Origin of the sequence: Pseudoalteromonas sp. S3785 (genome assembly GCF_005887365.1) — a bacterium.
In the GTDB taxonomy this organism is placed as follows: domain Bacteria; phylum Pseudomonadota; class Gammaproteobacteria; order Enterobacterales; family Alteromonadaceae; genus Pseudoalteromonas.
On the sequence record NZ_PNCT01000019.1, the window covers coordinates 1 to 57,671 of the forward strand.

General features: G+C 41.1%; 47 protein-coding genes and 1 riboswitch (1 of these 48 running past the window's edge). Of the genes, 29 read left to right on the forward strand and 18 right to left on the reverse strand.

The window, feature by feature from the left end; translation table 11 throughout:
- The first annotated feature begins 107 nt into the window (after positions 1-107).
- From CWC17_RS05130 to adk, 10 genes are all read left to right on the forward strand, one after another.
- Positions 108-965, forward strand: a complete 858-nt coding sequence (locus tag CWC17_RS05130; protein WP_502704906.1) for an HvfB family MNIO-type RiPP peptide maturase — start codon at positions 108-110, stop codon at positions 963-965.
- A gap of 10 nt (positions 966-975) precedes the next feature.
- Entirely contained in the window at positions 976-1,728 is a 753-nt protein-coding gene (locus tag CWC17_RS05135) for an HvfC family RiPP maturation protein (protein ID WP_138612277.1), read from the forward strand.
- 71 nt (positions 1,729-1,799) lie between these two features.
- Positions 1,800-1,922, forward strand: a complete 123-nt coding sequence (locus CWC17_RS19735) for a hypothetical protein (protein ID WP_283956913.1) — start codon at positions 1,800-1,802, stop codon at positions 1,920-1,922.
- Positions 1,923-2,094: 172 nt separating this feature from the next.
- Positions 2,095-2,640 (forward strand): adenine phosphoribosyltransferase, encoded by a 546-nt coding sequence (apt, locus tag CWC17_RS05140; RefSeq protein ID WP_138612278.1) that lies wholly within the window; start codon positions 2,095-2,097, stop codon positions 2,638-2,640.
- Positions 2,641-2,643: 3 nt separating this feature from the next.
- Entirely contained in the window at positions 2,644-5,106 is a 2,463-nt protein-coding gene (dnaX, locus tag CWC17_RS05145; protein ID WP_138612279.1) for a DNA polymerase III subunit gamma/tau, read from the forward strand.
- Positions 5,107-5,165: 59 nt separating this feature from the next.
- Positions 5,166-5,492, forward strand: coding sequence for a YbaB/EbfC family nucleoid-associated protein (locus CWC17_RS05150; RefSeq protein WP_055015242.1), 327 nt, complete (start codon positions 5,166-5,168; stop codon positions 5,490-5,492).
- A gap of 5 nt (positions 5,493-5,497) precedes the next feature.
- Positions 5,498-6,106, forward strand: a complete 609-nt coding sequence (gene recR / locus CWC17_RS05155) for a recombination mediator RecR (RefSeq protein ID WP_055015241.1) — start codon at positions 5,498-5,500, stop codon at positions 6,104-6,106.
- 295 nt (positions 6,107-6,401) lie between these two features.
- Positions 6,402-8,306: an MFS transporter gene (locus CWC17_RS05160; RefSeq protein ID WP_138612280.1), complete on the forward strand. Its 1,905-nt coding sequence runs from the start codon at positions 6,402-6,404 to the stop codon at positions 8,304-8,306.
- 145 nt (positions 8,307-8,451) lie between these two features.
- Positions 8,452-10,365, forward strand: a complete 1,914-nt coding sequence (gene htpG / locus CWC17_RS05165) for a molecular chaperone HtpG (RefSeq protein WP_024033368.1) — start codon at positions 8,452-8,454, stop codon at positions 10,363-10,365.
- Between the two features lie 182 nt (positions 10,366-10,547).
- Positions 10,548-11,192, forward strand: coding sequence for an adenylate kinase (gene adk, locus CWC17_RS05170; protein WP_055015238.1), 645 nt, complete (start codon positions 10,548-10,550; stop codon positions 11,190-11,192).
- Between the two features lie 107 nt (positions 11,193-11,299).
- On the opposite strand, the gene tpx is transcribed toward adk, so the two are convergent.
- The gene (tpx, locus tag CWC17_RS05175; protein ID WP_138612281.1) at positions 11,300-11,887 is read right to left on the reverse strand and encodes a thiol peroxidase; all 588 of its coding nucleotides are present in this window, start codon (positions 11,885-11,887) and stop codon (positions 11,300-11,302) included.
- A gap of 216 nt (positions 11,888-12,103) precedes the next feature.
- On the opposite strand from tpx, the gene CWC17_RS05180 reads away from it, so the two are divergent.
- Together CWC17_RS05180 and CWC17_RS05185 are read left to right on the forward strand one after the other, a co-directional pair.
- On the forward strand, positions 12,104-13,108 hold the full coding sequence (locus CWC17_RS05180) for a response regulator (RefSeq protein ID WP_055018510.1): 1,005 nt from the start codon (positions 12,104-12,106) through the stop codon (positions 13,106-13,108).
- 3 nt (positions 13,109-13,111) lie between these two features.
- Positions 13,112-14,083, forward strand: a complete 972-nt coding sequence (locus CWC17_RS05185) for a sensor domain-containing diguanylate cyclase (RefSeq protein ID WP_138542308.1) — start codon at positions 13,112-13,114, stop codon at positions 14,081-14,083.
- A gap of 115 nt (positions 14,084-14,198) precedes the next feature.
- Here the strand turns inward: CWC17_RS05185 and CWC17_RS05190 are convergent, their stop codons facing one another.
- From CWC17_RS05190 to CWC17_RS05205, 4 genes are all read right to left on the reverse strand, one after another.
- The gene (locus CWC17_RS05190; protein ID WP_138612282.1) at positions 14,199-15,713 is read right to left on the reverse strand and encodes a SpoVR family protein; all 1,515 of its coding nucleotides are present in this window, start codon (positions 15,711-15,713) and stop codon (positions 14,199-14,201) included.
- Positions 15,714-15,730: 17 nt separating this feature from the next.
- Positions 15,731-17,014: a YeaH/YhbH family protein gene (locus tag CWC17_RS05195; protein ID WP_138612283.1), complete on the reverse strand. Its 1,284-nt coding sequence runs from the start codon at positions 17,012-17,014 to the stop codon at positions 15,731-15,733.
- Positions 17,015-17,040: 26 nt separating this feature from the next.
- Positions 17,041-18,963, reverse strand: coding sequence for a PrkA family serine protein kinase (locus CWC17_RS05200; protein ID WP_055015232.1), 1,923 nt, complete (start codon positions 18,961-18,963; stop codon positions 17,041-17,043).
- Between the two features lie 209 nt (positions 18,964-19,172).
- Complete coding sequence (locus tag CWC17_RS05205) at positions 19,173-19,754, reverse strand: Fe-Mn family superoxide dismutase (RefSeq protein ID WP_138612284.1); 582 nt, start codon at positions 19,752-19,754, stop codon at positions 19,173-19,175.
- Positions 19,755-20,020: 266 nt separating this feature from the next.
- Here CWC17_RS05205 and CWC17_RS05210 point away from each other — a divergent pair, with 266 nt between their 5' ends.
- From CWC17_RS05210 to CWC17_RS05225, 4 genes are all read left to right on the forward strand, one after another.
- Positions 20,021-20,359, forward strand: a complete 339-nt coding sequence (locus tag CWC17_RS05210; RefSeq protein ID WP_016709200.1) for a Grx4 family monothiol glutaredoxin — start codon at positions 20,021-20,023, stop codon at positions 20,357-20,359.
- 845 nt (positions 20,360-21,204) lie between these two features.
- On the forward strand, positions 21,205-25,662 hold the full coding sequence (gene gltB, locus CWC17_RS05215) for a glutamate synthase large subunit (protein WP_138612285.1): 4,458 nt from the start codon (positions 21,205-21,207) through the stop codon (positions 25,660-25,662).
- Between the two features lie 9 nt (positions 25,663-25,671).
- A complete protein-coding gene (locus CWC17_RS05220) occupies positions 25,672-27,087 on the forward strand; it encodes a glutamate synthase small subunit GltD family protein (RefSeq protein ID WP_138612286.1) in 1,416 nt (471 codons plus the stop codon).
- A 637-nt stretch (positions 27,088-27,724) separates the two neighbouring features.
- Positions 27,725-28,744, forward strand: a complete 1,020-nt coding sequence (locus CWC17_RS05225) for a GGDEF domain-containing protein (RefSeq protein WP_249935891.1) — start codon at positions 27,725-27,727, stop codon at positions 28,742-28,744.
- A gap of 12 nt (positions 28,745-28,756) precedes the next feature.
- Here CWC17_RS05225 and CWC17_RS05230 read toward each other — a convergent pair whose 3' ends face one another.
- The 4 genes from CWC17_RS05230 to nadK all read right to left on the reverse strand — a co-directional run bounded on the left by CWC17_RS05230 (position 28,757) and on the right by nadK (position 32,381).
- Positions 28,757-29,068, reverse strand: coding sequence for a hypothetical protein (locus CWC17_RS05230; RefSeq protein WP_138612287.1), 312 nt, complete (start codon positions 29,066-29,068; stop codon positions 28,757-28,759).
- Positions 29,069-29,105: 37 nt separating this feature from the next.
- Positions 29,106-30,779 carry a DNA repair protein RecN gene (gene recN / locus CWC17_RS05235; protein WP_055015225.1) on the reverse strand — a complete coding sequence of 558 codons (1,674 nt, stop codon included), beginning with the start codon at positions 30,777-30,779 and terminating at the stop codon, positions 29,106-29,108.
- A gap of 75 nt (positions 30,780-30,854) precedes the next feature.
- Positions 30,855-31,421 (reverse strand): hypothetical protein, encoded by a 567-nt coding sequence (locus CWC17_RS05240; protein ID WP_138612288.1) that lies wholly within the window; start codon positions 31,419-31,421, stop codon positions 30,855-30,857.
- A gap of 75 nt (positions 31,422-31,496) precedes the next feature.
- The gene (gene nadK, locus CWC17_RS05245; protein WP_055015249.1) at positions 31,497-32,381 is read right to left on the reverse strand and encodes an NAD(+) kinase; all 885 of its coding nucleotides are present in this window, start codon (positions 32,379-32,381) and stop codon (positions 31,497-31,499) included.
- 280 nt (positions 32,382-32,661) lie between these two features.
- Between nadK and CWC17_RS05250 the strand changes: the two genes are divergently transcribed.
- Together CWC17_RS05250 and grpE are read left to right on the forward strand one after the other, a co-directional pair.
- Positions 32,662-33,627, forward strand: a complete 966-nt coding sequence (locus CWC17_RS05250) for an HrcA family transcriptional regulator (RefSeq protein WP_055015223.1) — start codon at positions 32,662-32,664, stop codon at positions 33,625-33,627.
- A gap of 58 nt (positions 33,628-33,685) precedes the next feature.
- A complete protein-coding gene (gene grpE / locus CWC17_RS05255; RefSeq protein WP_138542315.1) occupies positions 33,686-34,300 on the forward strand; it encodes a nucleotide exchange factor GrpE in 615 nt (204 codons plus the stop codon).
- Between the two features lie 28 nt (positions 34,301-34,328).
- Here the strand turns inward: grpE and CWC17_RS05260 are convergent, their stop codons facing one another.
- Positions 34,329-35,531, reverse strand: a complete 1,203-nt coding sequence (locus CWC17_RS05260) for a Bcr/CflA family multidrug efflux MFS transporter (protein ID WP_138612289.1) — start codon at positions 35,529-35,531, stop codon at positions 34,329-34,331.
- A 195-nt stretch (positions 35,532-35,726) separates the two neighbouring features.
- Between CWC17_RS05260 and CWC17_RS05265 the strand changes: the two genes are divergently transcribed.
- Positions 35,727-36,524, forward strand: coding sequence for a M48 family metallopeptidase (locus CWC17_RS05265; protein WP_138542317.1), 798 nt, complete (start codon positions 35,727-35,729; stop codon positions 36,522-36,524).
- Between the two features lie 220 nt (positions 36,525-36,744).
- Here the strand turns inward: CWC17_RS05265 and CWC17_RS05275 are convergent, their stop codons facing one another.
- From CWC17_RS05275 to CWC17_RS05285, 3 genes are all read right to left on the reverse strand, one after another.
- A complete protein-coding gene (locus tag CWC17_RS05275) occupies positions 36,745-37,770 on the reverse strand; it encodes an alpha/beta fold hydrolase (RefSeq protein WP_138612290.1) in 1,026 nt (341 codons plus the stop codon).
- A 152-nt stretch (positions 37,771-37,922) separates the two neighbouring features.
- Positions 37,923-38,711, reverse strand: a complete 789-nt coding sequence (locus tag CWC17_RS05280; RefSeq protein ID WP_055015218.1) for a hypothetical protein — start codon at positions 38,709-38,711, stop codon at positions 37,923-37,925.
- Positions 38,712-38,845: 134 nt separating this feature from the next.
- On the reverse strand, positions 38,846-40,159 hold the full coding sequence (locus tag CWC17_RS05285; RefSeq protein ID WP_138612291.1) for a Na+/H+ antiporter NhaC family protein: 1,314 nt from the start codon (positions 40,157-40,159) through the stop codon (positions 38,846-38,848).
- Positions 40,160-40,498: 339 nt separating this feature from the next.
- On the opposite strand from CWC17_RS05285, the gene dapB reads away from it, so the two are divergent.
- From dapB to CWC17_RS05320, 7 genes are all read left to right on the forward strand, one after another.
- The gene (gene dapB, locus CWC17_RS05290; protein WP_138542319.1) at positions 40,499-41,296 is read left to right on the forward strand and encodes a 4-hydroxy-tetrahydrodipicolinate reductase; all 798 of its coding nucleotides are present in this window, start codon (positions 40,499-40,501) and stop codon (positions 41,294-41,296) included.
- A gap of 364 nt (positions 41,297-41,660) precedes the next feature.
- Positions 41,661-42,797 carry a glutamine-hydrolyzing carbamoyl-phosphate synthase small subunit gene (carA, locus tag CWC17_RS05295; RefSeq protein ID WP_138612292.1) on the forward strand — a complete coding sequence of 379 codons (1,137 nt, stop codon included), beginning with the start codon at positions 41,661-41,663 and terminating at the stop codon, positions 42,795-42,797.
- Between the two features lie 16 nt (positions 42,798-42,813).
- Positions 42,814-46,032, forward strand: coding sequence for a carbamoyl-phosphate synthase large subunit (carB, locus tag CWC17_RS05300; RefSeq protein ID WP_055015214.1), 3,219 nt, complete (start codon positions 42,814-42,816; stop codon positions 46,030-46,032).
- Positions 46,033-46,078: 46 nt separating this feature from the next.
- Positions 46,079-46,555, forward strand: a complete 477-nt coding sequence (gene greA / locus CWC17_RS05305; protein WP_055015248.1) for a transcription elongation factor GreA — start codon at positions 46,079-46,081, stop codon at positions 46,553-46,555.
- A gap of 354 nt (positions 46,556-46,909) precedes the next feature.
- Complete coding sequence (locus tag CWC17_RS05310; protein WP_055015209.1) at positions 46,910-47,968, forward strand: S66 family peptidase; 1,059 nt, start codon at positions 46,910-46,912, stop codon at positions 47,966-47,968.
- Positions 47,969-48,034: 66 nt separating this feature from the next.
- A riboswitch (FMN riboswitch) is annotated at positions 48,035-48,215 on the forward strand.
- Between the two features lie 241 nt (positions 48,216-48,456).
- Entirely contained in the window at positions 48,457-49,110 is a 654-nt protein-coding gene (gene ribB / locus CWC17_RS05315; protein WP_138612293.1) for a 3,4-dihydroxy-2-butanone-4-phosphate synthase, read from the forward strand.
- Positions 49,111-49,465: 355 nt separating this feature from the next.
- The gene (locus CWC17_RS05320; protein WP_138612294.1) at positions 49,466-50,050 is read left to right on the forward strand and encodes a class I SAM-dependent methyltransferase; all 585 of its coding nucleotides are present in this window, start codon (positions 49,466-49,468) and stop codon (positions 50,048-50,050) included.
- Positions 50,051-50,102: 52 nt separating this feature from the next.
- On the opposite strand, the gene CWC17_RS05325 is transcribed toward CWC17_RS05320, so the two are convergent.
- The 3 genes from CWC17_RS05325 to CWC17_RS05335 all read right to left on the reverse strand — a co-directional run bounded on the left by CWC17_RS05325 (position 50,103) and on the right by CWC17_RS05335 (position 52,844).
- On the reverse strand, positions 50,103-50,756 hold the full coding sequence (locus CWC17_RS05325) for a nitroreductase family protein (protein ID WP_138542322.1): 654 nt from the start codon (positions 50,754-50,756) through the stop codon (positions 50,103-50,105).
- 102 nt (positions 50,757-50,858) lie between these two features.
- Positions 50,859-51,623: a glycine betaine ABC transporter substrate-binding protein gene (locus tag CWC17_RS05330; RefSeq protein WP_138612295.1), complete on the reverse strand. Its 765-nt coding sequence runs from the start codon at positions 51,621-51,623 to the stop codon at positions 50,859-50,861.
- Between the two features lie 117 nt (positions 51,624-51,740).
- The gene (locus tag CWC17_RS05335) at positions 51,741-52,844 is read right to left on the reverse strand and encodes an L-dopachrome tautomerase-related protein (RefSeq protein WP_138612296.1); all 1,104 of its coding nucleotides are present in this window, start codon (positions 52,842-52,844) and stop codon (positions 51,741-51,743) included.
- Between the two features lie 502 nt (positions 52,845-53,346).
- On the opposite strand from CWC17_RS05335, the gene CWC17_RS05340 reads away from it, so the two are divergent.
- The 3 genes from CWC17_RS05340 to CWC17_RS05350 all read left to right on the forward strand — a co-directional run bounded on the left by CWC17_RS05340 (position 53,347) and on the right by CWC17_RS05350 (position 54,802).
- Positions 53,347-54,282, forward strand: a complete 936-nt coding sequence (locus CWC17_RS05340) for a LysR family transcriptional regulator (protein WP_138612297.1) — start codon at positions 53,347-53,349, stop codon at positions 54,280-54,282.
- Positions 54,283-54,295: 13 nt separating this feature from the next.
- Complete coding sequence (locus tag CWC17_RS05345; RefSeq protein WP_249935892.1) at positions 54,296-54,454, forward strand: VOC family protein; 159 nt, start codon at positions 54,296-54,298, stop codon at positions 54,452-54,454.
- A 183-nt stretch (positions 54,455-54,637) separates the two neighbouring features.
- Positions 54,638-54,802, forward strand: a complete 165-nt coding sequence (locus tag CWC17_RS05350; RefSeq protein ID WP_249935893.1) for a hypothetical protein — start codon at positions 54,638-54,640, stop codon at positions 54,800-54,802.
- Between the two features lie 45 nt (positions 54,803-54,847).
- Here the strand turns inward: CWC17_RS05350 and CWC17_RS05355 are convergent, their stop codons facing one another.
- Both CWC17_RS05355 and CWC17_RS05360 read right to left on the reverse strand, forming a co-directional pair.
- On the reverse strand, positions 54,848-55,738 hold the full coding sequence (locus CWC17_RS05355; RefSeq protein WP_138612298.1) for a dienelactone hydrolase family protein: 891 nt from the start codon (positions 55,736-55,738) through the stop codon (positions 54,848-54,850).
- Positions 55,739-55,972: 234 nt separating this feature from the next.
- Positions 55,973-57,671 carry the 3' portion of an efflux RND transporter permease subunit gene (locus CWC17_RS05360; RefSeq protein ID WP_138612299.1) on the reverse strand. 1,451 nt of this gene lie beyond the right edge of the window, so 1,699 of the gene's 3,150 nt are visible here — the last part of the coding sequence; the start codon falls outside the window, past its right edge; it ends in the stop codon at positions 55,973-55,975.

The following is a 57,671-nucleotide window of genomic DNA, read 5'->3' on the forward strand; positions in this document are numbered from 1 at the left end:
GAAGGCAAATGTGGCGGCCAATAACAGGCTGATTTAAGTACCTGATTTACTCGGATATACGTTATGCTAAAAGGGCCAAAAGGCCCTTTTTGTTTAAGGAGATAATGATGATAGCAACACAAAACTCAGCATTTGGGATGGTGGGCTTAGGTCTTCGTCGAGAGATGCTTGATGAACTACTAGCGCATACGCCAAAGCAAATTGATTTTATGGAAGTCGCGCCTGAAAACTGGCTTAAGCTCGGAGGGCGCTTTAAAAAACAATTTAAAACCTTAACTGACGCCAATAATTTTGTTTGCCATGGTTTATCGCTTTCTATCGGGTCGCCTGAACCTCTTGATATTGAATTTGTTAAATCGCTAAAAACGTTTTTTGATCAGCACAACATTAAACTATTCAGTGAGCACCTAAGCTACTGCTCTGGAAAAGGGCATATGTACGATTTAATGCCAATTCCTTTTACTGAAGAAGCTATTGCGCACGTTGTACCTCGCATCAAACAAGTGCAAGATGTTTTAGAGCGACAAATAGCCATTGAAAATGTCTCTTATTACGCGGCGCCTGGCCAGCAGTTATCTGAGCTTGAATTTACCAATACGATTTTAGAGCAAGCTGATTGTAAACTACTGCTAGATGTGAACAATATTTATGTTAATTCAATTAATCATGGTTACAATGCTGAGACGTTTTTATTAGGGTTGCCTTCAAAACGCATTGTCTATGGCCACGTAGCTGGGCACTACAATGAAGCCGATGATTTAATTGTTGATACCCACGGCGCTGATGTTATTGACCCCGTATGGGACTTGCTTGATAAAGCGTACCAAGCGCATGGGGTGTTTCCTACCTTATTGGAGCGTGATTTTAATATCCCAAGTATAAATACACTTACAAAAGAGCTTGATATTATTCACGACTTACAAAATAAGCAGTTATGCGCATCGCCTACTCAGCAATTAGCATAAAGGAAGAAATATGAGCTTTATTGACACTCAAAATGAGTTTATGGCGCACATACGAGAGCCTGAGCATAACCCAAAGCCTAAAGGTATTGAAGATAGACGCATGGCGATTTACCGCGACTTATTTTTTAATAATATTGCAGGGTTTATCTCATCTGGGTTTCCGGTGCTTAAAACGTTATACACACAACAGCAATGGCAAAAATTAGTAAGAGCATTTTTTAGTGAGCATGACTGCAAGTCACCTTATTTTTTAGACATAGCAGGAGAGTTTATTAATTACTTATCGAGCAGTTATACCCTGCAAGAATACGACTATGCATTTATGCTGGAGCTGGCACATTACGAGTGGATAGAGCTTGATGTTTCCGTGGCTAATGAAGATACCAGCGAGCAACGCTTAAAAAGTACTGAACTGACCAGTTCTGCACTTTACTTATCGAGTGTTGCGCGTAATTTAAGCTACCAGTATGCGGTTCAACATATCAGCACAGAGTATATACCCAGCACGCCATCTGAGCAGCCTAATTACTTTGTTGTATACCGCAATGATAACGATGACGTGCAGTTTTTAGCCACAAATGCAATGACCGCTTTACTACTTTCAATAATAGAATCAAATGCGGGCATTGAGTTTGAGAGTGTATGCCAGCAGGTTTTAGTTCATGCGCCTAATTTTAGTGAACAACAAATTGCGCAAGGCGCGTTAAGTACGCTTAATGCAATGTCCGAGCGGGGTATTATCGTGACAAAAAATCAACATTAAGGTCTTTATAGATTATTTTACTTCGTCTATCATGGCAGCCTTATTTGTCGTGCTTAAAAAAGGTTATACCAATGTCAGATGATAAAGACTTTAAAGATCCGTTTAACGTTACTTACTTTATTGCTTTTTTAGCAGTTTTTGTGGGTATTGGCTGTTTAAATGCGATTTTAGGCTGGATCACAAGCCTAACTTAAAGCTCCTAGCTCTATTAAGGCTGTTGTTTTTATCAGCCTTACGCTTCTTTTCTTCCTCCACCCGTATAATTTTCAAACCACCTCGGTATTAATAACAGCAAACTCGCATTTTAACGTCAGTTAAGGTTATAATCAGCTGCTTTGAAATATAAACTATTGAGCAATTAAACTTATGACTCAAGTAACACCCGCTATTATTAAAAACAGTATCGCAACCATTGCCGACTATCCTAAACCAGGCATTATGTTTCGTGATGTAACAACACTAATGGCAAATCCAGAAGCCTTTAAAGCAACAATCGATGCTTTTATAAACGAATATAAAAACCAAGGCTTTACAAAAATTATTGGAACAGAATCTCGCGGCTTTATTTTTGGTGCGCCGCTATCATACGCGTTAGGGATCCCTTTTATTCCTGTTCGTAAGCCAGGCAAGCTACCACGCGAAGTGATTCGCCAAGATTACCTACTTGAATACGGCGAAGACACATTAGAGCTTCATGTTGATGCTATTGTCCCAGGCGACAAAGTATTATTAGTGGATGATTTATTAGCTACCGGTGGCACAATTGAAGCCACAGCAAAGCTAGTTGCAAAATTAGGCGGCAAGGCCACTGATGCTGCGTTTGTTGTTTCATTACCAGAGCTTGGTGGTGAGCAGCGTATAGAAAAAATGGGTATTAAAATCTTAAAACTTGTTGAGTTTGAAGGCGAGTAATTGATGAGTTATCAGGTTCTAGCTAGAAAATGGCGTCCGCAAACCTTTCATGAATTGGTTGGCCAGTCTCATGTAAAGCAAGCGCTTGTTAATGCGCTTACACAAAATAGACTGCATCACGCTTATTTATTCACTGGAACCCGTGGTGTGGGTAAAACAACCATTGCACGCATTTTTGCTAAAAGCTTAAATTGTGATGAGGGTATATCGGCATCTCCTTGTGGGCAATGTAGTAGTTGTACTGATATAGAAGCAGGGCGATACATTGACTTACTTGAAATTGATGCTGCTTCTCGCACCAAAGTAGAAGATACTCGTGAAATTCTTGATAACGTTCAATATGCACCAACACGCGGACGTTATAAAGTTTACCTAATAGATGAAGTGCACATGCTCTCTAAGCATAGCTTTAACGCGTTATTAAAAACGTTAGAAGAGCCGCCAGAGCATGTGAAATTTTTACTAGCAACCACCGATCCGCAAAAGTTACCTGTTACCATTTTATCGCGCTGTTTACAGTTTAACTTAAATGCACTTTCGCAAAGTGAAATTAAAACTCAGCTTGAGCATGTACTTACTCAAGAGCAACTAAACTTTGATAAAGATTCACTAAATATTATTGCAAAAGCCGCCGATGGCAGTATGCGAGACGCCTTAAGCTTGACAGATCAAGCTATTGCGCAAACCAACGGCGACATAAACAACCAAGCCGTGCAAGCCATGCTTGGTTTAATGGACACACATTACAGCCAAAGTTTGCTGGCTGCTTTGTTAGCACAAGACGGTGGCGCACTAATGGATGAAATAGCCCAAGTAGCGAGCCGTAACCCTAACTATATTGCACTACTTGATGATTTAATTGCATTAACTCACCTTATTCAGTTAACTCAACTGGTCCCGCAAGCAGCGCAACTTGATGATAAAAACGCCGATTATATTAGCCATGTTGCACAGCACACTCAGGCTCAGCAAGTACAGGTGTATTATCAGTTACTATTAAATGGTAAAAAAGACTTACAATGGGCACCAGAGCCTCGTTTAGGCTTTGAAATGATAATGCTACGTTTATTAGCATTTGAGTCCGCAGGTACAACACCTGCTCAATCGCCTCCTGAGGCAAGCGACACAAAAAGTGCAGCGACGCCTGCGCCTACCAATAGTAAAGGTCGTGCCGATGCGCTGCGTGATATATTAAATAAAAATAAAACGCCATCGCAAAACGAAACCCCAGCTGCGCAACCAATGGTTGAGCACAGCCAAAGCACAGCACAAAGTCATACAACTGATGAACCAGTAGCGCACCCGCCCACAGAGCAGCTAACACGCTCGCCAAGTGAGCAACACAGCAACAGCGTAACACCTGCGGCTCAAAGTCCCCAAAACGATATGCCGAGCCCTGTGCAGCAAAATGAACACATTGCTAAGAATGACGAGGCCGCTGAGCGTCAAAGTGAAGACGATGCATATTTGCAACACAGTAATATGGAGCAAAGCTTAGCTGCACAATTTGATGATGTTATGAGCAGTGCTGTAGATCAAGGTTATAACCCGGCACCTGTAGCGCTACATACACAATCCGCCGCTGAAAACGCCGATACTAAAGATAGCAGTGTGCGTGAACAAGAAGCTCAAGCACAATCAGCTATTGCGCGAATTTTACGTGATAGAAATATATCGGGGGCAGGCAGGCTTTCAGGGGGAAGTGTAAATACCACTGAGCATGCGCAAACACCAAAAGCGCCTGATCAAGCAGCGCCATTCATTGAAGAAACACCACACAATACACGCTCGCAAGCGAGTGAGTCACAAAATGATTCACCGCCATGGCATGACCACGCGCAAGGTGACAGCGAAAAAAAGCCAGCGCTCCCAGTAACAGGGAGCCAAACGCCAGCTGAGCCAGTAACGCAAAGCCAGCCAGCGCGTAAGGTTGATTTTAAAGAAAAGCATCAAACAATTACTGAAAACTTAGCCCCTGAGCTGCTTGAGCAAATTAACCCACAAAAAAAGCCAGAGGTAATAGAGCAAGAGCCTGCTATACCGGTTCCAGATGATTTTCAAAGTCCAATTAGCGAGATTAAATTTGCGCATCAGCAAGATGAGTGGGCTTATTTAATTAAGCGTATGGGGCTAGGTGGGCGAATGCGTCAATTTGCATTACACTCGATTTTTACCAAGCAAGGCGACAGTTTACATATTGACGTGGATGAATCTCAAAAACACTTAGATACGCCCATGCTTAGGCAAAAGCTCGATGCAGCGTTATCAAGCATTTACGGACATAACGTATCGCTAAGTATTAACTTTGCAAAAGGGGTGATTGACTCGCCTTATTTAATACAGCAAAAAATTGATGCAGGGCGGCATCAGCAAGCTATTGATGTGATCACATCAGATGAAAACATAGTACAATTTCAGCAGCTATTTAGCGCCGAAATTGACGAAAACAGTATTCAGGCATTGTAATTAAATACAATCGCCCTTATCTTCATGACAACTAGAGTTTAAAAGAAAGAGAGAAAATTATGTTTAAAGGTGGAATGGGTAACATGATGAAGCAAGCGCAGCAAATGCAAGAGCGCATGCAAAAAGCCCAAGACGAAATCGCAACAATGGAAGTTGTTGGCGAAGCCGGCGCAGGCCTTGTAAAAGTAACCATGCTTGGTAATCATAACGTGCGTCGTGTTGAGCTTGATGATAGCCTGATGGAAGATGACAAAGATATGATTGAAGATTTACTTGCAGCAGCATGTAATGATGCTGTTCGTCGCGTTGCTGACGAAACGCAAGAGCGTATGAGTAAAGTTACTGGCGGTATGCAATTACCACCAGGTATGAAAATGCCGTTCTAATAAATATGCAACTTTCAGATAGTTTAACACAGCTTATAGAAGCGCTTCGTTGCCAACCGGGTATTGGCCCTAAGTCTGCTCAGCGCATTGCATTTCATTTACTGGAACGCGACCGTAAAGGCGGGACCCAACTTGGTAACGCATTAACCAAAGCCATGTCTGCGGTTGGGCATTGTCAGTCGTGTCGCACCTTTACTGAGCAAGCTCAGTGTGATATTTGCTTAAGCACAAAACGCCAAGACAGTGGCGTGCTCTGCGTTGTTGAGTCGCCTACCGATGTGTTGGCTATAGAGCAAACAGGCCAATATCTTGGTTTGTACTTTGTATTGATGGGGCATTTATCGCCGATTGACGGGATTGGCCCTAAAGAAATTGGCTTAGATATACTTGAACAAAAGCTCTCGCATGGTGCAATTAACGAAGTGATTTTAGCTACCAATCCCACCGTTGAGGGCGAAACCACTGCACATTATATTGCCCAACTTTGCCATAAATATAAAGTTGGCGCTTCGCGTATAGCGCATGGTATCCCTGTGGGTGGCGAACTCGACTTAGTGGATGGCACAACGTTAATGCACGCATTTAGCGGCCGACGAGCGGTTGTGCAGGACTAGCGAGCGGCTGTGCAGGACTAGCATCACTATCTGAAATTGTTTTAAAAGCCTACATAGTAAAATATGTAGGCTTTTTTGTGTTTGCTCTTTTAATACCGTATAACGTGTGTGAGCTTAGCAGTAATCATATTTATTAATAAATGAGTTAAACTTGGCGTTGTTATGTTATAAATTATTGACTAACAACAACTAAATAGCGTGATTGTTGCACGGCACTTGCGCCCTAAAAGGCCACTCAAGTGGGCGAGTTGATATAAGCAAACATCAGTAATTTATCTGATTAGTAAGGAGTACTATGCAAAATAATAAACACGGCAATAAAGACGGTTTGCTCAGCAGTAAGCGTTTTTTACCGCTATTTGTAACGCAGTTTTTGTCGGCTATGAATGATAATGTGTATAAGCAATCTGTGCTTATATTATTGGTGTTTCAAGCTGCAACCCTAGGCGATGGTGCGCTATATTCAAACCTTGCAGCGGGCTTATTTATATTACCGTTCTTTTTGTTTTCTGGGATGGCCGGGCAACTGGCTGAAAAAACAGAAAAATCAAAGCTCATACGGCTTGTTAAATTTTGCGAAATACCAATTATGGTTATTGGCGCGGCTTCTATTTTTACGCAATATGTGTGGCTAATGCTTACAACCGTGTTTTTTATGGGGCTGCAAAGTACCTTTTTTGGCCCACTCAAGTATTCTATTTTACCGCAGCACGTTGCACCCAACGAACTAACAAAAGCCAATGGCTTAGTTGAGTCTGCCACGTTTGTAGCCATTTTATTGGGCACTATTTTTGGCACCTATTTTATTACCCAAACAACAGGCCCAACGGTAATCAGCGTCGCGGTATTAGTATTAGCTGTACTTGGCTTTTTAAGTAGCCGGTTTATTCCTATTAGTGAAGCGAACGATGCAAACTTGCGCTTTACCTATAATATTTTTACTTCCACTAAAGATGTATTTAAAGCGCTTAATGCTCAAACAGAATCGGTTGGTAAATCGGTGTTGGGTATAAGCTGGTTTTGGCTAATAGGTGCGGTTATTTTAACGGCATTACCTAATTACGTTAAGCATGTAATGGGTGGCGATGAGCTCGTTGTAACCAGTGCGCTGGTGGTGTTTTCGCTAAGCATTGCTGTGGGGTCTTTGTTGTGTGAAAAGCTCTCACGCTCACGTATTGAGCTGGGAATTGTACCTTTTGGCGCTATTTTAATAACGTTATTTTTGTATTTTTTAAGCCAAGAGCCGGCTATTAGTGAATATATCGCGCCCTCTGAAAATTTATTAACACTAAAGCAAGTGCTCAATACGGGCGATATGATATGGCATTTTGTTTGGATGGCAGGTATTGGTATTGCATCTGGCTTTTATACTGTGCCGCTGTATGCCCTTATTCAGCAGCGTACCGAGGAGGCAAGTCGTTCGCGAGTGATTGCTGCTAATAATGTGCTTAATGCGCTCTTTATGGTTGGCAGTGCCATATTAAGTATTGTAACGCTCTCTGTTTTACAGTGGCATATTTCGTCGTTACTATTACTTTTGGCGGGGCTAAATTTACTTATTTCTATTTATATTTACACTAAGGTGCCGGAGTTCTTCTTGCGCTTTGTTATCTATATTTTAGCCATATGTATGTATCGTGTGCGTACAAAAGGGCATGAAAATATTCCAAGCGAAGGCGCAGCCGTTATTGTGGCTAACCATGTTAGCTTTGTAGATTGGATGTTTATTTTAGCCACTTCGCCTAGGCCTATACGCTTTATGGTGTTTGCGCCCATTTATCATTCAAAAGCATTGCATTGGTTATTTAAAATGGCAAAAGCTATTCCAATTGATAGCGAAAAAGCCAACTCAAAGGCGTTTACCAAAGCATTTGATGAGGTTGCCGCAGCGCTTGAACGCGGTGAGTTAGTTGGTATTTTTCCTGAAGGCAAACTAACAAGCAATGGAGAAATGGACATGTTTAGACGTGGCATTGAGCGCATTATAGCGCGCACACCAGTGCCTGTTGTGCCCGTTCACTTAGGTGGTTTATGGGGCAGCATGTTTAGCCGTAAAGCAAAATGGCAACTACCGCGTCTTAAATGGTCGTTAGTCTCGGTGAGTGTAGGAGAGCCGATTGACGCAGAGCAGGTAAGCGCTAATTATTTACACGAACGAGTTAGTGCTTTAAAAGCCCAGTACGCTAAAAACACACCGTAATTTAACCCCAGCAGCCACATTTATATGTGGCTTTTCATTTATATAAGTGCAAATGCTGCTTTTTTAAATTTTTCCCTTGAAGTTACTCCACCTCACCCCATATTAAGTGCATAACGCAGACACTTTGCTAATTGGAGATACATAAATGACTGCAGCACAAAAAGAAACATTAGGCTTTCAAACAGAAGTAAAACAACTATTAAACTTAATGATTCATTCGTTATATTCGAATAAAGAAATATTTTTACGTGAGCTTGTATCAAATGCATCAGACGCTGCCGATAAGCTACGCTTTTTAGCGCTTTCTAATGGTGACCTTTACCAAGGTGATGCCGATTTACGTGTACGTATTAGCGCAGATAAAGAAGCGAACACAATTACCATTTCTGATAATGGTATTGGTATGACGCGTGAAGAAGTGATTAGCTCTTTAGGCACTATCGCTAAGTCGGGTACTGCTGAGTTTTTCAAAAACTTAACCGGTGACCAAAGCAAAGACTCTCAATTAATTGGTCAATTTGGTGTTGGTTTTTATTCAGCCTTTATTGTGGCTGATGAAGTGACAGTACGCACGCGTAAAGCAGGTGAAACACAAGCGTACGAGTGGCAGTCACAAGGTGAAGGTGAGTACACGTTACAAGAAATTGAAAAAGAAGGTCGTGGTACGGATATTATTTTACACCTGCGTGAAGAAGAAAAAGAATACGCGGATGAATACCGACTGCGTAGCATCGTTACTAAATACTCAGATCACATCTCTACACCTGTACAAATGTATAAAGCAGAAGTGCCTGAGTCTGAAGGCGAAGATGGCGAAAAAATCCCAGCCGTTCCAGGTGAGTGGGAAAGCATTAACCGTGCAACCGCTTTATGGACACGTGATAAGTCAGAGGTTTCTGATGAAGAATACAAAGAGTTTTACAAGCATGTAAGCCATGATTGGGAAGAGCCGCTAAACTGGGCGCACAACAAAGTAGAAGGTAAAACTGAGTACACAAGCTTATTGTACATCCCTAAAAAAGCGCCGTTCGATTTATGGAACCGTGAGCGCCAAAGTGGCTTAAAATTGTATGTTCAACGTGTTTTCATTATGGATGACGCTGAGCAGTTTATGCCAAGTTACCTGCGCTTTGTAAAAGGCTTACTTGATTCAAACGATTTACCGCTAAATGTATCGCGCGAAATTTTACAAGATAACAAAGTAACGCAAGCTATACGCAAAGGGTGTACGTCTCGTATTTTAAAAATGCTAGAGCGCATGGCTAAAAACAAAGCCGAAGACTATCAAACATTTTGGAACGAGTTTGGCCAAGTAATCAAAGAAGGCCCAGCAGAAGATACAGCAAATAAAGAAGCCATTGCTAAATTACTACGCTTCTCATCTACGCATACGGACTCAGAAACACAAGATGTATCGCTTGAGCAATACATTGAGCGCATGAACGATGAGCAAGATAAAATTTACTACGTAGTTGCTGATTCGTTTACTGCGGCTAAAAACTCTCCGCACTTAGAAATCTTCCGCAAAAAAGGCATCGAAGTATTATTACTAAGTGACCGTGTTGATGAGTGGATGATGAGCCACTTAACTGAGTTTAACGAAAAATCGTTCCAGTCAATCACCCGTGGCGACCTTGATTTAGGTAAGCTTGACGACGAAGAAACGAAGAAAGCGCAAGAAGAGTCTGAAAAAGAAGTAGAAGGCTTAATTGAGCGCATTAAAACAGCGCTAGGCGAAGAAGTTAAGGAAGTACGCTTTACGCATCGTTTAACAGATTCTCCTGCCTGTGTTGTGAGTGATGAGAACGACATGAGCTCGCAAATGCAAAAGCTTATGGAGTCAGTAGGCCAACCTGTACCAGAGGCCAAGCCAGTGTTTGAGCTTAACCCTGAGCACCAGTTAGTTAAGCACTTAAACGATGAGCAAGACGAAGATAAGTTTGCACAGTGGTCTCATGTATTACTAGACCAAGCTTTACTTGCTGAACGTGGCACATTAAAAGACCCTACCGGTTTTGTAACACGTTTAAACAAATTAATGCTTGATTTGAATAAGTAAGGCTAACAGGCTCTTTTAAATGCTAAAATAGCTTAAAAGATAACCATAATTATAAAGGAAGCGTATGCTTCCTTTTTTTATGCGATCTAAAGTAGGCAATTAGTATAAGTTGCTTGAGTATCTGCAGCGCTTGTGGAAGAATTCAGGCTTTAAAATAACTATCCATACTAGGGGACAATGATATGCGCATTATTCTTTTGGGCGCGCCAGGTGCTGGTAAAGGTACGCAAGCTCAGTTTTTAATGGACAAATACGGTATTCCACAAATTTCTACCGGTGACATGCTTCGTGCAGCCATTAAAGAAGGTACACCACTTGGTTTAGAAGCTAAAAAAGTAATGGATGCAGGTCAGTTAATTTCTGACGATATCATCATTGGTTTAGTTAAAGAGCGTATTGCTAAACCAGATTGTGAACAAGGCTTTTTACTTGATGGCTTCCCACGTACCATTCCACAAGCAGATGCAATGAAAGAAAATGGCGTTGTGGTTGATCACGTTATTGAGTTTGACGTTGCTGATGAAGTAATTGTTGAGCGTATGGGTGGCCGCCGTGTGCATCCTGGTTCTGGCCGTGTTTATCACGTTGTTTACAACCCACCAAAAGTGGAAGGTAAAGATGATGAAACAGGCGAAGAACTAATTATCCGTGCAGATGACACGGAAGAAACAGTTCGCAAACGTTTAGGTATTTACCATGAGCAAACTATGCCATTGGTTGATTATTACCAAGCTGAAGCAAAAGCGGGCAACACGCAGTACCATAAACTTGATGGTACGCAAGCTGTTGAAACAGTAAGCCAGCAATTAGCAGAGCTTTTAGGTTAATATAATCTAAACACAGCTTAGGTATTAAAAAACCGCCCTCAGGCGGTTTTTTTGTATTTATTAGCTTTTAACAATTTAAAATTAAACCATTTGGTAAAACTTAGTATCTACAACGCTTTTAACTTTTCTATTACTGGGTCGTAGTTTGGCTCGGTTGATAAATTAGACACGAGTTGTTTGTATATCACTGTGTGGCTCTTATCTAAAATAAATACGGCGCGGGTAAGCAGCCCCATATCTTTTATAATTAAGCCATATTTTTGGCCAAAGTCTCGCCATACAGAGTCAGAAAGGGCAGTGACTTTGTCAATATTCTGCGCCTTACAAAAGCGTTTTTGAGCAAAAGGTAAATCGGCGCTAATTGTCAGCATCGCAACAGCAGGGAATTGCGATGCCACTTTTTCGTTGAAATGCTTTGTTTGTAAGCTACAAATACCTGTATCTAAACTTGGTACCACGCTAATCAATACTGCTTGCCCTTTATAATCATCAAGATTTACAGGAGTAAAACCACCATCAACTACTTTAAAATTTGGCGCATTATCACCTACACTCACACCTTTACCTAACAAGGTGACAGGTTTACCCTGAGCAGAGACCTTACCTGCATCAAGCGTGTTTTCGGGGTACTGTGATGCGTGCCCAACTGAGCTTAAAGCAAGCGTGCTTAGTGCAAAAATAAGAGAGCGTACCATAGGTTATTTCCTTTTAAATTAACGCAATAGGTTTGAGTGTATTATACTGAATATCACTAACCAAGCGATTAAATATCACTGTAAAAGTAATAATAAGTTCTGTGATATATAAATTGTAAACTCGAAGAACTTTTATTAACATGTAGTTACAAAGTGTATCTTTAATAAAGTCATAAGGCCTATTGACAACATTGGGTTAAATAATAGAGAGATAGTATGTCAACATCCGTATTAATTTGTGACGACTCAAAATTAGCGAGGCGCCAGCTAGCTCGCTCTTTACCAGATGACTGGGATATTAAAGTAGAGTTTGCTCAAGATGGTGTTGATTGCATCAAAAAACTAAAAATAATCGAGCCCGAAATACTTTTTCTTGATTTAAACATGCCTGAAATGGACGGGTATGAAGTCCTTATGGCCATGAAAGAGCAAGGTCTTAATATCCTAACCGTGGTGGTATCTGGCGATATTCAGCCAAATGCGCACCAACGTGTTTTAGAGTTAGGGGCTATTGATTTTATCCAAAAGCCTTGCTCTGCTGAAAAGCTTGCAGATATTATTGAGCACCACGGTATTAAAGATAAAGCCATGCGCGAAAGACTCGCCCACTCTTTGGGTGAGCAAGTAGACCCAGATGTGCGCGATATATACCAAGAGCTTACAAATGTTGCTATGGGTCAAGCGGGGGATTTGCTTGCACGGCTTTTAAATGTGTTTGTAGAGCTGCCGATTCCGAATGTGAATGTGCTTGAAGTTAATGAGCTAGACATGGCGTTGCAGTCTATTGACAACAACGCAGCTACCTCAGGCGTTTGCCAAGGCTTTATTGGCGGTGGCGTATCTGGCGAGGCGTTGCTTTTACTAAATGACTCAAGCTTTAAAGAAATTGCGTCATTAATGAATTACGATGGTGAGCTTAACGACAAGGTTGAACTTGAGCTGCTTATGGATATTAGTAATATTCTAATAGGCTCAATTTTAACGGGGCTCTCTAAACAGCTTGACATGTCCTTTAGTCAAGGCCACCCCATTGTACTTGGCCAGCATCGCGATGTATCAGAGTTGGTTAAATCGAATAAATCTCGTTGGCAAAGAACTTTAGCAATAGAGATAAGCTACGGCATCGAAAACCACGATATTAACTGTGACCTTATGCTGTTATTTACCGAAGATTCACTGAAGACTTTGAAATACAAAGTTGCTTACCTATTAGAAGACTAAGTTATGGCCGCTGATTTAGAAATGAATGAAATCCATTGGTTAATGGATATGTTTAACACAGTTGATGTGGGCCTAGTTGTACTGGATAGAGACTATAAAGTGTGCGTATGGAATGGCTTTATGGAAAACCATTCAGGGCTATTGCCCAGCGCTGTAAAGGACAAAGATTTATTTGATTTATTTCCCTCAATTGACGAAAAATGGTTTAGAAGTAAGTCAGAGTCTGTATTTGTACTTAAAAACCGCTCGTTTACTATTTGGGAGCAGCAACCTTACATTTTTCGTTTTAAAAATTATCGGCCAATTACTGGTAAAGCGGATTACATGTACCAAAACGCGACTTTTATTCCACTTACCAACACATTGGGCGAAGTAAGCCATATTTGTATTATTATTTACGATGTTACCGATGTGGCAGTAAATAAAAAAGAATTGGAAGATTTAAACAAGCGTTTAGAACAAGTCAGCCAAACTGATAGCCTAACGCAACTGTATAATCGCGGGCATTGGGAAAGCACGCTGCACCAAGAGTTTTTGCGCGTTAAGCGCAGTGGTGGTAGCAGTACACTGTTAATGTTTGATATCGACCATTTTAAAAAAATTAATGATGAGCATGGTCATAGCTGTGGTGATGAGGCGCTTCGCCACCTTTCAGATTTGCTTCGAACGACGCTTCGCGAAACCGACATAGCAGGACGATATGGTGGGGAGGAGTTTGTTGTTACTTTACTTGATACCGACAAACAAGGCGCAGCAACATTCGCCGAGCGCTTAAGAGCACTGATAGAGGCCAACCCTTTTATTTATAAGCATACAAAAATAGAGATGACAGTGAGTGTTGGCTTTGCAGGCAATAGTCCAGAGTTTGCAAAGCATGAACGTTGGATTGAAGCTGCTGATAAAGCGTTGTATTACTCAAAAGAGCATGGTCGTAACAGAGTAACTGATTTTGAGGATATAAAAAATGACGCATAAGCGTCATTTTTATTATGTGCTATTAAAATAATGCTACGTGAGTAATACTTAGCTCTGCGAGCTTGCGCTGTTTTTATGCCCACAAATGCTAATGACTTTTGCTTTTCCACCTTACTTACTCTGAAATATGGCGTGTGTCATCAGCTGGGCATTGGCCAAGCGTAGAGACATCGCCGCTACTTGTCTCTTGCTGTAGTTGCACCTTAAACCCCCATAACCTGTAAAGGTGTTTTAGCACCTCTTTGTGGGAGTCCGCGAGGGGGATATTATTGTGAGGAACATAGCGCAACGTTAAAGAGCGATCGCCCCTAATATCAACATTATACACTTGAATGTTAGGTTCGTGATTGCTCAAATTATACTGCGCTGAAAGCGCTTCGCGTACAGCCCGATAGCCGCTATCGTCATGAATTGCGCCTATTTCAAGATGTGGATTACGGCTATGATCGACAATAGTAAATAACTTAAAGTCACGTATTAGCTTTGGTGATAAAAATTGGCTTATGAAGCTTTCATCTTTAAAATTTTCCATCGCAAAATGCAGAGTGTCAAGCCAATCAGTCCCTGCATACTCAGGAAACCAGCGTCTGTCCTCATCTGTTGGGTTTTCGCAAATACGGCGAATATCTACCATCATATTAAAGCCTAGGGCATAGGGGTTTATACCTGAATAGTAATTGCTGTTATAAGGTGGCTGATAAACCACGTTGGTATGGCTTTGCAAAAACTCCATCATGAATGAGTCGGTTAATTTACCCTCATCATATAAGTGATTTAAAATAGTGTAATGCCAAAAGGTTGCCCACCCTTCGTTCATTACTTGGGTTTGTTTTTGTGGATAAAAATATTGCGATATTTTTCGAACAATACGTATTACTTCTCGCTGCCAAGACTCTAATAGTGGTGCATTTTTCTCGATGAAATATAAGATATTTTCTTGCGGCTCTTGGGGAAAGTGTCTTTCTTGCTTTTTAGCTTCCTGTTGTTGCTTAGGGATAGTACGCCATAGCTCGTTTACTTGTGATTGCATGTAATCTTCACGCTCTTTTTGACGCTTTTGCTCTTCAAAAAGGGATATTTGCTGCGGGCGTTTGTATCTATCTACACCATAATTCATCAATGCGTGACACGAATCAATCAAGTTTTCTACTTGAGTAATGCCATATTTTTCCTCACAACGGCTAATGTAATTTTTAGCAAACACTAAGTAATCTATGATGGAATCGGCGTCAGTCCATGTTTTAAATAAGTAGTTCCCTTTAAAAAATGAATTATGGCCATAACAGGCATGTGCCATAACCAAAGCCTGCATGGGAAGTGTGTTTTCTTCCATTAAATAAGCAATACAGGGATTTGAATTAATAACAATTTCGTAAGCCAGCCCCATTTGGCCACGTTTATAATTTTGTTCTGTTTGGATAAATTTTTTACCATATGACCAATGGCTGTATCCTATTGGCATGCCAACGCTTGAATACGCATCCATCATTTGTTCTGCTGTAATGACTTCGATTTGATTAGGGTAAGTGTCTAATCGGTAATGGGTGGCAACGCGGGCTATTTCAGTTTGGTACTGCTCAAGCAGTTCAAAGGTCCAGTCTGGACCATCACTAATTCGTTCATTATTCATCGTAAACCTCGCTTAGGCTAAGCAGCGCCTTGTTGTTGACGATTTTTTTTAAAGAGCTCCCTAAACATAGGGTAAATATCTTCAACACGTTGTATATGTTGTATAGCAAAGTTGCTATGAGTGTGGGTAATGTTTTGGTATTCGCGCCATAAGCTTTGATGCGCACGCGTGGTAATTTCTATATAAGCAAAGTAACGAACGGCGCTAAGTAACTTATTGCGTAATATTTCTGCGCAGTGGGGGGTATCGTCAGCCCAGTTATCGCCATCGGATGCTTGCGCCGCGTATATGTTCCACTGCTCTGAATCATAACGCTCTTTTATTATATCGTTCATTAATTTAAGGGCACTGGAGACAATAGTGCCTCCCGTTTCCTGAGAATAAAAGAACTCTTGTTCGTCGACCTCTTTAGCTTGTGTATGGTGGCGTATATACACTACCTCAATGTCTTTATAACTACGGGTCAAAAATTGATACAGCAAAATATAAAAACGCTTTGCCATGTCTTTTGTGGCCTGATCCATCGAGCCTGATACATCCATAATACAAAACATAACGGCTTTGCTGGTGGGGTGGGGGCGTTTTTCATAATTACGAAAACGTAAGTCGTAGTTATCGATAAAAGGTACGGATTTTATTTGCTGTTTGAGTTGATCAATTTCCTCTTGCAATAATGCTACGATAGCTTGGTCGCTGGCGGCTTGCTCAAGTTCCATCGCGAGTTGACCTTCAAGCTCTGCTAAGCGCCTTTTTTTACCCGCACTCATGGCGACTCTTCTGGCGAGTGAGCCCTGTAATGAGCGTATTATATCAATATTACTGGGCATACCATCGCTACAAAAACCAGCCCGATGAGTTTTCATTTGTACAAGTTTATCTAGCTGGTTTTCTTGTAAGTTGGGCAGCGCTAAGTCTTCAAAGAGCAAGTCAAGGTATTCATCTTTAGAAATAGAAAACACAAAGTCATCTTGGCCTTCGCCTGAATCACTCGCATTGCCATCGCCTGAACCACCACCTTGGCCGTCTTTGGGGCGCTCAATTTTGTCACCTGTAGAGAATTGATCGTTGCCAGGGTGAATTTGTTCTCTGTCACCCCCTTTACCTTGGTGAAAAATGGGCTCGCTAATATCTCGTTGCGGGATAGATATACTCTCCCCTGAACTAGAGTCGGTAACGCTACGTTTATTAACCGCATCAGATACGGCTTCTTTTATTTGCTTTTTATAGCGCCTAATAAAGCGCTGGCGGTTAAGCGTGCTTTTATTTTTACCATTTAAACGTCTATCTATAAAATGCGCCATACTGTTCCCCCTAAACTACATGAAGGTTACTGCGATTTTCTAACCCGTAAATACCACTCAGAAAGTAAACGCACTTGTTTTTGCGTGTAGCCTTTTTCAACCATGCGGTTAACAAAGTCCTCGTGCTTTTGCTGATCCTCTGCTGAGGTTTTAGTATTAAAGGAGATAACAGGGAGAAGATCCTCAGTGTTTGAGAACATTTTTTTCTCAATAACCGTGCGCAGTTTTTCGTAGCTTGTCCATAGTGGGTTTTTACCATTATTGTGAGCGCGTGCACGTAATACAAAGTTAACTATTTCGTTCCTAAAATCTTTGGGATTAGAAATGCCGGCGGGTTTTTCTATTTTTTCAAGTTCTGCATTTAACGATGCGCGGTCAAATAGTTGTCCTGTATCTGGGTCTCTATATTCTTGATCTTGTATCCAAAAATCAGCATAAATTACATAGCGGTCAAAAATATTTTGCCCATACTCAGAGTACGACTCTAAATAAGCGGTTTGGAGTTCTTTGCCAATAAACTCAACATATTGTGGAATTAAATAGCCTTTTAAAAAGCTTAAATAACGCTCTTCCACTTCAGCACTAAATTGTTCACGCTCTATTTGTTGTTCCAATACATAGAATAAATGCACTGGATTGGCGGCCACTTCAGTGGTATCAAAATTAAATACGCGTGACAAAATTTTAAAAGCAAAACGGGTCGAAAGGCCAGTCATACCCTCATCAACCCCTGCGTAATCACGGTACTCTTGATAAGATTTCGCTTTAGGGTCAGTATCTTTTAGGGTTTCTCCATCGTATACCCGCATTTTTGAATAAATGCTTGAGTTCTCAGGCTCTTTTAAACGAGAAAGCGTAGTAAATTGTGCCAGTGTTTTTAACGTACCTGGTGCACAGGGGGCGCTTGCCAGTTCACTGTGCTGAATGAGTTTGTCGTATATTTTAATTTCCTCGGTAACACGCAAGCAGTAAGGAACTTTTACAATATATACCCTATCTAAAAACGCTTCGTTGTTTTTATTATTTTTAAACGTTTGCCATTCTGACTCATTTGAGTGAGCTAAAATCATGCCGTTAAAGGGCAGGGCGCTAATGCCCTCTGTACCGTTGTAATTCCCCTCTTGCGTTGCGGTAAGGAGTGGATGCAGCACCTTAATAGGTGCTTTAAACATTTCTACAAACTCCATTAAGCCTTGGTTTGCTAAACATAATGAGCCTGAATAAGCGTAAGCGTCTGGATCGTTTTGAGCAAAGTGCTCAAGCTGACGAATATCTACTTTGCCTACCAATGCTGAAATATCTTGATTGTTTTCATCACCAGGCTCGGTTTTGGCTATACCAATTTGATTTAAAATAGAAGGGTAGCGCTTTACAACTCTGAATTGGCTGATGTCACCATTAAATTCTTTTAGTCGTTTTGCAGCCCATGGCGACATAATGGTTTTTAAATAACGGGGCTTAATACCGTATTCTTTTTCAAGCACATTTGCATCTTCTACGGGGTCAAACAAACAAAGCGGGTGGTCGTTTACCGGCGAGCCTTTAATCGAGTATATAGGCACCTGTTGCATTAAGTATTTTAGTTTTTCAGCGATTGAAGATTTACCTCCCCCTACGGGGCCGAGTAAATAAAGGACTTGTTTGCATTCTTCTAGTCCTTGAGCCGCATGTTTTAAATAGGAGACAATTTGCTCTATGGCATCTTCCATGCCGTAAAAGTCTTCAAATGCAGGGTAGCGTGCAACAACTCGATTAGAAAACAAGCGGCTTAAACGTGCGTCGGTTGCAGTATCAACCATTTGTGGTTCACCTATTGCCATAAGTAAGCGCTCGGGTGCGCTGGCATAAGCTGATTTATCATTTTTACAAATTTCTAAAAATTCGCTGATGCTGTATTCTTCTTCTTGTGCTGCTTCGTATCGTGCTTGGTAGTGCTCAAAAATAGTCATAATAACCTCCGAAACCCACTTTAAAAAGGTGCTTACTTTTTAAAGTCTAGTCTCAGTTTGAAATTTTTGTGCAATAAAATTAAAAATTTAAGTGAAAAAAGATCATGTGGCTAATTTATCAATTTAGCACGTATAAAGGCGGCTTAAATTTTTTAAAGGCATAAAAAAAGACGCCGAAGCGCCTTTTTAAAACAGCCTATAGTGGCTAATTAAGCGAAGTTAGCGTTCGCGAATTCCCAGTTAACAAGCGCCCAAAAACCTTTAAGGTAATCTGGACGCACGTTACGGTAATCAATGTAGTATGCGTGTTCCCATAAATCCACAGTTAGGATTGGTGTAACACCTTCGTCTGTAAGCGGCGTTGCTGCGTTAGATGTGTTTACGATATCTAATGAACCGTCAGCTAGTTTAACTAACCATGTCCAGCTAGAGCCAAAGTTGTTAACAGCTTTGTCGTTTAGTGCTTCTTTAAACGCGTCAAATGAGCCCCATTTCGCGTTGATAGCGTCAGCAATTGCACCTGTTGGTTCACCGCCGCCATTTGGAGATAGGCAGTTCCAGTAAAAAGTGTGGTTCCAAATTTGTGCAGCATTGTTAAATACGCCACCTTCAGATGAGCAAACAATCTCTTCTAAAGATTTGTTCTCAAATTCAGTACCTGGAATTAAACCGTTTAATTTAACAACATACGTGTTGTGATGCTTACCGTGGTGATACTCAAGAGTTTCTTTTGAAATGTGAGGCTCAAGTGCATCAATTGCATATGGTAGTGACGGTAGTTCAAATGCCATTTTTTATCTCCATCTTCTTTTGGTTGATAACTCGCTTGGTAGTACGTAATGCCTGATAGAACAGACCACTTACCTATACCAAACGAGAATATAGTGTTACTATAATTGTTGAGTATTTTACTCAAGTTTAAGCAAACAGCAATGCTATTGCTAAAGACTATTTCAATTGCGGCTTTATTTGCCCATTTTAAGTTATATATTTGTGGCCACAATGATTTATTTTCAAGCCCCGGATATATCAAGCTATCGTCATTTTGAGGTTGTAGATGGAAACCATTGATAAAATTAAACAGCAGATTTCTGAAAACCCAATTATCCTTTACATGAAAGGGTCACCTAAATTACCAAATTGTGGTTTTTCTTCACAAGCGTCACAAGCTCTAATGTCATGTGGCGAACCATTTGCCTATGTTGATATTTTACTTAATCCAGATATTCGTGCTGAGCTACCAGCATACGCTAATTGGCCTACCTTCCCACAGCTTTGGGTTGAGGGCGAATTGATAGGTGGTTGCGACATTATTATTGAAATGTTTCAGCGTGGTGAATTACAGCCATTGATCACTGAAACTGCAGCTAAATACAAAGAAGCTGACGCAGAGTAATAGTTACTTTGCTAAACATAATAAAAGCCACGTTTACGTGGCTTTTTAGTGCCTATCTATAACTTTCTTGCGTTTTAATTTATTGATCAGCCTATGATTATAACCAATAATTTGTGCTCAATAGTTAGCAAACTCAGCCCTCATTCCTCGTTTAGATACACCTTAGTAAGCATAAGTAAGCAACAATGCTACTTAATATAAGCGCAAATTTTAATTAAAAAATTGAGTTTTATACCAAGGCGTAATAAGACTTAACCAGCTATGCTGGGCTATACGTATCGCTATCTGCGCTAAAAGATTCTTTTTTAGCACAACCCAATATCGAGTTTTTTGCCTGGCTATCAATACGTTTTTCCAGCCTCAAAATAGAACACTTAATTAAGCGAATTGGTATTAAATAAAAATTCACACCATTTGCACTAAAAACGACACAACAATTCATAACTATACCAATGAACGCTAAAAAAGCGCGATCCTAAACCTTTAATTTATTTAAATTGCATTAAACTATCTAAATGTTAACTAAACCAATAAAGTTTCAATGAATATTTATTCATTAGTCGGGGGCTTTACGTTTACGTAAAGGGTATTTGCTTGCATCCTTTATTTTTACAAAATGTTAAAATTGACACCAGTGTCATGAAAAAATAACGGTTAAATAAGCACTAATTGTTAAAAGTTATGAGTTAAAAAGAAACCTTGCCTTGAAGTGAGAAATATTCAAGAATGTGAATATGTATTCAAAATAATATTGACTCTATTTACTATAGAGGCTAGTTTTGTGCGTCTGTTAGCAAATCGTCGAGCAGTTCATTCACGTTAACAGTGCAGCAAGGGAGGGGTCTATGTTATACGACTCAACATTAGAAAAAGATAATTGTGGCTTTGGCTTAATAGCCCAAGTAAATGGTCAAGCTAGTCATCGGCTTATTCGTACAGCTATTACTGGACTTGATCGCATGCAACACCGCGGTGGTATATCTGCCGATGGTAAAACAGGCGACGGCTGTGGTTTATTACTGCAAAAACCTGACAGTTTTTTTCGTGCCATTGCTAACGAGCATAACTGGCACTTAGGTAAAAATTACGCCGTAGGCATGGTTTTCTTAAATTCAGATCCCGTTTTAGCACAAGCTGCAAAACAGGTTTTATGTGAAGAATTAGAACAAGAAACACTTAAAATACTTGGTTGGCGTGAAGTGCCTACTGACCCTTCAATGCTAGGGCCAATTGCTACACAGCAATTACCTGGTTTTGAACAAATTTTTGTTAGTGCGGCGGAAGGTTGGCGTTCTAAAGATTTAGAGCGACGTTTATATGTAGCACGTCGCCGCGCAGAAAAGCGTTTAGCAGAGGATGAGTCGTTTTATATTGCGAGTTTATCGGGGTTAGTGACTATCTATAAAGGCCTTATGATGCCTGCTGATTTACCTAACTTTTATTTAGACTTAGCTGATATTCGTATGACCAGCGCTATTTGTGTATTCCATCAGCGTTTTTCTACTAATACTCAGCCGCGTTGGCCTTTAGCACAACCATTTAGGTATTTAGCGCATAATGGTGAAATTAATACCATTGAAGGCAACCGCCAATGGGCCCGTGCACGTTCGTATAAGTTTTCATCGCCACTTATTCCTGACTTACAAAGCGCAGCACCGTTTGTAAACGAAACTGGCTCTGACTCATCAAGCCTAGACAATATGCTGGAGCTGTTTTTAGCGGGTGGCATGGATTTATTCCGTGCTATGCGTATGCTTGTGCCACCTGCATGGCAGAAAAATCGTGCTATGGATGATGACTTACGTGCATTTTACGACTTTAACTCTATGCACATGGAGCCGTGGGATGGCCCAGCAGGTATTGTAATGTCTGATGGTCGCTTTGCAGCATGTAACCTTGATAGAAATGGCCTTCGCCCAGCGCGCTATGTTATTACACAAGATGGCTTTATTACACTGGCCTCTGAAGTAGGTATTTGGGATTACACTGCAGATGAAGTGGTCGAAAAAGGCCGTGTAGGGCCAGGCGAGCTTTTAGTAATTGATACTAAATTAGGCAAAATCTGGCACTCAGACGAAATCGATCAAGATTTAAAATCGCGTCACCCTTATAAGTCATGGCTTGAAGAAAATGTTAAACGCCTAACTCCGTTTGAAGAGCTTACCGAACAAGATGCGGGTAATCGCTCATTTGATGACGAAACGCTTGTTAAATACCAAAAAATGTTTGGTTACACTAACGAAGAGCTCGATAGTGTTATTCGCGTAATGGGTGAAAACGGCCAAGAAGCAACAGGCTCAATGGGCGATGACACGCCATTTGCTGTGTTAAGCGAAGGGCATCGTTCTCTGTATGATTACTTCCGTCAAAAGTTTGCGCAAGTAACTAATCCGCCAATCGATCCGCTGCGTGAAAACCACGTAATGTCATTGGCAACGTGTATTGGTAGTGAGCAAAACGTATTTAATGAAACCACAGGCCATGCTAAGCGCCTACAGTTTGATACGCCAATTTTAATGTATGCTGATATGCAGCAGCTACTAAATGCCGATGACGAGCATTACAGCTACTGTAAAATTGATATTACATACACTGCAGAGGAAGGTTTAGAAAAAGCGGTTGCACGTATTTGCGACGCTGCACAAGAAAAAGCAGCTGCCGGCTGTGTAATGCTTATTTTATCTGACCGTAACTTTAGCGAAACCCAATTACCAATTCCTGCTGCAATGGCGGTAGGTGCTGTACAAAAGCGCCTTGTAGATAACAACTTACGTTGTGAGTCGAACATTATTATTGAAACGGGCAGCGTACGCGATGCACACCAATTTGCTGTATTACTTGGGTTTGGTGCAACCGCAATATACCCATACCTTGCATACGAGTCACTGGTTGCGATGAGCGACAGTAAAGTGATTGAAAAATCGTACTGCGAAGTGACGCTTTCGTACCGAAAAGCTATTAATAAAGGCCTTTACAAAATTATGTCTAAAATGGGCATAAGTACGATTGCATCGTACCGTTGTTCAATGCTTTTTGAAGCCGTTGGTTTATCAGATGCCATGATAGAGATGTGTTTTAAAGGTGTTGCAAGCCGTATTAAAGGAGCCTGTTTTAGCGATTTTGATAATGATCAGCAAAAGCTACATAAACTTGCTTTTAGTAAGCGTAAGTTACTCAGCCACGGCGGTTTATTAAAATATGTTCACGGTGGTGAATACCACGCTTACAACCCAGATGTTATTCAAACGCTACAAAAGGCCGTACGTTCAGGCGATTATAAAGACTACTCAGCCTATGCTGATTTAGTTAATAGCCGTCCTATTGCAACGCTGCGCGATATGTTAGCGCTTAAACTACCTGAAAAAGGCATTAGTGTTGACGATGTAGAGCCTGCCGAAAACCTATATAAGCGTTTTGACTCAGCAGCAATGAGTATTGGTGCACTTTCACCAGAGGCGCATGAAGCGCTAGCCATTGCAATGAACCGCCTAGGGGGCTGTTCAAATTCTGGTGAAGGTGGCGAAGACAAACTCCGTTACAACACCGAGAAAAACTCACGAATCAAACAAGTTGCCTCGGGTCGATTTGGTGTAACGCCGCACTACCTTCGTAATGCTGATGTAATTCAAATCAAAGTGGCGCAGGGTGCTAAGCCTGGTGAAGGTGGACAGCTACCGGGTGAAAAAGTAACGCCTTATATTGCTAAACTTCGTTATTCAGTTCCGGGTGTAACACTAATATCACCACCGCCGCACCACGATATTTACTCGATTGAAGATTTAGCTCAGCTAATATTTGATTTAAAACAAGTAAATCCTGAAGCGATGATCTCGGTTAAGTTAGTGTCAGAGCCAGGTGTGGGCACAATTGCTACCGGTGTAGCTAAAGCATATGCTGATTTAATTACAATTTCGGGTTACGACGGTGGCACAGGCGCAAGCCCGCTTACGTCTGTAAAGTATGCAGGTAGCCCTTGGGAGCTTGGCCTTGCAGAAACCCAGCAAGCACTTGTTGAAAATGGCCTTCGTCACCGGATTCGCTTGCAAACAGATGGTGGTTTAAAAACAGGTTTAGATATCATTAAAGCCGCTATTTTAGGTGCTGAGAGCTTTGGCTTTGGTACGGGCCCAATGGTGGCGCTAGGTTGTAAATACCTACGTATTTGTCATTTAAATAACTGTGCGACCGGTGTTGCAACGCAGGATGAAACACTTCGTCAAAAGCATTACCACGGCTTACCAGAAATGGCGATGAACTACTTTAAGTTTATAGCCCAAGAAGCGCGCGAAATTATGGCAAGCTTAGGTGTTGCTAATCTAACTGACTTAATTGGCCGTTTAGATTTACTTGAAGCAATTGAAGGTAAAACAGCGAAGCAAAAGAAAATAGATTTATCGTCTGTGATTGCTCAGCCAAATAACCCAACGGGCGAAACCTTATTTTGTAGTGCGCCAAATAGCTCTCATTATTTAGGTGAACTTAACGAAACGTTACTAGGTAAAGCACAACAAGCAATTGATACTTCTTCGGGTATTTCGCTTGTGAGCCGCATATGCAATACAGACCGTTCAGTTGGCGCAATGCTGTCGGGTTACATCGCCTCAAAGCATGGCAACCAAGGTATGGCTGCAGATCCAGTATCGATTGAGCTACATGGCACTGCAGGACAATCATTTGGTGTTTGGAATGCTGGTGGCCTTGAAATGACCCTTATTGGCGATGCAAACGACTACGTGGGTAAAGGCATGGCTGGTGGTAAGCTTGTTATACGTCCACCACTGGGTTCATCGTTTGAAAGTCATAAAGCGACTATTGCGGGCAACACATGTTTGTACGGTGCTACGGGTGGTAAGTTATTTGCCGCAGGCTGTGCTGGTGAGCGTTTTGCAGTGCGCAACTCTGGCGTGCAAGCCGTTGTTGAAGGCGTAGGTGATAACGGCTGTGAATACATGACTGGCGGCGTTGTATGTGTGCTAGGCAACGTAGGCGTTAACTTTGGTGCGGGTATGACTGGTGGTTTTGCTTATATTTTAGATGAGCGAAGTGACTTTGAAAAACGCATTAATCCAGAGCTTGTAGAAGTAGTAACACTTGATGATTTAAGCTCGCACCAAGAGCATTTGCGCGGCCTTATAGCCGAGCATTTAGAGCTTACAGGTTCATGTCGAGCAGAAACCATTTTAGCTAATTTTGAACTGTATTTACCTATGTTCAAACTAGTTAAACCAAAATCAAGTGATGTAAAAAGTTTACTCGGGCACCGCGCTCGTAGTAGCGCAGAACTTCGTGTTCAAGCGCAATAAGGGGGCAGTATGAGCGAAAATGTATATCAATTTATAGACGTGCAGCGTGTTGATCCACGCAAAAAACCAATCTCGGCGCGTAAAAAATCTTTCGTGGAAATTTACGAACCCTTTTCTGAGAATCAGGTAAATTCACAAGCTGACCGTTGTTTAGATTGTGGTAACCCTTACTGTGAATGGAAATGCCCAGTGCATAACTACATTCCTCAGTGGTTAAAATTAATTAGAACTGGCCGTATTTTAGAAGCGGCTGAGCTTTCTCATCGTACAAACAGTTTGCCAGAGGTATGTGGACGTGTTTGCCCACAAGACAGACTGTGTGAAGGGTCATGTACGCTTGATGAAGAGTTTGGCGCAGTAACAATAGGTAATATTGAAAAATACATTACCGATACCGCATTTAAAATGGGCTGGAAGCCAGACATGTCATACGTGACATGGACGGATAAAAAAGTAGCTATTATTGGTGCGGGCCCGGCTGGTTTAGGGTGTGCTGATATTTTAGTGCGTAACGGTGTAAAACCAGTGGTTTTTGACCGTCATCCTGAAATTGGGGGCTTACTTACTTTTGGTATTCCTTCTTTCAAACTTGAAAAAGAAGTAATGCAAAAACGTCGTGAAATTTTCACCGAAATGGGTGTGGAATTTAAGCTAAACGTTGAAGTGGGTGCAGATATCACCATGGACGAAATTTTAGCTGACTACGACGCGGTATTTTTAGGTGTAGGTACATATCAGAGTATGCGCGCTGGTCTTGAAAACGAAGACGCGCCAGGCGTACACGATGCACTGCCATTTTTAATTGGTAACACAAATCGCGTTATGGGTTACGATGAAAAAAACCAAGCGTGCATTGATATGGCCAATCAAAAGGTTGTGGTACTTGGCGGTGGTGATACCGCGATGGACTGTGTGCGAACTTCTATTCGCCAAAATGCGGCTAAAGTAACGTGTGCTTATCGTCGTGATGAAGAAAATATGCCAGGCTCTAAACGTGAAGTTAAAAACGCTAAAGAAGAAGGTGTAAACTTTACTTTTAATGTACAGCCAACGGGCATTGTACTTGATGATAATGGCCATGTTGCAGGCGTTAAAATGGTTAAAACTCAACTTGGTGAGCCTGATGAAAACGGCCGTAGCCGAGCAGAAGTAGTACCAGGCTCAGAGCACGTACTTGAGGCAGACCAAGTTATTATGGCGTTTGGCTTTAAACCACACAAACTGGACTGGTTAGAAAAGTATGATGTAGAAATTAACCACTGGGGCGGCATTAACGCACCAGAGCAAGGTGAATTTACTCATCAAACAACGAACCCAAAAATATTTGCAGGTGGCGATATAGTGAGAGGCTCTGATTTAGTTGTAACAGCTATTTTTGAAGGCCGTAACGCTGCTGAAGGTATTATGGATTATTTAGAGGTTTAATTACCGCGTTACATTTTTAAATGTAATAAAGGCACGTTAAGGGGCTTAATGCCGATCAACTAAGACATATTTAATGATCCATTGACCGAGCTACTGGTTAATATATAAAGGCTTCTGAATCAATTCAGAAGCCTTTTCTTTTACAACTCACTACCGCAATTTCTCTGCCAATGGGTATGCATTAAACACAGAATGACTAGGGCAGCCCAGTGATTTCCTTTGTCCAGTGTTTATTAAGCAATGTGCAGGACTTGTAGGTGAAGCAACGATAAGACGTAAAAGATTATCTGCCGAGATGGCAGTATAAACCGTCATTTGTATGTCACTTTATCGCGAAGACCCACGCAGGAGTATTGTCAGTAAATTAAGTTTAGCATTGCCCAGTAAAACAAGAGCGAGCTTATCCAAGGTATGTGCTACCTAAACCCAGTAAGTGCCCCAATAAAAACCCCAGATAGCTCTTAACTGATAGGCTCGCTTCTTTAAGTGAAAAAGTATTAAAAAATTGCCATTAACCAATAATTAACGAGTAAATCTTGCTTAAAGTGCTATTTCAGTACAAACTTGCAGCTAACTTCTTTTTTGAATCCTCGGATAATGAGTTTTTAAAGCTCACTTGCAATTAAAAAATAATAATATGAATGCATACTCAGACAACAGAGAAAGAAAGCTAATTGTACGCTTTTTTTCGACTATCGGATTTATAGCTACCTTCGCTATGGCGTGTAATGCATTGTCTAATACTGATGTAATACTTGGTACTATGCTGTTAGTTTCTGCGGGGTTTTATGCGTGGGCTTTTAGCCTTTACCGTGCAGTCGAAAAATCAGCGACGACCATTTTATATAATCTTTACTGTTTAATGCTCTATTTAGTGATCACGGGCGGAGCTGAAGGAACCGGCCCCATTTGGATATTTATTGTATCACCGGTGACTTATTCAATCAGAGGTCTTAAAAAAGGAACTGTTGATATCATTGCTTTTTTATTTGCAGTGATCGCCGGATTTATCATCACAGATAGTTTTAATATTTACGATTACCAACCTGAAGCACTGCCGCTGAGGGTCGTTATCTCCTTTATTATTGTGGCTTTATTAAGCGGTTTTTACGAGCGCTCACGCGAAAAATACAATGAAAAAATAGTTGCGCTAAGTATCAAAAATGAACGCCTCGCCACAATAGATCATTTAACTGATTTACCAAATAGACGTTTTATGATGAAAGAGCTGGCGCAGCTTAAACATCTTCATAAAAAAACTAAACAGCCTTATGTAATTTTGTTAGCTGATGTTGATAACTTCAAAAAAATTAATGACAACTACGGCCACGACTTTGGTGATGAAGCGTTAACTCAACTTGCCAATATTTTAAAAAAGAGTTTGCCAAAGCAAGCTATAGCTTCGCGTTGGGGCGGTGAAGAGTTTTTAATTGCATTACCAAACAGCGACAAAGAGCCGGGGCAGAGTATTGCAGAAAAAATTCATGCAGAATTACAAAAAAATCCAGTGCGTATGAATGGAAACTCGGTGGTATTAACTATAAGTATAGGGCTTGCGCAAAGCCAGTTAACTACAACTATAGCCCAAGACATAAAACTGGCCGACGAGTTGTTATACAAAGCAAAAGAGCAAGGTAAAAATAGAACGTGCTCTTAGCACCTATATTAGTCAGTCCATAGAAAAGCTATCAAGGCTTGGGCGGCTTTTACTTTTTCGCCGCTGCACACTTAAATAGCATATTGCACTGCACAGTATTTGTGCTAGTAAAAGTAACCATTGATGATTAGCCACAATGTTGCCAATAATAAACCACTGCCATACACTCACAGTTACTTGATAAACCAATATAATTTTTAAAAAGCTAAAAAGCTTTTGTTTAAATTCTGCGTGCTTAAATTTACTAAACCCAATAAGCAAAAAGCTCAAAACTACAAGTAGCCACCCAGTAACATGGCAAAAATTTATCAGCATGTTTTGCATTTAAAACGTCTCTCCACTTTTGTAGCAAAAGTATAACTTAGGCGTGTGCCATAATAAGCTCTTTAGCATTTGCCTTAGCGGTTTTACTTATATTGTCGCCACCAAGCAAGCGCGCAATTTCGTTAATGCGTCCGTCTTTATTTAGGCTGAGCATTTGGGTAAAAGTCTCACCTTGTGCAATTTCTTTTGCTACAAAAAACTGCTGGTGCGCACTGCTTGCAACCTGCGGTAGATGAGTTACACAAATAACCTGTGTTGATTTTCCTAGTTGGCGTAGTAACTTCCCTACAGAGGAAGCGGTAGGGCCTGATATTCCAACGTCAACTTCGTCAAAAATAAGCGTTGGCGTTGTCACTTTTTGTGCAATAATCACCTGTATAGCTAAGCTTATACGCGACAACTCACCACCCGAGGCTACTTTAGCTAAAGGCTGTAATGGCTGGCCAGGATTAGTAGAGACCAAAAACGAAACACTATCAAAACCTAGTGCGTTGGGTTGGCGTTCAACTTCTTGGTTAAGCTGAATTTCAAAGACCCCATTTTCCATCGACAGGTTAGCCATGCTGTCACTAATTAGTTGGTTTAAGGTATTAGCATATTTTTGACGGCTTTCGCTTAATTGTTCGCCGGCTTTTTGGTATGCACTGAGCGCATTACTTATTTCATCGTCTAATTGTGCCAAACGTGAACTATTGTTGCTAATTGACTCCAGCTCTTGTGTTAAACCTTGATGAAACTCAACCAGCTCTTGTGGCTTTATGTGATGCTTACGGGCTAAGTCCATTGCGCCACTTAAGCGGGTTTCCACCTCTGTTAATCGGGTGGGGTCTAGGTCGGCTTGCTCTGCATAGTTTCTTACTTCTCTGCTTGCTTCTTCTACTTGAACTGCGGCTTCATCTAATAATGCAGCCACACCAGCTAAACTTTCATCATAATTTGCAAGCTCGGCAAATTGCTGTGCGCTGTGTTGAAGCATAGAGCAGGCATTTTGTTCATCACTTTCGTATAGGTGCTGCAGTTCGCGCTGACACGCTTCTAAAATAGTTTGGCTATTACTTAGTTTGTAGTGTTCGGCTTCTATTTTTTCAAACTCGCCGTCTTGTAAGGCAAATTCGTCTAATTCGGCAACTTGGTATTCGAGTAATTGTTTTTGCGCAGCTTGCTGTAGCTGCTGTTGCTCAAGCTGTTTAAATTCTTTTTGTAGGTTTGCATAGAGCTTATAGCTTTGACTAACCGCTTTTACAAGCTGGTTATGGCCTGCATAGGCGTCAAGCAGCTGCAGCTGGTGTTCAGCTTTTAAAAGGTGCTGATGAGCATGTTGCCCGTGAATAGAAATTAAGTATTGTCCCAGCTCTTTAAGTTGAGCGGCTGTAACAGCGCTGCCATTGATATAGCTTTTACTTCGACCATTTTTACATACAACACGTCTAAGTAGGCATTCGTTGTCGTTACTGGTGAGCATGTGTTGTTCTAAAAATGCTTTGGCAAGAGGGAGAGCAGTTAAATCAAATTGTGCACACACTTCGGCTTTATCTGTACCTGGGCGAACAGCCGACGCTTCAGCGCGTTCGCCAAGGCACAGTGAAAGAGCATCAATGGCAATAGATTTACCCGCGCCGGTTTCACCCGTTATCGCCGTCATGCCGTTATGCCACTCAGTGCTTAAATTACTTACAATTGCAAAATTTTTAATTTCTAAACCAATTAACATACTGTTCATCCATCCAGTGAATTAACTGTTAATTTATACAGTGTTTAGGTTTTTTGCAAATTAATTTTTTACTTTTTAAGAAACACTGGCATTTTGAGAAAGCTGTTCATCAGTATTCGCACTTTCATCAGAAGGGCCTTCTTCAGTATTTTCAAGGGGTTCGCTAGGATTTACAGGTGTGTCAGTTTTAATTTGTAGAATTAATGAAGGTAAAATTTCTTGATAAAACGCTTTATTAAAAAGTATACCTTGTTGCGGTAACTCACTCACAAAGTACTGTATATTGTCTTGCAGAGCTTGTGTATTTTCATTTAGCACTGCTTTTTGAAACTCAATCGAAAGCGTACTTATTAAACTGTCGTTAATATCTTCTAAATGCTGTAGGTTTTCCTCTGTATGAGGTTGAACCACAAAAAAGTTACTCACAATTGCCTGAATTTGCGCTACATATTTAGGTCTTATTATTTTGGCTTCTAATAAATTGTTAAGCTTAGTTTTAAGACGAGTGTTTACGTGGGCAACACGTTCGTTAAATTGTTTTTTTTTGATTTCTAGGGCTTTTTTTCTATTGTTTTCAACCCTAATGTAAGCGCCAAGCAAAGTGATAAGTAATAACAAAGCAAAGATAACAACATAAGTCATTGCTAGATATTCCTAGTTTGATTAATTTTTATTTGTTTTGTATTTTGCGCTAAAGCACTACACATGGCAATAAAATTAGTATAAACGGCTGCCCCAATTAAGTTTAGTACGTAAAACGTTGTAGTAAGAGTAGTTTTTTGGGTGAATTAAGCGCAGTTTTCTATCTGCTTTTTTAATTACGACTTCATCGCCGGGTAAAACGGCAAGCACGACATGGCTGTCGCAACTGACTTGTAAACTGTCGGTGTTATCAAGGCTTAACTTTAAACGTACCTCATTATCTGCATCAACAACTAATGGCCTGCTCGATAATGTATGCGGAAACATAGGTACGAGTGAAATAGCATTAAGCTCAGGCGTTAAAATGGGACCACCACCCGATAAAGAATAAGCTGTAGAGCCTGTTGGGGTTGATACAATTAAACCATCAGAGCGTTGAGAAAACACAAAGTCATTATTGATAAAAGCCTCAAACTCAATCATGTGGGCTACTTTATCGGCATGCAGCACCGCTTCGTTGACGGCTGAATTGGCGCTTTTAAGTTCATTATGACGGTATACTTCTACTTCGAGTAAAAAACGTTTCTCTTCTAAATAGTCGCCACTTAATACTTGCTCAAGGCTGCCTTCAAAGCCTTCGGGGTTTAAATCGGTTAAAAAGCCCAAATTACCCCTGTTAACCCCAATTACAGCGACATCAAAGCGTGCCAACACACGTGCAGCACCAAGCATATTGCCATCACCCCCTACAACAATAGCAAGGTCAGCTTGTTCGCCTAAGCTAACAAGGTCAACTTGATGCGTATCAGGCACATCAGATAATTGCCCGCCGGTGCGCTTTTCTACAATCACTGTAAAGCCAAGAGCCGATAAAAAAGTATGTAAACGTTGTAACGTAGCCGCAGCTTTAGGGTGGTTTGGCTTACCTATAAGGCCAATAATTTTAAACGGTGAGTGCATAATGGCTGCAATAATAGTAATAATATTTTTGTAGAGTAACTCAAAACACAAATGTTTGAAAACATAGATTTAGCTATATGATAATGATTCAATTAAGGCTTTATATTACAAAGCTGCTAAGTAATAGTTATTAGCTTAATATATTAAATTCCACTTTAACTTTGGTATTTACTGTTTAAAAATAGTGCTTGCAGCGTTTTATTGGAATACCTGCAATAGCATATTCACTTAAAGCGTGCTTTAGGCTTGAATTTGTTTTAACTGCCCCGATATCTCTTTCATGCAACAAGATGTAGATAACATGAATATAAACCCTCGAGATCAACAAATTTTTTCAGCAGTGATGAGCCTTTATTGTAATGGTGAAGGATTGCCCGTTCCATCAACAAAAATAGCGAAGCAAAAAGGCATGGCGGTATGCTCTGCCACTGTACGAAATGCTATGGCGCGACTTGAAAAAGTAGGCTTGTTATATTCCCCCCATACATCAGCAGGGCGTGTGCCAACAAACCAAGGGTTTGATTATTGGTTTGATGAGTTTTTTCCGTTAGCTGATATTGCAAATTATTGGCAGCCAGAGCAAACACAGTTAGTTGAGCTTGCGCATGGGCTGAGCCAAAAGTATCAAGTATGTTGCTGCGTTGGCCTACCTCAGGCAAGTTCACAACAAGTATTTAGAGTAGAAGTGCTGGAGTTCGATTCTAACAATTGGTTGGTATTGCTCATAGACAGGGCAGGGCAAAGCCACAATATTTGCATCAACAAACCTGATGACTCATCAGACGCAGTGCGCTATCAATTTGCTACTTGGCTAAACACGGTTTTCAGCCAACAAACTTTAATGGAGGGTTTGTACCGCATGCAAGCCATGGCAAACACCGCACCGCGTAACTGCCATGACTCACTCACACAGTGGACACGTCAACTTAGTCAAAAGTTAGGGTCTGATAACAGCATTGTCGTCGGCGAAAACTATTTATATAAAAAAATCGACTGCGAACAAAGCTTAAATATTGGCGTTTCATTTTTAAATTTTGTCGAAGATAAACTCGCATTTAAAAATGGTGTATCAGTATTAAACACTGAAAACTTACCGTTTACTGACTGCAATGAGCTGATTGTAATTAGTGTTCCGTATTTTCAGGAGCAAGAATATCAAAGCCGTTTTTGCGTAATTTGTCCTAAATCGGCGCAAATTGAACAATTAATCCAAGAATTTAAATTATTAGAGCCATCTAACTCTTGAATCTTTTTATTCAATCCCCATAATTACCGCAGTTGTAAAGAATTGGAGCACGTATTTTATGTCTGAGCAGACACAAAACCCAGAGCAAGAAGTAGAACTAAACGAAGAAGTAGCTCAAATGGAAGCTGATGTTGAGGCTGCAGTAGAAGCCGCAGAGCAGCATGAAGCAGACCAAGAGCAAAGCCCTGAAGCTGAGATTGCAATGTTATATGCAGAGCTTGAAGCTGCAAAACAAACAATTGCAGATCAAAAAGACAGTGTTGTACGCGCCGCCGCAGATGTAGATAATATTCGTCGTCGTGCCGCACAAGACGTAGAAAAAGCACATAAATTTGCACTGGAAAAGTTTGCTAACGAATTACTACCGGTAATCGATAACCTAGAGCGCGCTATTGAGTTTTCTGATAAAGAAAACGAAACCTTAAAGCCAGTGCTTGAAGGTATTGATATGACAGTTAAAAGCTTCAACGATGCAGTTGCAAAGTTTGGCGTTGAAATTGTTAACCCACAAGGTGAGCAGTTTAATCCGGAATTCCATCAGGCTATGTCTATCCAGCCGAGTAACGATGTATCACCAAATACAGTACTTGCAGTAATGCAAAAAGGCTATACTTTAAATGGCCGTTTATTGCGCCCAGCTATGGTTATGGTATCTAAAGAAGCCGACGCTTAATTATTTACTGCTTGTTATAAAAAATGCCTCATGATGAGGCATTTTTTTTGTCTATTTTATAGTGGATTAATTGCACAAGTATAGTCAGTAGCACAGCGCTAAACATTAAGCTCGAAAACGGCACAGCACTTTTAGCATGCATAACTGCCAGAAGAGGACCTACAAGTGCGCCACTGCCAAAGCGCAGCGTACCGATGACAGCTGTAGCGGTGCCGGTGTTTTTTTCAAACTTCATTAATATCAACGAATCAGCATTACTCGCTGTTACCCCTAAGCTCATCATTAATGGCGCAATAGCCACTACAATATAATATAAAGAAAGGTGTAACAAACTAAATGTTAGTAGTGCCAGCCCTGATATAAATCCGCATACAAGCCCTACGTAAAGCATTTTACGAGAACCAAGCCTTGGTACAATTCGCGTATTTAAAAAGTTACCAAACATCAGTGCCATCACGTTAAAGGCAAATAGCACACCAAATAATTGCTCAGATACCTTATATAAATCTAAATATACAAACGGTACTGAGGTTAAAAAACAAAAAAAGCCAAACGAGACAAACATCGAGCTTAAAATATCTGCACGGGCATCTTTATTACTCAGCACAGTTTTATAACTGTCAAAAAACAAGGCTAGGCCTTTTTTTTCATTTTTATGAATGGGGATATCTATTAAATATACTTGAACAAGCGCTAATATTAAAAAGCTATATCCAGCAAGCACTAAGAATATAGTAGACCATACCGAAAACCCTAAAATAAATGACCCAACAGAGGGAGCAACTAAGGGGGCTACCATCATAATCATAGAAACATACGACATGCCTTTAGCGGTGTTTTTTTGATAAATATGCCTAATTATGCCAGGCACAACCACCGTGGCGGCCGCTCCAGTGAATGCTTGCACTGCTCTAAGCACCCAAAAAGTGTGTATTTCACTGCTAAAGGCCAGCGCAAATGAGCTTGCACCAAATAAGGTTAAGCCAATACGGGCTAGTTTTCGCCGTCCGAGTTGATCGGCAACAGGGCCAAAAAATAGCATACCTAACGAGTAGCCAGCCAAATAAATACTTAGCGAAATTTGTACATTTGGCATACTGGTTTGTAAATCGTTCGCTATAACCAACATGGCTGGTAAATACATATCAATAGCTAATGGCGTTATAGCCACAATACTGGCTAACAAAGGTAACAATATTCGGGTATTAAAAGACGAGGCCGAGGCGTCCATGTAATCACTCAACATTCACTAAAAACAGGGCCTACAGTGTAACAGGGCAAAGCAAGGGGATAAACTGAGTTTGACTAGTAAGTTAATTTATTTACATACAATAAAAAGCGAAGCAATAAAGGAGCAAAGATTCTAAACTGGCACTGTATTTGCTATTCTACAGCTAATAAAAAATAAAGACTTGAAGGAAACACCATGAAAAAACTAGCCCTTGCCTTACTCGCAACTGCAGTTTTAGCAGGCTGTAAAACATCGCCTACGGGGCGTACGCAAATAGCACTGTATTCAGATCAACAAATGAGTGAAATGGGCTCGGCCAGCTTTGCTCAGATGAAAGAATCACAGCCAATCAATAAAGATGCAAAAACTAATGCGTATGTAAATTGTATTGCTGATAAGGTTGTGGCTGTTTTACCACAAGAATACGCCTCACAAAATTGGGAAGTTGTTGTATTTGAAGATGAGTCGGCCAATGCTTTTGCACTACCTGGGGGCTATATTGGTGTACATACGGGCTTATTAAAAATAGCCACCAATCAAGATCAGCTTGCAACAGTACTCGGGCACGAAGTGGGCCACGTTATAGCAGAGCATTCAAATGAGCGCGTATCACAAAGCTCAATATTAGATACAGGTATGCAATTAGGAAGCGCTGCACTTGAGATGGGTAACGTGCAATACCGTAACGAAATTATGCAAGGTCTTGGACTCGGCGCACAGTATGGCGTAGTTTTACCGTTTAGCCGCTCGCACGAATCAGAGGCCGATACAATTGGCTTAGATTTAATGGCGCAGGCGGGCTTTAACCCACAAGAGTCGGTAACGCTTTGGCAAAATATGAGCGCAGCGGGCAGTGGTAGCACACCAGAGTTTTTATCAACTCACCCAGCACCGAGCAATCGTATTAAAAATTTACAATCACAAATGAGCGAAGCGCTTAGCGAGCAAAGTACGGCTAAATCGCAGGGTAAAAACCCGCAATGCACGCTGTAAATTAGTTTTTATATAAAAGCCCTGTAAGCAGTTTACTTACAGGGCTTTATTTTATTAAGTATCAAGCTATTACTCATACCAATCCGCGTAAGTAAGTGATCTATTTTGGGGATGGATAAACGTGTTGATAGCAAGGCAAAAAATTCGCTATTTAGTTGTTCTAAATGAGAATTTTTTAACGCAGATAGCGACACGTTTAGCCCCGTAAAATGATTAGATATTATTGCGGATTGGTATTACTTAGTGCTTGTTTAAACACTGCTTTAAAGCGCTCAAAATCTTCTACTTGTGGTAAGTGCCCTAAATTATCAAGTTCAAACAATTGTGCATTAGGAATAAGCGCAGCAGCGTGTTTTCCTAATTTGTCGTAACGCCCCAGCTCGTAATCAATTCCGTCTTTTTTCCAGTTTCGGCCAGGCCCCGTTCTGTCACGTGTGCCAATAATTAATTTAACTGGCACGGATAGGTCTTTAAATTCAGTGATCACAGGTTGAGTAAAAATCATATCGTAGGTTTTTGCGTTAACCCAGGCAATTTGCTCTTTATCTGGGCCTTGTATCTGTCCTGTTATAAAGTCAGTAAGGGCAGAGTAGGCGGCATTCCACTTTCCATCGTAATAATTTTTTTGCTGGTACTTTTTAACACCCTCAGGGGTTTTGTTAAGCTCATTTTTATAAAAGAAGTTGGTGTCTTTGTATTTTACATAGTGTAGATAGTTTTCAAGCCCTATTGGGTTAAGCAAAATCAGTTTAGAGGTTGTATCTGGGTACATTAATGCAAAGCGGCTCGCTAGCATCCCGCCCATAGAGTGGCCAACAACAACCGACTTCTTTAAATTTAGCGAGTCCATTAATGCGCGTGTATGATGAGCTAGCGCCGCAAACGAATATTGATAGTTAGTCGGCTTAGAGGATTTACCAAAGCCAATTTGATCAGGGATCAACACGCCAAAGCCAAGCGATTGTAAGTAACGTGCTGTGGGGCTCCAGTAGTCGGCATTAAAGTTTTTACCGTGCATTAGCGTAACGGTAGGCATATTTTTTTTAGTTGGCTTTAAATGAATATATGCCATTTTAAGAGACTGCTTTTGTGACTCAATATTATAGTAATTTACCTTAAAGTCGTACTGGTAATTAGTTAAAAGGGCATCATAAGCGAGGGAGTGAGAGTGTTCTGTACTGCTGGCAAACGTATTATTCGTTAATGCTAACAATGTAGAAAAACATATAACTTTAAATGGCGACATTTTGTTACTCCTTTAAAAGAAGAGCCATAAGCTCAAAAGAAGTAAGACAATAACCAAGTATTACAGGCTGTTCAATTAAATAGTGTTCAAGGCATAAAAAACGGAGCGCTTTAAAGGGCTCCGTTTGTGTATTTTAAACTTAAAGAGACTACTTAAAATGTCCACTCAACATGTATTTGTGGAACTGACTCAGTGACCTCGGTCCCTAGCTTGTTGTGCCAATATTGTAATTCCATACCCAGTAACAGCGTGTTTTCTTTCATTTCTAGGGCGTGGCCCATATCCCACACTAAAATAGGCTGAGCAAGTATCCATGCTTCTACGTCGTTACCAAATTCATCTTCGCGCTCTGCGATGTATTCAGCGTGTCCTTTAAAGCTAAATTTTTGCGAGCCTAGGGTAAACGGGTATTCAAAGGCAACATCAAACATCCAGCTATTAGTTTCAATAGGAGCGCCGCCTTTTGCTACGCCTTCACTGTCATCAATATAGGCAGTGACAAGTGTTTGAAAAAAGTTGAACCCGGGCACATCCCAGCTTAATTTAACACCCGGTAGGTATTTCATCATTTTGGCATCGCCGGCAACGTTAATTCCGCCAGTTAGGCCTACATCTAATAATGCACCTGCGCCAATTTTTTCACCGCTGATAGCCGATAAGCTTAGCGTTGAATACCATTCGCCGTAAAAGTCACTATCTTGGTAGCCGTCGGTTGTATCGTCTTTGCTGTAATCAATAAAGAAAAAGTTATCACCGTAATCATAGCCCGATGCATGCTGCAGCGAGTAAACAGTCGTATCTGATTCTTGCTTGGTAAATGGGTTTTTTTGATCGCCATTATTAACATGTAATGCGGTACTGCTCCAGTTAGCAGCAAGGGCAGAAGATGATAAAGCGATTGACGTAAGGGTAACGAGGGGGAGTAATTTTTTAAATTTCATAATCTGTATTTAACTATAATTTTAGTGACACGCGAAAGCGCGCATTATAGCACAAGGTCTTGATTTGTAGATTGTTATTTTAACATATGTTGCAGCTTACTTATTAAGCTGCAACATCGGGTTTTGCACAAAGTTTAGGCTTTATTACGACGTAAACAAATAACGGCAATGGCAGTAAAAGCTAAAATAAAGCAGTAGTAAGATGAGGTTGATACTTCCCACGGGCTAATTTTAAACGTAGCACCTAACAGTAATGCTTGCGCACCATAGGGCAGTGAGCCTTGCGTAACACATGCAAAAATATCGAGCAAGCTTGCAGAGCGTTTACCACTTATTTCACCATCATCAGCAAGCTTTTTAGCAATAGGGCCAGCAACAATAATTGACACCGTGTTATTGGCTATACACACGTTACTGGTTAATACCAAGGCTGATATACCAAGCTGATCAGCTACTTTGCGGTGCCACTTGGCAATCACTTTTGTAATGGCTTGAATTTTTTGTGCCAGAAAATCAAGGCCGCCGTTAATACGAATAAATTCAGATAAGCCACCAATGAACATAGAAAGTAAAAATATTTCCTGCATATCGGTAAAGCCTTTGTAAATATCTTTTACAAAGCTTGCACCTTCGTAGCTGCCGGTAAAGCCCATTAGCGCAGCAAATACAATACCGCTAAATAGAACCACAAAGACGTTCATACCGGCTACAGCCAATACTAAAATAAAGGCATAGGGCAGCACTAATAATAAATCAAAATCCTTTGTTTCTACCGCTTGTGGCGCTGGGGTTAAATAAAGCAGCAAAGCAATGGTTAATACTGCCGCAGGAACCGCTATTTTTAAGTTTTCTTTAAACTTGTCTTTCATTTCACAGCCCTGCGTACGTGTTGCAGCAATGGTTGTGTCTGAAATAATAGAAAGGTTATCACCAAACATTGCGCCCGATACTATCGTACCGGCCATTAGCGCAGGGTCGATACCAGTTTTAACCGATACCGCATAAGCAATTGGCCCGATAGCGCCAATGGTACCCATAGATGTACCCATTGCGGTAGAGACAACCGCTGCAATTAAAAATAGACCAGGCAATAACAGCGACGGAGGTATAAGTGACAAGCCAGCATTTACCACTGCATCTACGCCACCGGTTGCACTTGCAACGGCCGAAAATGCACCGGCAAGTAAATAAATTAAACACATGGTAATAATGTTGTTGTGTCCTGCACCTTTAATAAAGGTTTCAACACATTGGTTTACAGTGCCTTTGTTTAAAATAAAGGCAAGCATAATAGCGGGTAAAATTGCAACCGGGGCAGGGAGCTGATAAAAAGCGTAATCGACCCCTTGAGATTGTAAATATAAACCTGAGCCTAAAAAAAGGGCTACAAAAGTAAGAAGGGGAAGCAAAGACAATATTGCTTTGTTTTTATTAAATGTTGGCTGCATTAGTATTCCTCATAACCAGTTAGTATAACCACAGCCAAAACTCCTCTTTTAGCTGAATTTAGTAGATCACGCTTTAGTAAAAAGGTGATGACCACAGCGCCCGCAAGCCAAAGACCAAATCGACGCGAAAGAGAAGTTTAAATGTATAGATGGCTAAAGTAAACTGGTATTGTTATTATTATTTAATTAAAGGCTTACCTGACTATTGCACGACTTTTAGATAATATCTACCGGTGTGCGATTATATGCGACTAATAATTGTTCAATGCAAGTGTAGGTCGGCAAATTAGTCAGGGTACGCAACAACAGATCCAACTAAATCAGATTAAGGCAATAACAATGAATCGAATAGGTGTTTTTGGTGCTAACGGCAGAATGGGCTTAGCCTTATTAGAAGCTGCGACAATTAAAGAGCAAACACAACTTGGTGGTGCGTATGTTCGCAGCAACTCATCGTTATTGGGTATTAATGTAAATCAAGTAAACAGTGCAGCCGACAAAACCATTTGTTTTAGCGACGAGAATAAGGTTGTTGATGTTGATGTACTTATCGACTTTACGTTACCAGCAGGTATGCGCAATCACTTAAAAACAGCGCTCGATAAAAAACTGCCTATGGTTATAGGTACCACAGGTTTAACGAGCGAAGACATGGCATTATTAGGAAATGCTGCTAAACATATTCCTATTGTGTTTGCGCGTAACTACAGCGTTGGCGTTAATGTGCTACTTAACCTAGTGCAAACTGCGGCCACTAAATTTGGTGATGACTTAGATATAGAAGTTTTTGAAGCGCATCATCGTCATAAAATAGATGCACCATCGGGCACGGCATTGGCCATTGGTGAATCTATTGCACAGGCTAAAGGGTGGGATCACGATGAAGTAGCAGTATACGACCGCAGCCAAGTAGAAACCGCAAAATCGCAAAATGAAATTGGCTATTCGGTCTTAAGAGGCGGGGACATAGTAGGTGAACACACTGCCTATTTCGCAACTATGGGCGAAAGGCTTGAATTAACCCACAAAGCAAGCTCGCGAATGACCTTTGCGTTAGGTGCTATAAGGGCTGCGCAGTGGTTACAAAACAAACCGGCAGGACTTTATGATATGCAAGATGTGCTAGATCTGAAGTAGTTTAGTTACTTTTTTAGCTGTTTGGGTCTATTTTTGCCTAAAGCGACTTATTTTTAGTGTTTATCTAAATAACGTTAGACCTAAATAGCATCTTCATGTAGAATGCAGCCAATTTGCCAAAAATTACTAAATGCGTGTTTCCAATTATACCCAAGTGGCTAGTAAAACCAGGGGTTTCAGTGGGAATGAAAAGAGTTTTAGGCAAGAAAAATGATTGAAGGTTTAGCGTTTTATATCGGCATCATTTAAGACTGCGTAAAACAATTTAAGCTCACAAAAAAATCTGGTTCTGACGATCCCTCTGGGTATTGGCGGGGTGTTAAGCATTTGCTTACTCCCGTTTTTTACTGTTAGGAGGTTTAACTTGACTAAATCCGCTCTGTTAGTCCTAGAAGACGGCACAGTGTTTCGCGGTACTGCAATCGGCGCTGACGGCATGTCAGTCGGTGAAGTAGTATTCAATACGTCTATGACTGGTTATCAAGAAATTTTGACTGATCCATCATACGCGGAACAAATCGTAACTTTGACGTACCCACATATCGGCAATACGGGTACCAACAGCGAAGACGAAGAAGCGAATCAAATTTGGGCTAAAGGCCTAGTGATCCGTGATTTGCCACTGCTAGCAAGTAACTTTCGTAACGAGCAATCGTTAGATGATTACTTAAAACAACGTAATATTTTAGGTATTGCGGACATCGACACCAGAAAGCTTACCCGTATTTTGCGCGACAAAGGCGCACAAAACGGCTGTATTATTGCCGGTGACGAGTTAGACGAAAACAAAGCGTTACAAGCCGCGCAAACCTTCCCAGGTTTAAAAGGTATAGATTTAGCAAAAGTTGTCTCAACCAAGGAAAATTTTGAGTGGCGCGAATCAAGCTGGACATTAGGCCAAGGATTTAAAACCCTTAGCAGCGATGATGAAAAGTTTCATGTAGTAGCCTACGACTTCGGTGTTAAACGTAATATTTTACGTATGCTAGTTGATCGCGGTTGTAAATTAACCGTTGTACCAGCGCAAACCTCAGCCGCCGATGTACTTGCTTTAAACCCAGATGGTATCTTCTTATCTAATGGCCCAGGCGACCCAGAACCCTGTACTTACGCTATTGATGCGATTAAAACCTTTTTAGAAACCGACACACCAATCTTTGGTATTTGTTTAGGGCATCAATTATTAGCATTGGCCTCAGGTGCTAAAACAGTAAAAATGAAATTTGGCCACCACGGTGGTAACCACCCAGTAAAAGACTTAGACCGCGATGTAGTAATGATCACCGCACAAAACCACGGTTTTGCTGCCGATGAAGACACACTACCAAGTAACTTACGTGCCACGCACAAATCGTTATTTGATGGAACACTACAAGGTATTCATCGTACTGATAAGCCAGCGTTTAGCTTCCAAGGTCACCCAGAAGCAAGCCCAGGCCCGCACGATGCAGCCCCATTATTTGACCACTTCATCGACCTGATGCAAGCGCGTAATAACTAATTTAACTGGAGTAATAATGCCAAAACGTACCGATTTAAAAAGCATTCTTATCTTAGGCGCAGGCCCAATTGTAATTGGTCAAGCTTGTGAATTTGATTACTCTGGTGCTCAAGCGTGTAAAGCACTTAGAGAAGAAGGCTTTAGAGTTATATTAGTTAACTCAAACCCAGCGACTATCATGACCGACCCTGAAATGGCCGATGCAACGTACATCGAACCTATTCATTGGGAAGTCGTAGAAAAAATTATTGAAAAAGAAAAGCCAGATGCAGTCCTACCAACGATGGGTGGTCAAACGGCACTAAACTGTGCACTTGATTTAGATAAGCACGGCGTACTGGCTAAACATGGCGTTGAGCTAATAGGCGCAACTGCTGATGCAATCGACAAAGCAGAGAACCGTGAACGCTTTGACGTAGCCATGAGAAATATTGGCCTTGAATGCCCGCGTGCAGAAATTGCTCACTCTATGGATGAAGCACACGACACGCTAACCCGAATTGGTTTTCCGTGTATTATTCGTCCTTCTTTCACTATGGGTGGCACCGGGGGCGGTGTGGCTTACAACATGGAAGAATTTAACGAAATCTGTGAGCGCGGCTTAGATTTATCACCAACAAGTGAGTTGCTGATTGATGAATCACTGATTGGCTGGAAAGAATATGAAATGGAAGTTGTTCGTGACAAAAAAGACAACTGTATCATTGTATGTTCTATCGAAAACTTTGACCCAATGGGTGTACACACAGGTGATTCAATCACCGTGGCACCAGCACAAACCTTAACCGACAAAGAATACCAATTAATGCGTAATGCCTCTATGGCAGTACTGCGTGAAATTGGTGTAGAAACCGGTGGTTCAAACGTACAGTTTGGTGTAAATCCAGTTGACGGGCGTATGGTTATCATTGAGATGAATCCACGTGTATCTCGCTCATCTGCTCTTGCATCAAAAGCAACGGGTTTTCCTATTGCAAAAATCGCTGCTAAATTAGCGATTGGCTACACGTTAGATGAACTTCAAAACGACATTACAGGTGGCAAAACACCCGCGTCATTTGAGCCTTCAATCGACTACGTAGTAACAAAAATTCCTCGCTTTAACTTTGAAAAATTTGCCGGCGCGAACGACCGCTTAACAACGCAAATGAAATCAGTGGGCGAAGTAATGGCGATTGGTCGTAACCAGCAAGAATCGTTACACAAAGCATTACGCGGTCTTGAAGTTGGCGCAACGGGCTTTAACCCAATTGTGGCACTTGATGATCCGAAAGCCCGCGAAAAAATCATCCGTGAACTACGCGAGCCAGGCGCTGAGCGTATTTGGTACATTGCCGATGCAATGCGCCACGGTATGAGCGTAGAAGAAGTTTTTGAACTAACCAAAGTTGACCCTTGGTACTTAGTACAAATAGAAGACATTTTAAAAGACGAAGCAAAGATTGCTGAAGGTGGCATGGCCGGCTTAAATGCAGAGTTTTTACGTAAACTTAAACGTAAAGGTTTCGCCGACCCACGTATAGCTGAAATTGCGGGTGTATCTGAAGCAGAAATTCGTAAAAAGCGTCATCAATTAAACATTGTCCCTGTGTACAAGCGTGTTGATACGTGTGCTGCCGAATTTAGCTCAGATACCGCTTACATGTACTCATCGTACGATGAAGAGTGTGAAGCTAATCCGTCAGATAAAGATAAAATCATGGTAATTGGTGGCGGTCCTAACCGTATCGGCCAAGGTATTGAGTTTGACTATTGTTGTGTACACGCAGCCCTTGCGCTACGTGAAGACGGCTATGAAACCATCATGGTTAACTGTAACCCTGAAACGGTTTCTACCGATTACGATACCTCTGACCGTTTATTCTTTGAGCCAATTACACTTGAAGACGTGTTAGAGATTGTACGTGTTGAAAAACCAAAAGGTGTGATCGTTCAGTACGGTGGCCAAACACCGCTTAAACTCGCACGTGAACTGGAAGCGAATGGTGTACCAGTAATTGGTACTTCACCCGATGCGATTGACCGCGCAGAAGACCGTGAGCGTTTCCAACAGTTAGTAGAGCGTCTTGATTTACTTCAGCCAGAAAACGCAACGGTTACATCAACGGAAGAAGCATTACTTAAATCAGTTGAAATTGGCTTCCCATTGGTTGTACGTCCATCGTACGTACTGGGTGGCCGTGCAATGGAAATTGTATACGATGAGCAAGACTTACGTCGATACATGACCGAAGCAGTACAAGCGTCAAATGAAGCGCCAGTACTACTTGATCACTTTTTAGATAACGCGATTGAAGTGGACGTGGATGCAATTTGTGATGGCGAGCAAGTCATTATCGGCGGTATAATGGAGCACATTGAGCAAGCGGGTGTTCACTCGGGTGACTCAGCATGTTCATTACCTGCACACTCTTTATCACAAGAAGTGCAAGATGTTATGCGCAAACAAGTAACCGATATGGCACTTGAGCTTGGCGTAGTGGGCTTAATGAATACACAATTTGCTGTAAAAGATGGCAAAGTGTACTTAATTGAAGTGAATCCACGTGCGGCGCGTACTGTACCGTTTGTATCAAAAGCGACCGGTATTGCACTTGCAAAAGTAGCAGCGCGTTGTATGGCGGGTCAGTCTTTAGCAAGCCAAGGCATTACTAAAGAAGTAATTCCACCGTATTACAGCGTTAAAGAAGTGGTTTTACCATTTGCTAAGTTCCAAGGTGTGGATCCTATCCGTGGCCCAGAGATGCGCTCTACAGGTGAAGTAATGGGTGTTGGCGATACTTTCGCCGAAGCGTTCGCAAAAGCACAATTAGGTGCAAGCAACACTTTACCACGCGGTGGTCGCGCGTTACTATCTGTACGTAACAGCGATAAGTCTCGTGTTGTAGAACTTGCTAAAACCATGATAGACCTAGGTTTTGAAATTGATGCAACAGGTGGCACAGCAGAGGCTTTAAAAGAGGCTGGTATTGAAGTACGCCGTGTAAACAAAGTATATGAAGGCCGCCCGCATATTCTTGATAACATCAAGAATAAAGAGTACAGCTATATCGTAAATACCACCGAAGGTCGCCAAGCGATCGAAGATTCGAAGGTGTTGCGTCGTGGTGCATTGCAAAACAAAACCAACTACACGACAACCTTGAACGCGGCATTTGCTAACTGTACTGCTAACCAAGCGGACGACCGTAGTAAAGTGACGTCAGTTCAAGAGCTACACCAGCGATTGAACTAAGGAAATGTACCAAGGCCATTTGGCCTTGGTGTTAAGTGAGAAAAGTATGCAATCAATTCCGATGACAGTTCGTGGCGCAGAGTTACTGCGCGAAGAGCTTAACGAATTAAAAACAGTTACCCGCCCTAAAATCGTAAATGACATTGCGGTGGCGCGTGAACATGGTGACTTAAAAGAAAACGCTGAATATCACGCTGCGCGTGAGCAACAGGGTTTTTGTGAAGGCCGTATTCAAGAAATTGAAGCTAAGCTTTCAAATGTGCAAATTATTGACGTAACTAAAATGCCTAATACCGGTAAAGTTATTTTTGGTACGACTGTCACTATCGTAAATGTAGAGACAGATGCTGAAGTAACCTACCGTATTGTGGGTGATGACGAAGCGGATATTAAAAATAATTTAATCTCTGTGAATTCACCAATTGCGCGCGGATTAATTGGTAAACAAACAGATGATGCTGTTACCATTAAAACGCCTAAAGGCGACGTTGAGTACGAAATCATTGACGTTGAGTATATTTAATATTTAGCTCACAGTAATGTACAAGCAAAAACCGATGCAATTGCATCGGTTTTTTTATGCCTAAAAACTAGCTAATGCCAACTTATTCTCATAAACCCCATATATAACACCACCCCTCAAAATAGACCGCTGAGTTAAACGGATTGGCATAATTGGATTGCTAAAAAAGCGCGTGCCATTACCCGTTAAAAAAATTTATAAATAAAATGGTGACTGCATTAATGCTAAACACACTCTACGCTTATTCATATTGCATAAAGAGTGTGCGTGTTGATATAGGTACATTCATATAGGTAATGTGTAAATGCATAACGGCTTTTACACAGTGGAATCACTTTATTAAAAGGAACACTCATGGCTAATATACTTTATCCAGCGCCTTTAAAAGTAGGCTCTAAAATTGCTATTTGCTCGCTTTCGTCGGGCTTAAAAGAAAAATACCATGCACGACTAGATAGAGTGATAGACGGTTTGAAGAACCGTGGTTACGAGGTAGTAGAAGGGGAGTTTTTACGCCAAAATAAACCCCGCGATGAATTAGATGCAAAAGCCCATGCCAAGCAATTGATGGGCTTTTTGCTAGACGATGACGTTGCCGCCATTATGCCACCAATGGGTGGAGAGCTTGCAATGGAAATTTTACCACTACTTGATTTTAACGCCATTAAAGAGGCTAAGCCTAAATGGCTGGTGGGGTTTTCTGATGTGAGTACAATTGCCTGTGCACTTACGGCTAAGTGCCAATGGGCAACACTTCATAGTGCCAACTTAATGCAGCTTCATCCAGATGAAACAAATCCCTTTAGCTTACAAATTTTTGAAACCATTACCTACGAATCGGGTAGTAAATTTGAGCAAGGACCCTCTGCTTATTATCAAAAAAATAAACCTAATTACGCACAAAACCCCGATGAGCTGTTAGCACCAAGCGAGCCTACTCAGTGGCAGTGCTTAAATTATACCGATGAGCGCACAATAGAGATGTCTGGGCGCTTATTTGGCGGCTGCCTTGATACGGTAGGGTTATTACTTGATTCACCTTTTTTAGCATTGCACGACTTTAAAAAACACAGTGCGAACGAGGGCCTTATTTTATACCTAGAAAACTCAGAGCTTACCCCTACCACCGTGGCACGCTTTTTACTGTCGCTCAAACTTGCCGGTGTATTTGATGATATTAACGGCCTTATTTTAGGGCGCAGTGAAATAACACAAAGTCATCACGATGCCTTTGATTACCGCCATGCGCTAGATGTGGCATTGGGTGGGTGCTTGTTTCCGGTAATAATAGATGCTGATATTGGCCATGTGCAGCCAAATTTAAACTTAGTTAATGGCGCAAAATGCTCACTTACGGCTGATATAAATCAAGGTAAAGTGCTCAATGCCTCACTAAACACTGAGCTTATTTAACGTTTATTTTTGAATAACATGGTCATACACGCGTATAATGCACAGGCCGTGAACAGATAAGTTCAGGTACATTCTCAGGGCGGGGTGAAATTCCCCACCGGCGGTATGTTTTACTCATGACTTTATGAATAAAATGAGCCCGCGAGCGCTTTATTTAATAATCGTTTTTAATGTATTAAATAAAGGTCAAGCAGATCTGGTGAGAGGCCAGAGCCGACGGTTATAGTCCGGATGAAAGAGAATATAGCTTGTAGCGTATGCAAACACGTGGCCTGTGGCTGCGTGTTTAATACCAATCTGCAATAATACTTAATCATTTTGAGGGGCTAAAAGTGTCGCTATCAACACGTTTTCCCGCCTCAAAATAGATCACTCAATTATGCGGATTGGTATAAGCTGTTTAGTGGTAAAAGTGCGCAATTTAGTTTGTGTGTTTTGCCATGTCTTTCAGTGTCCTGAATCTATTTATTTTTATGTGGAATATAATAATGATTCAGTCTTTACTAAGCCAATTTGGCGAAAGCCACACCCGCGTAGAAAACGCCATTGCTGCTTTGCAGCAAGGCCAAGGGGTACTTGTTGTTGATGATGAGGACCGCGAAAACGAAGGTGATTTTGTTTTTTCTGCCGAGCATTTAACGACCCAACAAATGGCCGAAATGATCCGCGAAGGCAGCGGTATTGTGTGCCTGTGTATGGGTGATGAGCGCATTAAGCAGCTCGATCTACCGCAAATGGTAACTAACAACACCAGCCAAAATAACACAGCCTACACAGTAACCATTGAAGCTAAACACGGTGTTACAACCGGCGTATCGGCAGCCGACAGAGTCACAACGATTAAAGCCGCCACAGCCGATAACGCAAAACCGAGTGATTTATCGCGCCCAGGGCATGTATTTGGCTTAAAAGCACAAACAGGTGGGGTTTTAGTTCGCCGTGGTCACACCGAGGCGTCTGTAGATTTAATGCAGCTGGCTGGTTTAAAACCGTTTGGGGTTATCTGTGAACTCACAAATCCAGATGGCACCATGGCACGCTTACCACAGATAAGCGAGTATGCTAATAAACACAGCATGACCGTGGTATCGATTGAAGACCTAGTGCAGTACATACAAATGCAAGAACTCAAGGTCAGTTAAGGTTTATTAAGCATGACCTAAGTAAAACCCAGCTTTATTGCTGGGCTTTTGCTTTTCAATAAGTGATTAATTACTCGTTTTTATTTGAAAATGTTTCTCGGCTAAGCGGCTTTTTCAAAAATTCTCAGCCTGTAAACTTTGCCTAAATAGTCAGTGCAGCCGCACACAGTTTATTATTTAGGTGAAACGATGAAAATTAACACGCTTTATGGATAGTTATAACCAGTACATTACCAATGCCACTTTTTATTTAATCTTTTTACGTATTTACTCACCATGTTATTCGTGGAATTATTAAGCAAATAAAGCGTACTTTATACATGCTTGTGTAAACAAATTTAGCTCAGGAGAAATTATGTGGGATGAAAGGTATAACACTCAGCAATACGCTTATGGCAAAGAGCCAAACGATTTTTTAGCCCAGCACTATAAGCAATTACCTAAAGGTAATGTAGTGAGCTTAGCCGAAGGTGAGGGGCGAAATGCGGTATTTTTGGCAAAAATGGGCTATCGCGTTACCGCGGTTGATGGCTCAAAAGTAGGGCTTGAAAAAGCGGCAAAGCTTGCCAAAGAGCACAACGTAAACATTGAGCTAGTACACGCCGATTTAGCGAAGTTTGATTTTGGAAAAGAAAAATGGGATGCGGTAGTCTCTATTTATTGCCCTTTACCAAGTGCTGTGCGTTCAGCGGTATATAAGCGCGCTGTTAAAGGTTTAAAGCCTGGTGGGGTGTTTTTACTTGAGGCCTATACGCCTGAGCAAGTAAATTATAATACCGGCGGCGGCCCAAGTGTCGATACTAAAACCTCAAAAAGCGATTTACAAAACGACTTAACCGAGCTTAGCTTTGTACATTTAGAAGAATTAAGGCGAGAAGTGTTTGAAGGCACATACCACACGGGGTTAGCATCGGTACTGCAGGCTATTGCTAAAAAATAAAATGAATATAAAAGCTTAGCGCTCATTAGCGCTAAGCTTTTTTACTCGGTTTTTATAAAACCTTAATAACTTGCTCTTTTGCTAAGCGAGATTTAGGTAACTTAGCGTTATAATCTTCAGTGTCATCGTGATAGCCAAGTACCAGCGCTACATCACAAATATAGCCATCGAGCTCGTCTTCAAACACTTCACCAATAAGCTGTGCATCTACACCTTCCATAGGCGTTGAATCAATACCTAAGCGTGCTGCGGCGTGCATTGTGTTGCCCAGGGCAATGTAAGTTTGCGCTTTGGTCCACATCGCATTGTTGCCTTGCTCATCGGTATTCATATCAACAAAGGCAAACGCGCCAAATGCTTGTTCGCGGTTTTCACTTTGGGTACGGCCATTTTTAATATCTGCATCAATGACTTGTGCGTAATCATCACGTTTATATTTAGGGTTGTAAGCAAATAAAATAACGTGCGATGCAGTTTTAATATGCGGCTGATTAAATTGAAATTTATTTTCAAACGTAGAGTGCATACGCTCTTTAGCTTCGTCTGATTCAATAACAATAAATTTCCACGGCTGCGAGTTAATAGATGAAGGAGAAAGACGCATAGCTTCGTAAATTACATCTAAGTCATCTTGAGGAATACGCTGGGTTGTATAGCGTTTAGTTGTATAACGTTTTTCTAAATCATTAATAATTGGATGGGTCATGGTTATCTCCGTTAAGTGGCAATTTTAGCCAAGTAGTGTCTATATTGAGCCTTTTTTAAAAAAACAAAGCACAAATTACTATTTAATTGGATTGTTATTAAGTCAATTACGCGTTACGTCATCGAGGGGCTGTAAGTTCTTGCATACTTTATAGTCGAGCTCGGCAATGATCTCATTGGAAAAGCGTAATTTATCTGGGGTGTTTATCTGTGCTTGATTAAACAGCACTTGTTTATCTTCTCGTAGGAGTAAAACAGCTCTATCAACAACGCCTAGTAAGCCCTTTGGTTCTTTAAGCGCTCGTATTGTGTGCTTGTAATGCAAAAATTGTGGCTTCCATAATGGCACTACGCACCAAGTTTGGGTGGCTACTGCGTTTTCAAACGCGCTAAAACAATCACGCTCTGCGCCGGTTAAAAACTCATATCCTGCGCTCGTCAGCCCATATTCTTTCATCATATTAATAGAAAAACGGGTAATACCAGCACCGACATTAATGCCCTGAATTGTTTTTTCCATTTTTATAAGCACATTTGGTTTAAGCAAATCACTAACTTCATGCACTGCACTTTGCGGTACGTAATCTGGTACGCCCCAATGTGCATAAGGCTCATAATGCAAGCCAAGTTCAATGAGTGGTGTAGCTTGCTCAACATCGGCTTTATAAATACCGTGGCTTGAATGCAGCCACGCTGAGGCAAGTAAATCTACTTCACCCGATTTAAGGTTTTTAAAGTTATTTTCATGCGGCGCATAAATACGCTCAACGTTAAAGCCCATATCAGTTAAAACATGGCTCACTAAAGAAGCCGTAACATGGTGAAGCGATAAATCGGTTACGCCCAATTTTAAAATTGGTTTACGCATAGGATCAGCCTTATTTGAATACCAGTAATTAAGTTGAACTAGAGCAAATATGTTTAAAAATTCCGTTGATAAAACCTTTTAACGGGCCAGTACAAAAACTGGCTCCTAGGCACTTTTTTACTGATTAAAACGAAAGCGTGTTAATACGTAGGGTGGTTTTGCATTACCAAAGCCTTGGCTAAATGCAGGGTGTTGATGGAGCTGATCTTGTGTTACATAAACCCAACCATTGCTTAGCGCTAGGCTATCTGGCCATGATAATCGTTTATCTTGAACAATTATTTCGTAGTGGCCTTTAGTGGTTAAGCCAATGGCATTGTTTTCAAGGTCGGTTACTAAAATACCGCCACCTGGCGCGTAGGTCATGCCATCGCTTGGGTTTTTAGGGCCAAACACTTCAATGCTTTTTGCTTTTTCAGCATCTGAATACGTGCTATTAGCGAGCGTTTTTGCCGGAATACGGTAAACGCGTGTGCCTGTAAATGCGCCAAAGTAGACCCACTCATTTTTATCATCAATGGTAATTGGGTTTAAACCAAAGCGAAGGTTTGTCGTTTCACCTTCTGCTGATTTAGAGGCAACGGGAGAGGCTTCGATGACAATGTCACGCTTCTCTGGCATTAGCTTAGCATTGCCTTCAAGTACGCGTGTTGATTCACCCGTTTTTAAATCAACTACTATAAAAGCAGGTTTGGTTGCACCCATAAAGTTACCGAATGACATATCGGCAATGTAAATTTTGTTGTTACGCTCATCAATTACAAAGTCTTGTAAAAATGAGTTAGCAAGTACGGCGTCTTTATTTAATTCAATGGTATTAACTAAGGTATTGGCAACGCTGTCCCAGGCTATAAGTTTTGGGGCTACTTTCTCGTTGCCCATGTCTAAAATCCACACCACACCTTTACTATCGCTATGTACACCAATTACAGCTGCAAGGCCAACTTTGCCAAGCTCAGGGCCGTCTGCCCAATCTACGGTAGGGAAAGGTTGTTGAGCACCATTTGCCATAATTTCAATTACTCGCGTTTTTGGTGCGTCAAGCGGGTGCATGCTTACAATCATTCGCCCTGCAGGTGTTATAGTTATACCTGCACCGCGATATTTATTAAACGTGGTCACCGTTTCAAGGGCGCCAACGTCTGCTGCATAGGCGCCTGAAGCAGCAGTTACTGCTAGTGAAAGTGATGCTATTGCTAGGGTGGTTTTTAATCGTTTCATACATTGATACCCGTTATGCTAAAAAATAGAATAAAGCGATTTAAATAGCCTAAATGGCTTCGCTTGCGTTGAGGTGAATAATAGGTGAGTGTTTTTAATCAATAAACAGGGTAATAATTGAATCTTTATCAAAAAATATTGTTTAATAGCTGGCTGAGCTTTTTATGAATGTATTTTAAAGCGTGCGGTTAATACCTAGTGTCGTATACACATACTTAAAAGCGTTTAATAAATGTATTCTTTCTGAACAGTATTGAGAGTTATTAAACTAACATAGGGTTACTAAAGATTGTCCTAATTTAATAAATAGTGGTTAGTGACTAGGTAGTGGGTACAGTGTAATATTAGCCTTTATATTGATAAATCACGCAATACCTAAGCATTGTCAAATATAAATAGACAATAAATCACTTTTTGATTGCTCAACACGCATGTAAGCAAACCTAAAGCGCTTAATTTTGCCAAAAATAATAATTAAAAGTTGATAACGGATTAATACACAATGCTTTTAGAAGACTTACAGGTAATTTTAAAAGTAGCAGAGTTTAAAAGTATTACTGCTGCCGCATCCAATTTAGATATGCGCACCGCTACAGCAAGTGCTGCTGTTAAAAGGGTAGAGCAGGCTTTAGGCTTTGAACTATTCATACGTACTACTCGTCATTTAAGGCTTTCTGCCGCCGGTGAGCGTTATATTCCGCAGTGCCAACAAGCAGTGACGATGCTTGAACAAGCCAAAAATACACTTAAAAGCGATGACGATATAATTGATGGCGAGCTGCGGATTGCACTTTCTTCTGATTTAGGGCGCAATATTGTGATCCCCTGGCTTGACGAGTTCATGCAAACCCACACTCAGTTAAGCCTTCGCGCCAATATTAGCGACAGTAATATTGATTTTTACCGTGATTCTGTCGACATTGCACTGCGTTATGGTAAACCTAACGATGCCAGCATGTACGGTTTTAAAATTTGCGACGTACCGCGTATTTTATGCGCAGCACAAAGTTACCTTGATACACACGGCACGCCTGCTCATCCACATGATTTAACATCACATAAAGGACTGTTTTATCAACTTCAAGATATAATTAAAGATGTGTGGCTGTTTAGTAATGGCAGCGAAGAGTTTAAAGTAAAGCTCAACGGTGGCCACGCAACTAACGATGGCGATTTAGTAAGGCGTTGGTGTGTGTCGGGCAAGGGGCTGGCGGTTAAATCCTGCTTAGATATGTCTAATGAATTACTTACCGGTAATGTTGTAAGTGTTATGCCAAGTTTTAAACCCACGCCTACAGAGCTTTGGTTGGTGTGCCCAAGTAGGCAGTCAATCACTCCGGCAGTGCGCTTACTTCGCGATGCATTTAGAGAAAAAAGCGCCGGTATTTTAAAAGCCCTTATTGCAAAAGGAATTATTGATAAAAGCGTGCTCGGCTAATGAAAAACTGAAAATGCAAGTTGATGACATTAGAGTGTTTGTACCGTGTAAAAATTATCAGCAATCGTGCGACTTTTATCAGGCACTTGGCTTTAATGTTGAGCCTGCATCAGCTGATTTAAGTATTGCAACATCAGGTGAATGTAGCTTGTTTTTATACCAGTCGTGTTAAGTTATTAGGCATTTATAGCGATAGATAAATAGCGTGATAACAAGGCATAAATATCGACATGTAGTTGTTCTACATAAGAAATTTATAACGCTGTTAGCGCTCTATTTAGCACGCTAGAATGATTAAATATTTAAGTCGATTGGTATTAAACGATACTACAACCAAGAATTTGCTGAAAATTTAATGCTGCAAGTGTGCGTATTAAACATAAACGAAGCCTTTAACACCATTAGCAAATTAACTCACTTTGATATTCGCTATGAAGGGATAAAACAAGAACCGTGGGGTAAAGTGATTTATTTATGGGGACCATCTGGTGAGCTTTTACACATTACAGAGCTCAATTAACTTAAAAAATGCCACCCATTTTAAGCTGGTGGCATTACCTGATTATTAACTTAGTTTTTCATTAAAAAACGCTAAGGTACGCTGCCAAGCAAGTTCTGCTTTTTGCTCATCATAACGCCCAGTAGAGTCGTTATGAAAACCATGATTAGCGCCTTCGTACATGTGCATAATGTACTCAACATTGTTAGCTTTTAAGCTTTTTTCATAATCAGGCCATGTAGCGTTAACGCGTTTATCAAGCTCACCTAATTGGATCATTAAAGGTGCTTTTATATTTTTGTGCAGTGACTCACTGGCAGGTGTGCCATAAAAGGGCACGCCCGCGCTCAGTAAGTCACTCTCAACCGCCGCTAAGTAATTAACAATATAACCACCAAAACAAAAGCCTACAGCTCCCAGTTTGCCGTTACTATTTGAATGATTTTTTAAAAAGTGCGCCCCAGCTACAAAATCGTTTTGGATTTTAGCTCTGTCCATGGTTTTTTGCATTGCACGGCCTTCATCGTCATTACCTGGGTAGCCACCAAGCGGGAAAAGTGCATCGGGGGCAAAGGCAATAAAGCCTTTTTTGGCTAAGCGCCTTGCTACATCTTTAATATATGGGTTTAAACCACGGTTTTCGTGAATAACTAGTACAACCGGCAGTTTACCTTCAATTTTGCTAGGTACTGCTAAGTAACCTTTGCCTTTACCATGCCCGTTTGGCGAATCAAATTCTTCGTAGGTGGCTTTAATATCGTCATCATTAAACGATACTTGCTCTGCAAACGCATAATTAGGCAACAGGGCACTGGTTAGTACGCTCATTGAAAAGCCAAGTGCAGCTAACCCACCTAGTTTTTTCATAAATGTACGTCGGTCCATTAAACCGTGGGCGTATTCGTCATACCAATCAAAGGCTTCTTGGGGGATATGATCTGATTGCGGGGTATTCATGGCTGCTCCTTCCATTATTATTAGTTATGTATTGTTATTTATTACCATAACGTATTAGGGATAAAAAACGAGCAATATTTTTCTCAATTATTAGGACTGTTGCCAAAGTTATCCTGCGTTTTAAAAAATAAGTAATAGAAGTATTGTTAGCAAATAGGTGAATATCATTTTTAAGCTAAAAATAAAAAGCTCGGCGTATTAGGCCGAGCTTTTTTGGTTGGGATGCTACTTAATTTAGCTATTAGCAGGCGCTGGTTGGGCATCTACAAGTGGCGGCTTGCCACGCATTTTACGTACTAATCGCTTAGCGTCTTCTAGTGCTACGTACTGGCAAGGTATAAGTATTAAGGTAATTACCGTGGCAAAAAGCACACCAAAGGCCAGCGATACCGCCATAGGAATAACTATTTTAGCTTGTAAGCTAGTTTCCATAATAATAGGCATTACCCCAATAAAGGTAGTAATAGAGGTAAGCAATATAGCTCTAAAGCGCTTTGCACCGGCTTGCATAACGGCTTGTTTTACGGCCATGCCTTCTGCGCGTGCTTTATTTACAAAATCAACCATAACGAGGGAGTCGTTTACGACTATGCCCGCTACCGCAATAATGCCAAACATAGACAGACCGCTCATGGTCATACCTAATATTACGTGACCAAACATTGCACCTACCACACCAAATGGAATAACCGACATGATAATAAGCGGCTGCGAGTAAGAGCGAAGTGGAATAGCCAATAAAGCAAATATAATCATCAGCGATATAGCAAAGTCGCGTAACTGCTCATCGGCGCTGTCCATCTCTTCTTGTACGCGTCCAGCCACATTACTTTTAACGCCTGGGTAGCTTTTAAGCAGCGAAGGTAAATAGGCATCGCGAATTTCTTGTGCAATGGCAAACGGCTCAACTTGATCAGTATTGACCGCTGCCCACACATTAACGGTACGGTTTGAGTTTTCACGGCGAATACGGTTTACGCCATCAACAAGCTTAACTTCGGCTACTTCGCTTAACGGCACTTCTGCACCAGTTGGCGTAATAATGCGTGCATTTTGAATGTTGCTAATTGAGTTACGCTCGCTTTCTGGGTAGCGTATCATTACTTTAATTTCTTCGCCTTCGCGTAAAATACGCTGTGCTTCTAATCCGTAGTAACTAAAGCTTACTTGCGATGCAACATCGGCAAGTGTAAGTCCCATGCTGTAGGCCAGTGGTTTTAAATCAAGCTGTACTTCGTCTGTAGCACTTTGTAATGAGTCGTTTACATCGCCTACACCTTCCATGCTTTGTAGTTTAGCTTTTAATTTACCGGCTACTTCTTTTAACTCATCGGCATTTTTGCCTTGCAGTCTAAAACTTACGTCGCCGTCATCACGCCCGCCACTAAAAATATTATCTTGAATATTAAGCGTTTTAACACCTGGTAGCGGTGGCATTTGTTCGCGCCAAAGGGTGCTTAATTCAAAGGTATCGATAGGGCGCAAGTGTGGCTCTACTAAAATAGCCATAATGTTTGCCTCTGTACGCCCGCGTAGGCTTACCGATAAATCGCGGATCATGCTTTGTCCGTATTGCTCTTCAAGTTCTTTATCTACTTTGAGTAATACATCTTCAATTTTACGCGCAGTTTCAAGGGTTGCCTGCTCCGAAGAGGCTAGGTTCATTTCAAGCGTAATACGAGGAAAATCATGCGGTATTTTAGGGTTAGGCACAAACTTAACCAACCCGCCTGCAAACATACCTGCACTGACTATTAAAATACATAAAAAGCCAATAATTACGGTATAACGATAATGTATACAATGTCCTATAAAAGGCGTGTAGTAGTTTTGTACAAAGTGTTTTAAACCGTTATCAACTATATTACGCAGTTTGTGTAATGGGTTTTTAGGGTTTGGTTTACGTGGGTTCATGGCTGCAATATGCGCAGGT

What these genes read in the sequence shown, in the direction of transcription:
- CWC17_RS05130 (WP_502704906.1), top strand. Translation starts at nt 108, where the DNA reads ATGATAGCAACACAAAACTCAGCATTTGGGATGGTGGGCTTAGGTCTT.
- CWC17_RS05135 (WP_138612277.1), top strand. Translation starts at nt 976, where the DNA reads ATGAGCTTTATTGACACTCAAAATGAGTTTATGGCGCACATACGAGAG.
- CWC17_RS19735 (WP_283956913.1), top strand. Translation starts at nt 1,800, where the DNA reads ATGTCAGATGATAAAGACTTTAAAGATCCGTTTAACGTTACTTACTTT.
- apt (WP_138612278.1), top strand. Translation starts at nt 2,095, where the DNA reads ATGACTCAAGTAACACCCGCTATTATTAAAAACAGTATCGCAACCATT.
- dnaX (WP_138612279.1), top strand. Translation starts at nt 2,644, where the DNA reads ATGAGTTATCAGGTTCTAGCTAGAAAATGGCGTCCGCAAACCTTTCAT.
- CWC17_RS05150 (WP_055015242.1), top strand. Translation starts at nt 5,166, where the DNA reads ATGTTTAAAGGTGGAATGGGTAACATGATGAAGCAAGCGCAGCAAATG.
- recR (WP_055015241.1), top strand. Translation starts at nt 5,498, where the DNA reads ATGCAACTTTCAGATAGTTTAACACAGCTTATAGAAGCGCTTCGTTGC.
- CWC17_RS05160 (WP_138612280.1), top strand. Translation starts at nt 6,402, where the DNA reads ATGCAAAATAATAAACACGGCAATAAAGACGGTTTGCTCAGCAGTAAG.
- htpG (WP_024033368.1), top strand. Translation starts at nt 8,452, where the DNA reads ATGACTGCAGCACAAAAAGAAACATTAGGCTTTCAAACAGAAGTAAAA.
- adk (WP_055015238.1), top strand. Translation starts at nt 10,548, where the DNA reads ATGCGCATTATTCTTTTGGGCGCGCCAGGTGCTGGTAAAGGTACGCAA.
- tpx (WP_138612281.1), bottom strand. Translation starts at nt 11,887, where the DNA reads ATGGTACGCTCTCTTATTTTTGCACTAAGCACGCTTGCTTTAAGCTCA.
- CWC17_RS05180 (WP_055018510.1), top strand. Translation starts at nt 12,104, where the DNA reads ATGTCAACATCCGTATTAATTTGTGACGACTCAAAATTAGCGAGGCGC.
- CWC17_RS05185 (WP_138542308.1), top strand. Translation starts at nt 13,112, where the DNA reads ATGGCCGCTGATTTAGAAATGAATGAAATCCATTGGTTAATGGATATG.
- CWC17_RS05190 (WP_138612282.1), bottom strand. Translation starts at nt 15,713, where the DNA reads ATGAATAATGAACGAATTAGTGATGGTCCAGACTGGACCTTTGAACTG.
- CWC17_RS05195 (WP_138612283.1), bottom strand. Translation starts at nt 17,014, where the DNA reads ATGGCGCATTTTATAGATAGACGTTTAAATGGTAAAAATAAAAGCACG.
- CWC17_RS05200 (WP_055015232.1), bottom strand. Translation starts at nt 18,963, where the DNA reads ATGACTATTTTTGAGCACTACCAAGCACGATACGAAGCAGCACAAGAA.
- CWC17_RS05205 (WP_138612284.1), bottom strand. Translation starts at nt 19,754, where the DNA reads ATGGCATTTGAACTACCGTCACTACCATATGCAATTGATGCACTTGAG.
- CWC17_RS05210 (WP_016709200.1), top strand. Translation starts at nt 20,021, where the DNA reads ATGGAAACCATTGATAAAATTAAACAGCAGATTTCTGAAAACCCAATT.
- gltB (WP_138612285.1), top strand. Translation starts at nt 21,205, where the DNA reads ATGTTATACGACTCAACATTAGAAAAAGATAATTGTGGCTTTGGCTTA.
- CWC17_RS05220 (WP_138612286.1), top strand. Translation starts at nt 25,672, where the DNA reads ATGAGCGAAAATGTATATCAATTTATAGACGTGCAGCGTGTTGATCCA.
- CWC17_RS05225 (WP_249935891.1), top strand. Translation starts at nt 27,725, where the DNA reads ATGAATGCATACTCAGACAACAGAGAAAGAAAGCTAATTGTACGCTTT.
- CWC17_RS05230 (WP_138612287.1), bottom strand. Translation starts at nt 29,068, where the DNA reads ATGCAAAACATGCTGATAAATTTTTGCCATGTTACTGGGTGGCTACTT.
- recN (WP_055015225.1), bottom strand. Translation starts at nt 30,779, where the DNA reads ATGTTAATTGGTTTAGAAATTAAAAATTTTGCAATTGTAAGTAATTTA.
- CWC17_RS05240 (WP_138612288.1), bottom strand. Translation starts at nt 31,421, where the DNA reads ATGACTTATGTTGTTATCTTTGCTTTGTTATTACTTATCACTTTGCTT.
- nadK (WP_055015249.1), bottom strand. Translation starts at nt 32,381, where the DNA reads ATGCACTCACCGTTTAAAATTATTGGCCTTATAGGTAAGCCAAACCAC.
- CWC17_RS05250 (WP_055015223.1), top strand. Translation starts at nt 32,662, where the DNA reads ATGCAACAAGATGTAGATAACATGAATATAAACCCTCGAGATCAACAA.
- grpE (WP_138542315.1), top strand. Translation starts at nt 33,686, where the DNA reads ATGTCTGAGCAGACACAAAACCCAGAGCAAGAAGTAGAACTAAACGAA.
- CWC17_RS05260 (WP_138612289.1), bottom strand. Translation starts at nt 35,531, where the DNA reads ATGGACGCCTCGGCCTCGTCTTTTAATACCCGAATATTGTTACCTTTG.
- CWC17_RS05265 (WP_138542317.1), top strand. Translation starts at nt 35,727, where the DNA reads ATGAAAAAACTAGCCCTTGCCTTACTCGCAACTGCAGTTTTAGCAGGC.
- CWC17_RS05275 (WP_138612290.1), bottom strand. Translation starts at nt 37,770, where the DNA reads ATGTCGCCATTTAAAGTTATATGTTTTTCTACATTGTTAGCATTAACG.
- CWC17_RS05280 (WP_055015218.1), bottom strand. Translation starts at nt 38,711, where the DNA reads ATGAAATTTAAAAAATTACTCCCCCTCGTTACCCTTACGTCAATCGCT.
- CWC17_RS05285 (WP_138612291.1), bottom strand. Translation starts at nt 40,159, where the DNA reads ATGCAGCCAACATTTAATAAAAACAAAGCAATATTGTCTTTGCTTCCC.
- dapB (WP_138542319.1), top strand. Translation starts at nt 40,499, where the DNA reads ATGAATCGAATAGGTGTTTTTGGTGCTAACGGCAGAATGGGCTTAGCC.
- carB (WP_055015214.1), top strand. Translation starts at nt 42,814, where the DNA reads ATGCCAAAACGTACCGATTTAAAAAGCATTCTTATCTTAGGCGCAGGC.
- greA (WP_055015248.1), top strand. Translation starts at nt 46,079, where the DNA reads ATGCAATCAATTCCGATGACAGTTCGTGGCGCAGAGTTACTGCGCGAA.
- CWC17_RS05310 (WP_055015209.1), top strand. Translation starts at nt 46,910, where the DNA reads ATGGCTAATATACTTTATCCAGCGCCTTTAAAAGTAGGCTCTAAAATT.
- ribB (WP_138612293.1), top strand. Translation starts at nt 48,457, where the DNA reads ATGATTCAGTCTTTACTAAGCCAATTTGGCGAAAGCCACACCCGCGTA.
- CWC17_RS05320 (WP_138612294.1), top strand. Translation starts at nt 49,466, where the DNA reads ATGTGGGATGAAAGGTATAACACTCAGCAATACGCTTATGGCAAAGAG.
- CWC17_RS05325 (WP_138542322.1), bottom strand. Translation starts at nt 50,756, where the DNA reads ATGACCCATCCAATTATTAATGATTTAGAAAAACGTTATACAACTAAA.
- CWC17_RS05330 (WP_138612295.1), bottom strand. Translation starts at nt 51,623, where the DNA reads ATGCGTAAACCAATTTTAAAATTGGGCGTAACCGATTTATCGCTTCAC.
- CWC17_RS05335 (WP_138612296.1), bottom strand. Translation starts at nt 52,844, where the DNA reads ATGAAACGATTAAAAACCACCCTAGCAATAGCATCACTTTCACTAGCA.
- CWC17_RS05340 (WP_138612297.1), top strand. Translation starts at nt 53,347, where the DNA reads ATGCTTTTAGAAGACTTACAGGTAATTTTAAAAGTAGCAGAGTTTAAA.
- CWC17_RS05345 (WP_249935892.1), top strand. Translation starts at nt 54,296, where the DNA reads ATGCAAGTTGATGACATTAGAGTGTTTGTACCGTGTAAAAATTATCAG.
- CWC17_RS05350 (WP_249935893.1), top strand. Translation starts at nt 54,638, where the DNA reads ATGCTGCAAGTGTGCGTATTAAACATAAACGAAGCCTTTAACACCATT.
- CWC17_RS05355 (WP_138612298.1), bottom strand. Translation starts at nt 55,738, where the DNA reads ATGAATACCCCGCAATCAGATCATATCCCCCAAGAAGCCTTTGATTGG.